This window comes from Ruegeria sp. BHSA163 (assembly GCF_059613365.1).
Window position 1 is genome coordinate 1 of sequence record NZ_JBXWSJ010000011.1, and the last position, 57,671, is coordinate 57,671.

The following is a 57,671-nucleotide window of genomic DNA, read 5'->3' on the forward strand; positions in this document are numbered from 1 at the left end:
ATGGCCTCAATACCGTTGCTGGCCAGATCGGTACGATAGCCCATTTGTTCGAGCAGGCGTATCGCGAGCTTCTGGTTTACCAGATTATCTTCCGCCAAAAGAATGCGAAGTGGATGCCACTTCGCCATATCGGGATCAATTTTGGGTTTTTGGATCCTCCTGTCTTCCTTTGGGGCCTCTGACGGCGCAAAGAGAGTGACCAACGTATCGAATAGCTGAGATTGGCGTAATGGTTTAGTAATATAAGCCGAAAACAAACCTGCTTCGGCTTCGACATCGCGAATGCCGAGTGAACTGAATAGGATCATTGGGATATTTTCGTTCAGTTTGCGAATGGCACGGGCCAGTGCAAGCCCGTCCATCTGAGGCATGTGCATATCCAATATTGCGAGGTCGAATTGTGCGCCCTTCTCTAGCGCCCCTATGGCGTCTTCCGGATTTTTGTATGCGGTCGTTTCGGTTCCCCATTTCAAGGTCTGCAGGGAAAGCACCTTCAAGTTTGTCGCGTTGTCATCGACAACCAGAATTCGCTTGCCTACCAGTTCAGATTGCACACCGATCAAGTCACGAGATTTGGATTTTGGTAATTGGGCGGGTTTAGCCCGGATAGAGAAATGAAAGGTCGAACCTTTACCGACGCCTGCGCTCGTTGCCCACATGGTGCCGCCCATCAGTTCGGCAAGTCGTTTTGAGATAGCAAGTCCCAATCCTGTGCCACCATATTTTCGAGTTGTCGAGCTGTCAGCCTGGCTGAAGGATTGGAACAAACGACCCATCCCCTTCTTGCTCATACCAATACCTGTGTCGCGAACCGCGAAGTTGATCAGAACGTGCTCGTCTTCCGTCGGCGTTGCGCTCACTTTCAAAAAGATCTCGCCCTTTTCCGTAAATTTCACTGCATTCGACAATAGGTTGAGCAGGATTTGCCGCAGCCGAGTGAGGTCGGCACTGATGCCGGGCGGAACATCATCCTCCATCAGATATGCGATCTCAAGATGCTTTTCTGCCGCCTTGTTGCCGATCAAATCTTGTGCTGACTCAATACAATCTCGCAAGTCCAATGGATGATATTCGATATCCATCTGGCCTGCTTCGATTTTCGAAAAATCTAGAATCTCGTTGATTATTCCCAACAACGCATCGCCGCTGTCGCGAATGGTTCGGGCGTAGTCATTTTGCTCATCGTCCAACTTAGTGTCCATCAGCAAGCCGCTCATCCCAATTACCGCATTCATAGGCGTGCGAATTTCATGCGACATCGTGGCGAGAAATGCGCTCTTTGCTTCGTTGGCGGCCTCGGCCGCCTCGCGCGCCGCTTGGGCTTCGCGAAACAAACGAACATTCTCGATGGCAATTACGGACTGATCAGCAAAGGATTCCGCCATAGCAATATCGTCGTCCGAAAACGGCGTCTTTGTTTTTCTAATGAACACAAGTCCACCCAAACATTTGCCACTGCGCATCAGCGGCACACCGAGAAAAGCTTCGTAACCGTTTTCCTCCTGCAACTTTTTCGCCAAACGCGGCAGTTCATGCGACGACAAATCGTGCATATGCATCGTTTTTCCGGACAAAAGCACAGACGAAAGGAAATTGTCTTCTGGGTCAAGCGGATGGCGCGTTTGTCCAAAATTGCGAATTAAACCTTCAGGAGAAGCCAAAGCTACTTGCCACCATTTGTTATCATCCGCCAGTGTTGCGACAGCCAAGTCACAAGAAACAAGCCTTGTCGCGGAATTAACGATGACTTCAAAAACAGGCGTTGTATCGGTCGGTGATTGGCTTATTACCCTGAGCACATCGGCGCTCGCGGTCTGTCGCGCAAGTGACGTTTGGTTATCTTTGAACATACGCGCGTTCTGGATGGCGATAACTGCTTGATCAGCGAAATTCTTTAGTATCTCAATTTCACGCCCAAGGAACGGAAGGCCGCTGCCATCTTCTGCAATTTTGCGTGCAAGAAACAGCGCTCCGACTGCCGTTCCCTTCCACACAATCGGAGCGATAAGGCAGGAGAAATTCCCGACCTTTTCTGCAACCTTCTGAATTACCGGAGATGTGTCGGGACCACGCAGCGCATCCGGGCAATGCACGACTCTTCGTTCACTGATCGCAGTCGCTACGATCGTTTTCGCCACTGGCAGCGGCTCATATCCCCTTGCGCTTAACTCGCCAATTGGACCACGTACCGCGCCCAATAAAATCCGGTCTTCTTCGCCCAGTGTCAAAATTGACAGATCGTTGCACTTTATCAGCTTTTGGCAGCTGTCCAAGATCTTGTCAAAAACCGGTTTTGCGTCCTCCACAGAGTTAGAAATAACTTCCAGAACTTCGGACGTCGCTGTTTGTCGTTCCAGCGCTTCTTCGACCTCGGCAGTCCGATCCTGAACTTCTTGGAATAGCTGTGTGTTGTTAATCGCAATAACCGCCTGCGAAGCAAATGTCTCAAGCAAGCCTATTTGTTTTTCGGAAAAGGCATCGGCCTTGCGGTGGGCCATAACAATAACACCTACCGTCACATTGTTGCTGATCAGAGGCACACCCAACGTCGTAAGGTAGTCGCCAATTTCTGCCGCTTTTTTCCAAGTATAGGTAGGATCGTTACGTGTATCGCGAATATACACGGTTTCACCATGCAAGGCCGTTCGTCCGATGCATGATCCCTCTTCCGGCTTAATCGGATTCTCCGCAAGAAAGGTCAGGAAATCGTCGCTGACGTTTTTGGACATGGCTACACGATACAGTCCATCTTCTGGGTTGATCATGGCGAAAAAGGCGTATTCAGGCTGGCAGATGCGCGAGGCAACATCCAAGATTGAATTAAGGACTGGCGGCAGGTCATTAGGTGATCGCGAAATGACGTCCAGCACCTCGGAGGTTGCGGTCTGGTATTCAAGCGCCTCTTCGACTTCGGCAGTACGACGCTGTACTTCGTCGAACAGGCTTGCATTGTTCAAAGCGATTACAGCTTGCGCGGCGAAAGTTTCGAACAAGGCAATTTGTTTCTTCGAAAAAGCATTGGTTTCTGTGTGGGCGACTGTGATGACACCTACTGTGCGACCATTGTTGTTCATTGGAACGCCAACCGTCGAGGCATAGTTGCCGACCCGCGCTTTATGCGCCCAGCCATAGTCGGGGTCGTTTTCCAGATCAGGTATGTGGACCGTCTGACCTGACATCGCAACACGGCCCGTGGTGGTCGTCTCGTCCGCGGCAAAAGGAGTGCTTCGAACGATTTTGACCATTTCTGGCGACGCATGCCGAATGGCCCGTGCCTCATAAAGCCCGGTATTTTCGTTCAGCAATGCGATGTATCCACCTCTGTGCCGAATTATGCGCTCAACAACTTCTAGTATCGCATCCAGAACTGGCTGAACTTCGTTGGGCGAGCGAGAGATCACCTCCAGCACGTCTGAGGTCGCGGTCTGATACTCTAACGCCTCTTCCACTTCGGCGGTGCGCGCCTGCAACTCGCGGAATTGGCGCACATTTTCAATCGCGATAACGGCTTGGGCAGCAAAAGTTCGCACCAGATCGACGTCATCGTTGGAAAATGGTGCAACCTCGCGACGGTACAGAACGATAACCCCCAGCCCTTTTCTGTCTTTCATTAAGGGAACCGCCAGAACCGACCGAGCGCCTTCTACTTCAACCATTTGAACACGTTTGGGATCACGGTCGCGATAATACAACGGGTCATCTGCTATATCATCCTGCCGGATTATCTGCCCATCATGGATCGGCCGGATGGCCACCAGCTCTTTGCGGCTTAGGGGTTCGTCGAAACCCTTCAAGTTTTCATTGAACTCTGCGCGGGCGCCTACATTGGCCGGGATTGTAACGCGGCCCGTCGCGTGATCCGCGACAGAAAGAAAAGCCAGTTGTGCGTTGCACAGCCGACAAGCATTTTCGAGGATCGTTTTAAAAACCGGTTGGTCATCGTCGCGCGTTTGACTGATTACCTCCAGAATGTCGCGCGAAGCCGTTTCCCGCTCAAGACGAGTTTGGATTTCCCGAAACTGGCGTACGTTTTCGATAGCGATTACAGCCTGAGCTGCGAAGGTCTCGACAAGAGAAATCTCATCTTCGGAAAAGGCCCGCACCTCTTTTCTGTAAATTCCGATGCAGCCAACGGGCGTCCCGTCCGGCTTTAAGAGTGGTACTGTCAGAAATGTGCGAACGCCTTCGTCATCGGCAAGCTGCCTTCGCCACTTGTCTCCTTGAAGATAAAGATCGGTCTCGCGTAGGTCGACCGAGTGTACAATACGCTTCTCGCGAACTGATTGAGCGATCTGAAGGTTGGAGCCCACAGACCAACGGTCGACGCCCACCTCATAGGTCGACAGCGTATCCCCGATATGGGCCGCATATTCCAGATGCGTTCCCTCTGTGTTCATCAATGAAAGGGTGGCAACGTCTGTTTCGCAAAACTGTGCCGTGTTTTCGAGAATGGTGTCGAACACTGGGCGCTCGTTATCGCGCGATGTGCTGATGACCGATAGCACCTCGCCTGTTGCACGTTCGCGAGCGCGTCGATCTTGAAGCGCCTGATATTGTCTGACGTTATCAATTGCGATCGCGGCTTGTGCGGCGAAGGTTTGTGCCGTCGCGATATCGCTGCCGGAAAACGGATTTACTTCGTCGCGATACAGCGCCAATGACCCTACTGCGGAGCCATCAAGTACAATTGGGACAAACAAAACGCTACGTAAACCGATCTCATCAGTCATTGATCGTACGATCGGGTTGCCACCATTGTAGAGTGGGCTGTCAGCAATGTTCGCCCATGTAACCAGTTCGCATCTCACTATGCACTGGGCAAGGTAAGACCCGTCTGCGTTCAAGTTCATTCGCTCAACATCGAATAATTTGATTGCATTAGGTGGAAGCCCGATCTGGGCGGCAAGCTGCATTGCGTCGCCTTCTACCGCCGCCAGAAAAAGCCCAACCATTGGTGCATCGCATATGTCCCGGCTGTGTTTCAGGATCGCGTCGAAAACCGGCCCTTCATCGTGGCGCGAAACTGACATCCGGCTCAGAATGTCTGACATAGCATCGAGCCGCACCTTCAGTTCAGATGCGACCTCTGAGGAAACATCAGGTTTGGCGACATCCGAGTCGGAGAAAGAATCTGTCGTCCGTTTCACATCAATTAATTTAGTATCAGGGCCTAAAGTTGAGTCTTATCCAACGTTAACCCTTTATCGAAAGTGAGAACACTAATTACTCGCCGCCAATATTACTGGATTCTTTGCGGAACGTGGTTTGGAACTTATCGCGTTGTTGAATGCTTGCATCTACATCGCTCCTATCGCCGCGCCTAAGCGTTCTTTCGTATCAAATCGCAACACGTCGGTTTCCAACTCATGATACCAAGAACGGCATCGCAGAACATTCAGGACATCGTTGCGATATTGCGTATTTTTAGCTTTGGCTTGTTTACAAGTCAGACGGCGCTGCTCTCTCTTACTAGTTCAACAAACAGCGTGGTTAATTGATTTTTTGCGTAAATTAGTGCATTGTGTTGCCTAACTTTTTTTATTTTTTCTGTCTGATCCGTTGTTTAAAATTGGGGGGCGAACATGAATAGCGTGAAAACTTTCCCGAATATGGTTAGTGCTTCAATTGTCTCGGTTTTGCTAGCGGCCAACACTGCGCTTGCTTTTGAAGGCGAAGTTCCGCCAGACAATGTGGTTCCAATGCAGAACTACTCGCCGTTCGTAGACAGATCTTATCCTGATCGTGTTTTGTTCGGTGATCTGCACTTTCACACTGAAATCTCATTTGACGCTGGACTAGTTGGAACTTCGCTGAATATTCATGACGCATTTCGCGTGGCACGAGGCGAACGAATTACATCGAACACCGGGCAACCTGTTCAGCTCATTCGACCACTCGACTTCCTCGCAATTACCGAACACGCGGAAATGTTAGGTTTGGCAACAGCCGTGCGTGCAGCGGATCCGCGACTGTTAGCAGACGAATGGGGTCGCCTGACCTACGAGCGGTTCAATTCCGGTCAGGAAGGTCGCATGGCAGCTTTTGCAGACATTATCGAAATTGCTTCAGTTGAGGGGCGCGACCCGACGGCTGGGCTGGATCTGGATGGTGACCTTTGGCAGCAGATTGTAGAGACTGTTGACGATTACTATGAACCCGGCGTGTTCACCTCTCTTGCCGGATATGAATGGACTTCCACACCGCTTGGCAACAATCTGCATCGCGTCATAATCTTTGGGGATGGCGCGGATAAAACAAGCCGGACCCGACCATACACATACTTTGAAAGCGAAGATCCTGAACCTTTGTGGGATTATCTGGCAGCCTACGAAGCCGGGACGGGCGGAAGCGCAATTTCCGTTCCGCACAATGGTAACATATCAAACGGGATAATGTTTGCGCCGACAAAATTTGACGGTTCTCCTATGGATGCAGAATACGCCGCCAAACGTATCCGCTGGGAGCCAATGCACGAAGTGACACAAATTAAGGGTGATGAAGAAACGCATCCAATTTTGTCGCCTGACGATGAATTTGCGGATTTTGAAACCTGGGACGTTGCGAATATTTCTGGAACTGTCGCAAAGACGACTGAGATGCTGCGCTATGAATATGGCCGATCTGCTTTGAAGGTCGGATTAGAGGTTCAACGACAGGTTGGCGTCAACCCGTTCAAATTCGGATTTTACGGGACGACCGACACACACACCGCACTGCCGACCACGCGGGAAGACAATTATTTTGGCAAGTATCAACACACCGAACCCTCTGCGAACCGCCATAACTTTGATGTTATTCCTGCAGAAGATCCGGCACTTCGGATCATCACAGCACAGGAATCCGCTGCCGGCCTTACGGCAGTTTGGGCGCGTGAAAATACACGAGAGGAAGTTCACGGTGCGATCAAACGCAAAGAAGCTTACGCCACAACCGGGCCGAGAATGCGAGTCCGGGTTTTTGGTGGTTGGAACTTTGATGCGGATGACCTTAGTGCATCAGATTTTGTCTCAAATGGCTATCAAAATGGCGTGCCAATGGGTGGTGACCTTGCGAACGCACCGGACGGAGCTTCACCCGGTTTCCTTATCCGCTCCCTACGCGATCCTGACGGTGCAAATCTGGACCGCGTCCAAATCATCAAAGGTTGGATTGACGCGGCGGGCGAAACTCATGAGCGCGTTTATGACGTCGCCGTGTCAGACGATCGAGAGATCGGTGCCGACGGGCGGGCTCGTGAACCGGTTGGATCAACAGTAGACATCGACACTGCGACTTATAGTAATTCTATTGGATCTGCCTCGCTCGATGCATATTGGCAAGATCCGGAATTCGATCCGGCTCATAATGCGTTTTACTATGTCCGAGTAATCGAAATCCCAAAACCCCGTTGGACGACGATCGACGCGGCATTTTACGACATTCCCTTGCCTGAATCTGTTCCAGCTGAAGTTCAGGACCGCGCTTACACTTCACCGATTTGGTACACCTCGAACTAACAGTCTCAGGGAATTCAACGCAGCTTAGCTTGTTAGCAAATGGCTGGATGCAACCATTTGCCGAGTGTTCATTAGTGCCGGCCTTTTGAGTAAACCTAGCACGCTCTCATGGTGATGAACTTTCTAAATTCCACTTCTTGGATCAGGGTTAGTAAACTCAGACGGGAACCATGCTGCAAGTTTTTGAAAACCCTGACTAACTGAGTTCCATCAACAACTTTGACATCCGATCCAACCCTTTGTCCAGATTTGTTGCGGTGCCGCCCCCTACTCCTAAACGAATATGGTTTGGCATTTCATAGGATGATCCGGGTAACAGAAAAGTTCGGTAGGGTTCAGCCAAAAGTCGTTTTGCGAATGTGTCGCCATCAATTCCAGTCAACCTTGCCAAACCGATCAGACCTGCCTCAGGTTTAACCCAGTTAAGCCGAGGTTGATGGGCAACAAATTGATCTAAGTGATTAAGCGTCTGGCTGCCAGCAGCTCGAGCCGACTGAATTTTTGCCTTGTATCGTTCAGGACGCAGCGCGATTTCCGCAATTGTCTCTCCCAAAATATTCATGATTTCACTTGAGTTTTCCCGCAGTACAATGGCGTCCCAAATAAGATCAGGGTCGCGGCAGATCATCCAACCTGTGCGTAAACCCTGCATTCCAAGAGCCTTCGAAACACTACCTGTGGTTATCCCCCGCTCATACATGCCGGCGATCGATGGTGCGCGTTCACCTTCCCATTCTAGGCCAGCATAAACCTCATCCACAAGCAGCCATGCACCGACCCGCTCCGCTATTTTGACCAAACGCTCTAATTCGTCACGCGGCATGAGTTTGCCGGTCGGGTTATTGGGGTTTGTGAGAAAAATCATACGTGTACGATCGGTGACCGCTGCCTCTACAGCGTCGAGTGGAAGAGACCATCCCAAAGCTTCATCTCGATCAATCAACTTTAATTTGGCCCCCACAGCGTCAGCCAGCACACCGGCTTGTGGCCAGCCAGGACGCTCGGTCACGACCTCGTCGCCTGGTTGTACCAATTGCATAAAGGCAAGGTAGTTCGCTTCGGCCGTCCCTGCCGTAATCAAAACGTCATCGGGGTGGCAAGCATCTGCCAAGTCAGTGTTTTCCAGCACCCGCTCGCGCAACCTAGGAAGGCCGCGAAAACTTTTCTGGTTCCAATCCAACGGCAATTCGGGGTCAAGCGCATCCAAAAACTCACCCAAGCGGGGCGGTTCAGAAAGCGAGAAGCCAATAAACGCTTCTGGCTCAGCTTCGGTAGTATCCAGCAGATATTGAAAAAGTGTATGTATCTTGACTTTCATGCCCCACCTTCAATGCTTGCTGTGTACCAAAGGAGAGCTTGCGTGAAAGCTGAAGGTTTTGTCAAAGGGCGACCCGCGGAACTGGCCGTTTTGGATTACGGGCTTTTTAAGGTCCATGCCAATGGTCGTGTTATAGGTATCTGCGGGTTCGCGATCCGAACGGATGCGGACGAGACTATACTTATCGATACCGGTTTCCCTGAAAAATACGCAATCGATACAGATGCGGCTTCGAAAGAAGACCGGTTGTACGAGTTCGGCGAAGTGCTTGAATGTGGGCCAGGCAATCTACCGAATGCACAATTGGCTAAACTTGGATTGAGTTCAGACGACATAACACTGCATGTTTGCACTCATACTCATATTGATCACGTAGGAGGCCTGGATGCGTTTCCCAACGTACCCATCCTGATATCGGCCAAAGAACGAACGCTGCCTCGGCCACTGTATTGGGGCGGTGTTCAGCCTTTGGAATGGCCAGACCGAAACTATCTTCAGGTTGAAGGTGATGTCGCGATTGGACCAGGACTGACGGTGCTTGAAGCCTCTGGTCATGCGCCGGGACAAATCGCGTTGATGGTCGAATTACCTTCCGGCCCGGTTTTATTAACAAGCGACGCGATTTCACGGCCCGCGGAGATCGATGAAAAATTCGTGGGCTCGTGGGACGAAACTGTTGCAATTGCAAGTGCTAATCGGCTGATGGCACTGGCTGCAGAACAGGGCGCTTTTGTGATTTATGGGCATTGCCCGGAGCAGTGGCCCAAATTACGAAAAGCCCCCGAAGTTTATACCTGAGTATAATCAAAACATGGGTGATGCAGCTGTTTGTTATCTAACGAACATCTCTTCCTTGGTTGAGTATGATAACATTACCGCTGCAAATATCGCCTGCAGGCGAGATAAGAAAGCTGACCCAATCTGCGACTTGTGCAGGTTGCATCGCTTGTCCGTGTGGCATCGCTTCAATCGCACTTTGCAGTACTTGTTCTGACAAGACTCCAAATAGCGGTGTTTCGGTCATGGCAGGCGCGATGGAGTTCACACAAATTTTTTCGCGGGCGTAGCGGCGCGCGAGGTCTTTGGTCAACGTATCCATCGCCGCTTTGGACGCCCGATAATGCGGTGGGTCAAAAACATCGAAATTATAGGCTCCGTTGGAAGAGATATTGACGATCTTTTTGACTCCTTCCCGTGCCAGCATCAACGGAACCGCCTCTTGGCAGCAATGAAATGCAGAGGAGAAGTTTATTGCCATTTGCTGGTCGAATTCGCTGCTTGAGATTTCTGGAAAATCCGACATAAAACACGTGCCTGCATTGTTGACGAGCACATCCAAACCACCATGCTTTTCCTTGATGTCGGAAAACGCGGCTGCAATTTCGTCTGGTTGTGTCAGGTCAAGACAAACTGGTTCGAAATACGCGCCGATTTCTGTCTCCAACTTATTCAGTGTGCCGGCATTTATGTCGATACCGACCACATGCATGCCATCAATTATTAGTTTACTACAGATGGCCTGCCCCATCCCGCCAGCAGCTCCGGTTACAATCGCTGTTTTCATTGTAAATCCTTTTTTCCGCATCAAAATAATTGGTTTGAGTTTCTGATGCGAAGCTAGAGTGTTCAAAGTTCATCCGCGAAAACTTCGGTCGGCACTTGTAGAGCTGAATCTTGGCAAATTTTCAAAATGTCAGACTGAAGGCACATCCAAAAACCAGATCTCCTGAACATAAAGATTGAGCTTGCCACTGTTGTTGAGCCAAACAATTTTCCTGGATTCATGTTCGTATTTTACCCTCATAATAGCTGACGCGCCAAAGCTGTTCAGGGGCTTGAGAGTGGAGGCGGTCTTCGCACTACCCCTGTAATCGCATTTCCTATGATGGCTGCCAAAAGGACAACACCGCCCAAAAGAGTATTTGTTGTCGCAGTCTCACCGAGAAATATCCAAACCCAAACCGGGGCCAGGACGACCTCGGCTAAGGACAGTAAGGTTAACTCTGCAGCAGGCAAGCTGCGGGACCCAATGGTATAAAGGATCAGGCCCGCGCCCACTTGGAATATGCCCATTCCCACGGAAATTCCGCCGTCACGTGGTGACAGAATCAGCGGAATGTCAGTCGCGATACATATCACGAGCGTTAGCGCGATTGCGAAAAGTCCGGAAAGAAAAACGGCTGGCAGCATTTCGCCAGACTTTCCCCACCTCAAGGAAATCGTGAAAACCGCGAAACCAAACGCAGAGCCCAAAGCTGCAAGACTGCCTTTGATCACTCCGCCAGACGATTTGTCGGCGACCATGATGGCTACCCCCGCGATTGCGACAATGCAGGCAATCCAGGTCGCCTTCCTGACGGCTTCTCCAAGAATGATCCGTCCTAGAATAGCGGCTATAAAAGGCGCAGTTGCAAACAATAACATCGCGTTTGCCACTGACGTCGTTTGAATGGCGTATATTCCGCCGGAAAAAGCTAAAACAAGCGCCATTCCAGCTAAGACAACTGGCAATCCGACTTGGCGTATTTGAACAAACGGACTTTCACCTGATCTGATGCGAATGACGACATACAAAAACAAGCTCAGACTGATGGATCGGTACAGGAGAATTTGCCATACGGTCGCGTCTTCGATCAAACGTACGCCCAATCCAATGGTGGACCAAAGAACACCTGCCGAAAAAACAAGGAGCAAACCTCGTTCTCGCTTGTCTGGTAACGTTGATGCTTCGCTCGACAACATTGGATAACCCACCGCGCCCATTCCACTCGAAGTCGAAGTTAAGACAAAACCAACAGGTATTATCTCTCAATTGCGACGCCCAAACCTTTTGCCGACAAAAGTAAATCAGTCAGAAAAACCCGAAATGCTTAATACGCGGTGGACTTGTACCGGGGTGGCAATCCCCTTTAATTCCACTTCACCGAGCTCTTCGGTTTGCGCAGTGTCTTCAATGTCCATCAACGCCCTTTGGTTTATGAGTATTTGCCCATCACTCGCAACATCACAGAGCCTGGACGCAGTGTTAACCACGCCACCTATCGCGGTGTAATCGGCCCGACCATGAAACCCAATTAGCCCGAGCGTTGCGTATCCGCTACTGACTCCAATACCCAGACCCATTTTATGGCCAAGTTTCTGCCAAGGTGCGCGGATATTTTCAAAGGCAGCTCTGATGGACATCCCCAGCCTCACTGCCTCTAGTACAGGTTGATCACATGGCACAGGGTCGTTGAAAAAAACCATTAAGCCATCCCCTGCACGATAACCAATCGTCCCTTTGTGCTGGGCAACCAGATTTCCCACTTCGTCGTGGAATCGCTGCAGAACCGCGATTACTTCTTCTGGTTCAATGGCTTCTGAAACAGCTGTGAAATTTCGAATGTCGCAAAAAAGACAGGCAATGTATCTCCTATGCGTCTTGAGAAGTTCGTCACTGTCATTTTCAACAACAAGTTCTGCTACCTGCGGGGCAAGAAACTGTTTCAATCGGCCAAGCCTGTCTATTTCGGTTTCCTGACGCCGCACCCTCTCGGTTAATCTTTCGTTCAGTGCTCTTATCTCTTGGGTTTGATTGCGAACCGTGTAGTTCAAAGCATCAAGGATGAAATTCTGGTTCAGTAGGGCTGCTATGACCAATAGAACATAAGCCAACGCTTCGACGCGTTCATCATAACCAAAGTAAAGCGTTACGATGAGTGTCAGGGCAGCAATCCCGCCAATTACAAGCGGGAGTTCTTTGGAATGCCGCTTTCTGTCTCTCCACAGGAAAGCAACCGCCAACAGTGCGAGAACCCACATCAGCACCGCTTGCGCATGAGGGTTTATTGAAAATGACTGAAAGCCAAAAATATATGTCGCCAATATCCCTGAATAGCATGTCGCCAATGAGGCCAGCGCAGCCACCACAGCTCCGAACCCAATCGGCATTGAAATTCTGAACTCCTCGGTCGCCACCCCGAACCCATCTGAAACAGCACGGGTTACGGAATCTGATGTGGAGTTTTTTGCGTTTTCTGGATCAGACATTGTTCCTGTCAGCTATCGATCCACATCAGAGTACGTTTGTTCTTTGAATACGTCAAAAACAGGGGCGCCCGGCGTCCTTGCGGTGGCAAAGCTGCACTAAAAACCGAGTAATGCTTGTATACCAGAAATAAATAAGTTTGGCGGCAAGCCTGTTAATTTGGCGCCCAAACTTAGTTGATACAACTTGGTTCAAACTCTTCAACCTTCGGCACGACCAACCAGTTGATGCGTATCCGGATAACGGAAATGCAAAACGCAATAAATGTACACGGACAAAACCGCCGCAACAAAACACCAGATCGATGTGAAAGCATGAGAAGCAAAAAAGAACCCCACGACAACAGATACTACGATAAGAAAACCAAACCCTCGCAGACCTTTGTCGCTTGATCCTACCAGTGGTATGCATATCACCAACGCATAAAACAGGCGCGCGATATTTTTAGTCGCCTCTTTCGGATACAGCTGCGAATTTTCGTATTGAATTGAGTGTTTTGCGATACCAATGTTGAGGCTTTCCGGTGAAAAAAGTACCGGCAAGTACAGGAACATACCCAAGCCGACCCCTATGCCACAGATCGCTTGAAAGATTTGCTGACGCCTCCGATCCACTTCGATCAATGAAGCTGACAGGGGTACCCAGGTCGGCCAAAACAAGTAGGCGAAAAACAAGAACACCAACGCCGCCGCTGCCGAAGGACTGGAATACGAGCTGTTAATAGACACCCACAGGAAACCTTCGGACATTTGCTGAACCCCGAAGAAAAACGGAAAGCTGGCCAACGGAAGAAATCGGACACCTTTTTGAAATGCCTCTCGAATAGTAAAGCCACTGAAAGCCACGAGCGCGGCACCGGCTATAAAGCTGGCTTGGGACGAAAAGCACATAAAGAACCTCCTCTTCCCTTTTTTACATAGCCGTCCCGATCGAAGCAAAATTTACGTTTGGTTCCAAGCAACATTTGACCTCGTTATAGGAAAAATTTCTTTGCTAAATTGTGATTGCCAACGGAAACGCGATCTCGTCGGACACATATCGCCAGATAAATATGATGCATTCGCAATTGGGCGCTGGTCGAAATGCCCAGATGCCAGAAGTTGTTCCCAGGATACAAACACTTTTATTTGGATCTATTTTTTTGTGACCAACTTCCCACCGAACCGAAAGGTTTATTGGTCAATTCCCTTATTTTTCCATTCGTTGGCCGTTGGTATAATACTTTGAGGCACCATTATCCGAAAATTTGAATTGTTGCCCAAGGAGGATAGTCTATGCCGAGATGTAAGCTGCCAACTGCTCTTGCTATCTCGATTGCTGTAATGGCTTTCTCGTCTGCCTATGCAGATGAATTTGATCCTTCAATTCTTTTTCCTCCTGCTTCTAATTTTCGGGACGGATGGTTGCGTACGGCAGATTTGGTTTTCTCTTCGGTTCAAAGACTGGCCGTTTACAACACTTACTCTTTGGGTGCTTTGTATAAGACTCATGCAAACTGACTGAAATCTAGTAGAAGTGGACGACTATTGGCGAATTCCGTTGGAGATTGGACAGAAAGCTTTCTTGGCACCCGAAACCTGCCCCGCCGGGTGCGTGACAAACTTCTGCGCGAAGCGCGCGTGGTCACGTACAGGCAAGGACAACAGGTATTTGGTCCTGAGAATATCCCTGACAGTCTGATGTTTTTGCAAACCGGTCGGATTCGGGTGTCGCAAAGTTCTGATGTCGGACGTGAGATCGTTCTTTATCGTGTCGAGGCTGGTGAGAGCTGCGTACTAACGACGGCCTGTATGTTGTCAGAAGAGGCTTACAACGCCGAGGGAATTGCCGAGACAGATGTTACGGCTATCACGTTACCCAAGAATTCGTTTGACCGACTTGCTGCCGAAGAAGATAGCTTTCGTCGCTTTGTTTTCTCGGCATATTCGCGTCGCTTGATTGATCTGCTGCGCGTTGTTGATGATGTCGCCTTTGGCAGGATGGATGTCAGATTGGCTGAACGCCTTCTTGTATTAGAGGGTGGGCAAGACGAAATCCAAACAACGCACCAGGCTCTTGCGAATGAGCTTGGAACTGCGCGAGAGGTTGTTTCCCGCATCCTTAACGACTTTCAAAAACGAGGAATGATCCAGCAAACAAGGGGGCGGATAACTCTGCAAGACAAAGCTGCACTAGAGCATTTGGCACAAAGCGAATGAATTCGTCAGTTAGGTGACATTGTCACTGAAATAGCGCCGCTCGACCGGTAATCAGGTTTCAACTTGAACGACCGGAGACTTTTTATGGAAACCGCATTTACACCCTTCGCTTCGTTTGGAGGTGGGCTCGCGATCGGCCTTGGCGCTGTTCTTCTTATGCTTGGACTGGGGCGTATCATGGGCGCCACGGGCATCTTGTCTGGCTTGGCATTCCCCGAAAGCCGCGAAGAATTCGCTTGGCGAATTGCCTTGACAATCGGCATGATCTTAGCCCCTGGGGTAATTTTTGTGGTGACCGGGGCCATGCCTTCGCTTTCGGTTCCAGTCAGCCCGGCAATGATCGTCATCGGCGGCGTTATCGTTGGCCTTGGCGGTAGCCTTGGGTCCGGCTGTACATCAGGTCACGGTGTTTGCGGATTGTCGCGCCTTTCGGTTCGTTCCCTGGTGGCTGTTCCGACATTCATGGCCACCGGAGCAATCACTGTTTTTCTCATCCGTCACGTCTTTGGAGGTTAATCCCATGAAGATGATATTCGCCCTTTTCACGGGTCTCGTGTTTGGCATTGGCATTGCTATCTCGGGTATGATGGACCCGGCCAAAGTACTGAATTTTTTTGATATCGCCGGAACTTGGGACCCAAGTCTTGCCTTCGTAATGGGAGGCGCCTTGTTGGTGACGTTCATAGGCTACCGTGTGGTTTGGCGTCGTTCTGCCCCTATGTTCAGCGACGGCTTTCAGTTGCCTACTTCGAAAACAATTGATGCGCGTTTGATCGGCGGTTCAGCGCTGTTCGGCATCGGCTGGGGGGTCGCTGGCTTCTGTCCCGGCGCCGCGATTCCGGCGCTTGGTACCGGACGATGGGAAGTCGCCCTATTCCTTGTTGCCGTTATTGCCGGTTTCGGATTGCGTCGATTGCTGTTCGGTCAAGTCGCCAAGGCGACCGCCTAAGGCCCTTACTTGATAGTTTTTTAGGAGTAAGAACGATGAACTACCCCGTGAACATGCGGATCAAGCCACAAGTACAAGCCTTCTTTGATGAGGCTACAAACACCATCAGCTATATCGTTAAAGACCCGACCTCAAACTCGTGCGCCATCGTCGATAGCGTGATGGACATCGACTACGCGGCTGGGCGTATAACATACGATCACGCGGACGAGCTGATCCGCCAGATCCAGACGCAGGGGCTGAAGTTGGAATGGGTCATCGAAACCCATGTCCATGCGGATCACCTGAGTGCAGCTCCATATATTCAGGAAAAGCTCGGCGGGAAAATCGGCATAGGCTCGAAAATTTCGATAGTGCAGGACACTTTCGGAAAGGTCTTTAACGAAGGAACCGAATTCCAGCGCGATGGAAGTCAATTCGACCAGCTGTTTGAGGACGGCGACACCTATATGATCGGCAATATGCCGGCCTTCGCCATGTACACACCAGGCCACACTCCAGCTTGCATGGTCCATGTCATGGGTGACGCAGCCTTTGTTGGGGATACGCTGTTTATGCCCGACGGAGGTTCGGCTCGTGCGGACTTTCCCGGAGGCAACGCGGCTACTCTGTACGACAGCATTCAAAAGGTTCTGGCACTACCTGATGCGACGCGGTTGTTCATGTGCCACGATTACGGCCCAGGCGGTCGTGACATCCAGTGGGAGACAACTGTTGCTGAAGAAAAGGCGAATAATATCCATGTCGGTGTCGGCAAAACAAAAGAAGATTTCGTCAAATTCCGCACAGAACGTGACGCCCAACTTGCGATGCCAAAACTGATCATTCCATCGCTGCAAGTGAATATGCGCGCCGGGGAAGTTCCAACCGATAACGATGGCAACCCCATGCTCAAAGTGCCTGTGAACCAGCTCTAAACTTTTGAAAGAGATCGATTTATGGACATCAAGAAACTCTCGGGTCAATTTGCGACCTGCGGTCAGGTTGTGCCCGGCGACATGGACGAGATCAAGAAGCTCGGATTTAAGTCCCTGGTTTGCGCCCGCCCGGATGGTGAAGCAGAGGGCCAGCCACCATTTGCCGAAATCGATAAGAGTGCACGCGCACAGGGTCTTTCGATGCAATATATTCCTGTAAGCCCGTCTGGCCCGACCGACTACAACCATGTTGCTTTTGCCGCCGCATTAGCAGAGTTGCCTGGGCCCGTCTTAGGGTATTGCCGCAGCGGACAGCGGGCGACGAAGCTCTGGCAAGCTCATCAAAATGCGCTGGGATAGCAATAGATGTTGATGCGGGCGGCGCAATTTTTGCCCATCCTTGGCTGGGCGCACAGCTATGGTCGGGAACAGCTTTCCAACGATCTGATGGCGGCGGTTATCGTCACGATAATGCTGATTCCGCAGTCATTGGCCTACGCGCTGTTGGCTGGGCTCCCACCAGAAGCCGGTCTTTACGCCTCGATCGCTCCCATCATCCTTTACGCGATATTCGGTACCAGTCGCGCCTTAGCCATTGGGCCAGTTGCCGTTGTCTCACTTCTGACAGCGTCGGCGGTTGGTCAAGTCGCCGAACAGGGTTCGGCAGGCTATGCCGTCGCGGCCTTGACCCTCGCGTTCCTCTCAGGCGGGTTCTTGTTACTCTTAGGTCTATTTCGCTTGGGCTTTCTGGCTAACTTTCTGAGTCACCCAGTTATTGCTGGCTTTATCACAGCATCCGGCATTTTGATCGCCGCCAGCCAACTGAAGCATATTTTTGGTGTGAATGCCCACGGCCATACACTGCTCGAGATCCTATTATCCCTTGCTTCCCATCTGCATGAGTTAAATTGGATCACGTTATTAATCGGCGTCAGTGCGGCGGCTTTCCTATTTTGGGCCCGTAAGGGGCTAAAGCCTGGATTGCTGCGCCTGGGTGCTTCAGGGCGTTTGGCCGACGTTCTAACCAAGGCGGGACCCGTTGCCGCTGTCGTCGCCACGACAGTCGCTGTCTGGGCTTTGAATCTAAGCAGTCAAGGTGTGAAAATCGTTGGTGAGGTCCCCCAAAGTTTGCCACCGCTTGCTATGCCAGGTTTTGCGCCCGATTTGCTAGGAGCGCTCTTGGTTCCAGCAATTCTGATTTCAGTGATCGGCTTTGTCGAATCCGTATCGGTTGCCCAAACACTTGCAGCTAAGAAACGTCAACGTATCGACCCGGATCAGGAACTTATTGGGCTTGGAGCAGCCAACATCGGTGCGGCATTCACAGGTGGGTATCCAGTCACGGGTGGGTTCGCTCGCTCGGTCGTCAATTTTGATGCCGGCGCAGAAACTCCAGCCGCGGGAGCCTTTACCGCATTTGGTCTGGCAGTTGCTTCGCTGGTCTTGACGCCGCTGGTCTATTTCCTGCCCAACGCTACTCTGGCAGCAACGATCATCGTCGCTGTTTTGAGCCTTGTGGACTTTTCAATCCTGCGCAAAACGTGGGAGTACTCGCGCGCGGACTTTATCGCAGTTTCAGCCACCATTCTGCTTACACTGGGTCTTGGCGTTGAAATTGGCGTGGCCTCAGGTGTGGCAATTTCAGTGTTGTTGCACCTTTATAAAACCTCGACCCCACACGTTGCTGAGGTTGGTCGCGTCCCCGGAACAGAACACTTTCGCAACATTCTACGTCATGAGGTCGAGACTAACCCGACGGTGCTAAGTCTGCGGGTGGACGAGAGCCTCTATTTCGTAAATGCCCGTTTTCTTGAGGATCTTGTATACAGTCGCATTGCCGACGGCTCAGAACTGAAGCACATCGTTTTGATGTTCTCCGCCGTTAATGAGGTGGATTATTCCGCGCTGGAAAGTTTGGAAGCGATCAATCACCGACTTAAAGATCTTGAGATTGGCCTGCATTTGTCTGAAGTTAAAGGGCCTGTAATGGACCGGTTGAAGAGGTCTCATTTCATCGACGATTTAAACGGCCAAGTGTTTCTGTCACAGCAGAATGCATGGAACGCGTTGTCTGGGGTAACAACGTCTAGGGATGCGTAGACGTAGAAAAAAAGACCTCTCCTAAGCCCACCAAGCCAATTGCCGTGCTCTTTGGACGAATGCAGGTTCAATCAAACTGCAGGGATGGCAGAGTGAGGGCTTGAGGAACTGGCAACTGTTAACCAGGTGCATTTTACCTGTAAGGAGGCAGTGCAAGTATGGGGCGAACGGCACACTTAACCCAAGTTCTTCTCTTCCCTGTGCGGTCAGTTCTTTTTGTCTTTCAGCACGGCAGTCAGAATGGGCAACAGAAGCGTCGACAGTGACCCTAATGGATTTGATCCTAAGTTCTTCAGCGCCATGACAATGTCGCGCGCTTCGTCAGCCATACCTTCAAGGTCCGCCTCGATATCTGCAATCGCCATGTCCCGCACTTCAACAGCCGGAGCGATTTCCTCTTCCACACTGGTGCGCTTGGCGGTCAACGCCAAAAAAAACGCCAACAACAAATTGGCTACGGCAAGCACGGCTGCAGATCCGGCAGACGGCAACCATGTTTTCAAGACGAAATACATGGAGATGTTCAACAGCACCAATCCGGCCATCGCGGCAATACCTGCTAAGGCAAGCATCACGGTTTGCTGTTGTACCACAGCCAAACGACGGCGGGTAATCAAGCGCTCGGTCCGATAAATCGTGGTAAGGTTCCTACTAATCCGGTTCATCATTTTTCCCTATCTTTGTGCCCTGCCGACAGCGTATCCCAATGCGAACGCTGCAAGAATAACGGTGATTGGGTAGTCCTTTTGCAAACGGCCAATTTCCTCGACCAACGCCTCTCCCACATTCTCGACTTTGCTCAGGTCTATTCCTCTTTCGGCCAGAAGCTTATGAATGTCATCCGCTGACCCGTCTTGTTTTTTTGCATTAGTCTCGGTAGCTTGTACTGTCTTGGATTCCAGTTCTGCATTTCGTGCCCGGAGTCTCTTCAATTCAGTTTCAAGTTCAGCCTTCGAAGTCATGACTTGGCGGTCCCTTGGTTTCAGGTTGGGAATTCGTGAACATTAACTCACATGGCCAACAGGACAGAAGACATTTGTGATATTTCACAAAGAATAATTAGGGCTGTTTTTTTTGCCGCTGTAACACAATTGTTGCGACAATGAACGTAGCCTAAATTTGGACACCCACTTTGCATGCGAAACAGTGGTTCATAACGTTTAGGTTTCTGATTTTAAATCCTAAAATAACCGCGACCCAAAAAGAAGTGCTAATCAATCTTGACAAGAAAACCCATCGCAATTCCGTCGACGCTCGACGTCTAATTCAGTAGAGGGGTTGTTATTGTTACGTACCTCACCATCGCTGATGAATTATAGGTATCGACCGACAGCGATCCATGAACGAACGGCTGCAGGTAGCTTCCAGTAAGCCCCGCCGGCAATGCCGCGCTATTTCCGGATTAGCATTCCCACTTCGAGACCTGGCTCTTCGAAATGTTCCAACCCCGCCTTAGCACAGGTACAAATTCGGCCCTCTCCGTCGTGCGCCCATATTACGCTTTAGGTAGAGTAACCGACCAAAACATTGACAGGTTCAATCCTGCTCTATCCTCTCCCAACCGCGTGCAAAGCTGAAATAAGGAAAATGTCTGATACAAACGGAATATTGCACCACGCATCGACAACTTTATTCCTTTTGTAAATTTGACCCAGGCGCGGAAGCTAAAAACATTGTTCACCTTGTTAACAAGCCTTGCAAAGTTTCCATACAACGAGACAGTGATTCAAAAATCGCCTGCCATTTAAGCGGAAAAGTGCACCGAGGGATTACAATCAAATGCAAGTTTGGACTCGTAAAAGACGAACGATGCTTTCTTTTGAATAGCCGCTTTGCCCGAAACGGGACACAACGCAGCGCTAATTTTCTCGCCCAAGCGTAAGTTCTTGAAAAACTAATCGGCGATGGGTCAAATTCAGGAACAAAGCAAACTAACGTACCAAACCACGAGGCTAGGAATGCGGCTGATCAAGATTTTTTTGATTTTGGTGGCGGTGATCGCAGTTGCCATATTCGGGTTAAGGTTGGCATTCCCCCTTCCCAAAGAAAACTTTTCCGAACGAACATTGAAACAAGATCCCGATTGGACCGGTCCCTTGGGGGCGACTATTCAAAATGCGCTTGAACGGAACCCCGGGCTTGACGGGGTACGACCGTTAGGCAACGGGCGCGCAGCCTTTGCGGCAAGAGCAATCCTTGCGAGAGAGGCGGTCTCGTCAATCGATGCGCAATACTACATTTGGCAAGACGATGTAACAGGCCTGATGCTACTAGACGAGCTGAGATCAGCCGCAGAACGCGGTGTGCAGATTAGATTGCTGGTCGATGACAACGGCATATCTGGGTTGGATGATTTGCTTGCTGAGTTAGATGCACTGCCGACTGCCAATGTACGCATATTCAATCCGTTTACACTCAGGCGGCCCAAGCTCCTGTCTTACGCATTTGATTTCAGCCGCCTTAATAGGCGCATGCACAACAAGTCAATGACAGTGGACGGCGTTGCCACGATTGTCGGAGGTCGTAACATAGGGGATATTTACTTCGACTACGGAGCAGGAACTCATTACCTTGATGTAGATGCGATAGCCATTGGCCCGATTGTGGACGAAGTTTCACAATCCTTCGATTCCTACTGGAACAGTGCTTCATCTTATGACGCAGACCTTTTTTTGAATGTTCCAAAAGGGCAAAACCTTCAAGCCAGGGCAGAATCTGCGCGCCAGACTGCCGCTGGGGCGGGTTATCAGAAAGCGATCACCGAGAACGAACTGGCTGATCGAATAGCGGCACACGACCTTAAATTCGAGTGGAGCGAAGTCACTCTTTTTGTCGATGATCCGGCAAAAGGCTTGGGCGAAGTCAAAAGCGAAAACTTAATCGTTGAGCAATTGATTGATTTCGCCAATGGTTCTCAAACCTCACTTGACCTGGTGTCAGCATATTTTATTCCCGGTGAAAGAGGCGCCAACGTTCTGGAAGAATTAGCCCGATCAGGTGTGAAAGTTCGAGTTTTGACCAACTCACTGGACGCTACAGACGTAATGCCAGTCCACGCCGCTTACATGCGGTATAGGGGCGATCTGCTGAAAAGCGGTGTGGAATTGTTGGAGCTTCGAGCTTTAAGGCAGGAACATCGTGACCGGAGCCTGCCAGAGATATTAGCGGGGTCAGCGTCGGGTTTGCACGCGAAAGTCTTTGGATCGGATGGCCAAAGAGTCTTTATTGGCTCGTATAATCTCGATCCCAGATCGGCACGTCTCAATACTGAAATGGGACTGTTGGTCGAAAGCCCTGCGATTGCTGCGTCGCTTGCTTCGCAATTGAACAAACCCGACTTTGCGTATCGCGTTGAACTCGACAACGATGGTCAGGTGATCTGGATGCAAGAAGAAAAAGACGGGACAGTTATCGTTCACGCCACAGACCCAGAAACTAATGGCGTCCAGCGTGCGCTCACAGCTGTCGTTCGTTGGTTGCCAGTCGAATGGATGCTGTAACGGGTCGCCGAATCCAATATTTAACATCTCATTCGCCCACCTTATCGACATGTGAGCCCATCGATGTATGCAATGGTTGCTAAATCTACTGCACCACTAAAGTTTCTGTATTGCACTTTACAAAAGAAAACCATTCGCAAAGCCAAGCGAAGTTAAACCGATCCCTTAATCTTTGTTTTTAAACATTAAATTGTCTCACTGTGCGTCCGCGACTGTTCAAAATAGCCCGCTGGCTTTACTCAATCAACCGACTGCCCTGAACCCAGATTAATCGCCTATTTGGGAACGGCCTTTAGGTAAGCGGCAATTGCCAATCGATCACTATCGGTGAGCCGCGATGTGTTCTCGATGACTTCCACCATTTCTCCACCGGCGCTATCGTAGTCCGGGGTGAAGCCCGATTTCAGATATTCTGCGATGTCGGCTTCGGACCAATCAAGCTGGTTAGTGGTCAAGCCGGGAATTCGACCTTTTCCATTGGGATTTGGCGCACCTGCCAGCCAAAGATCACGCTTCAAACCACCTAAACTGTTACGTGGTGTATGACATTCAGCGCAGTGGCCCAGCGCCTCAACCAAGTATCTGCCTTGCTGTTCTTGATCGTTCAGATCTTCTTGAACTACCCAACCGGGTTTCAAATACAGAAATTTCCATCCTCCCAAGCTGCGCCGAATATTGAAGGGAAAGCCAATCTCGTGCGGGTCGCTCTCGGTGGCGACAGCTGGAAGTGTGTTCAAAAAAGCATGAAGCGAAACAATGTCTTCGGCGGTCATGTTGGTGTATGAGTTATACGGAAAGGCCGGATAATAATGTTCCATCTTAGGACCCGTGCCATGGATTAGCGCATTTGCCAAATCCAGCGCGGACCATGAACCGATCCCAGCCTCAGGATCGCTGGAAATGTTAGGCGCTACAAATGTACCGAAATCCGTCTGAAACCGGCGACCGCCAGTTAGTAAAAGCTTTTCATCCCCGCTGGCGTCTGGCGCCGAGTGGCAAGATGCGCATCCTGCCGCATAGAAAACCGACTCACCTCTTTTAAGGTCTGGCGAGATTCCGGCTAGTTGCGCCTCGTCTACTCTCTGTGGTCGGGTTAGCATCAAACCAGTCAACCCAACCACAGTAACAACGCCTGCAGCGAAAAGAAGAATTCGCCGCGCCATCAGCGCCTCATTATTCTTTTGGCGCTCTGTAAGCTTTGTGACATGCCGAGCAGGCTCCGCCTAGATCACCCATCGCTGCCTTTAACGCTTCGACATCTTGTCCTGCCGCGGTTTGCATGGCAACAGCGGCGTCGGCCATCGCCTGCCCCTTGGCACCAACATCCGCAAAGTTCTCCCAGATAGCAGGCAAAGCGCGCGAGGAAGGGTCTGACGCATTGTCGGAACCGGCAGGCCACATCGCGGATTGATCGATCTGGGTCAGAACGACCAAATTATTCGCGGCTCGAGTTGCCGCTTCGGCATCATATTCCACGTCTCCCTTGGCCATGCCGCCGAGCGCACCAAGGTTGAAGGCATAAAGTTGCATTATCGAAGTCCGAGCTTTGACAGCTGGGTTTTCACTTTCATGGGCAATGGCTGTTCCAATCACGGCTACTGACAAAAGACCTGCCGTGAAGATTGAGAACTTCTTCATCATGATGTGTCTCCCTGTTGAATACATAGAATTCTAGCTTGAACGAATTTTCTTGTAATTGTTTGTTATTTGGCGTCAGTTGTCAATTTATGAACAGCCAAAACTGGGATGATATTCGATACGCACTTGCTGTGAACAAATACGGTTCTTTGAATGCTGCTGCGACGGCCCTGGGCGTCACGCATGCCACAGTTCTTCGCAGGGTTGCTGCATTCGAAGAGCGCAATGGTTGCGTGATATTTCAGAAGAACCCGTCAGGATATTCCGCGCTGCCTGAGGCTAGAACAATTCTGTCAGCGATGGAAAGTGTTGAAGATGCGGTACTTTCTGTCGAGCGTGCAATTGTAGGAGCAAACCAGTCACCAGTGGGCCAAGTACGTATTGCGTCCACTGACAGCCTCTGCCAACTCGTGCTGCCCAAGGTAATAAGCGATATTTCTGCGCTTTATCCCGGTCTGGAATTGACACTGTTGAGCGGAAATAGCCACCATGATTTATCAAGATTGACTGCAGATATCGCAGTGCGTCCGTCGGTTCAACTTGGGGAAGGTCTCGTTGGAGAGCGCTCGGGAACATTGTCGTTTGGAGTTTATGATGACGGTTATCCAAATCGAAAATGGATGAAGCTTGATGGGGCGTTGAGCCGCTCGCTTCCAGCTAAATGGCTGGCGGAGCACGTCGATGCTGACGAAATAACCACCGGGGCAGACAGTTTTTTGGTTCTTCAGCAGATGGCTGCTAAGGGAGTGGGCAAAACGTTTCTGCCCGCATTCATTGGCGACGCGGATCCCCGACTTCAAAGAACAAAGAACGTAGAACCCAAAATCGAGGTGCCACTCTGGGTCGCGACATTAGAAGAAATCGCGCATACACCCAGATTTGCCGTCGTACAACGGGCTTTGGTGGAACGCATATCTTTGCTTTACCTTGAAACCTGACTTTAGGCGTTCTTCCGCAACTCGGAAAAGCAACGTAGATTGGACACTTGTCTAACCGCACTCGGTCAGACTGTTCGCTGCGATCCAGCCGAAGGTGCCGCTTTGCCAAATATTAGCTTGGGTTTTGTCGTGCCGAACCCAAGTCCAGCCTTCGGCTTGAGCAGGCGCCAAACTCTGATCCGGAAATAGAACCAAATCGCCGACTGGTATCTTTCTTAGGACCTCAGATGTTGCAACAGGAAACGCGAAAAGATCAATAACTTCAACTGCAGCGGCATTTGAAGAAACAGTGCAGGCCACAGTTGCACCTGCGGCCAACGGCGTGGAACACAGAAAAACCAAGCCAATTAAACCCAGTGAACGCGAAACCATGCTGCCTCTCCACGCGCTTTTGGTAAGTGCCTGCCTAATTGCCAGTGACAACGTCAGGTTAGCGGGTGCCTGACCAATGTTAAAGCGGGATGACAGTGATTAGTTTTTCTTTGACTGTCCAAAGTGCTTGACCACATATCGCCCCGTAAGTTGTCGGGTGCCCGTACCATACGAAAAATTGGGATTGTATTTCCAGGCTCATTCGTAACCGACATGCCAAATGGGCGACGTATATGCACGTTCCTGAATGGATAGCGGCGCACCTTCCGGTGTCGCAACACCAAAGACTTTTGCATCATAAGTTGTCCAGCGCGGTGTCGGTATTTGAAGAACCCGAACGTAGTAGAATGCTTTTTGTTTAGGATCATAATTCGGGTCTTCCCAAAAGCCCGCAAGGACGGCTTGGCCAATATCATTTGTCCATGTTGAAGCAACACTATCAACGGTGTTGCCGACTTGGCCGTCACAAACTTGGTTGATCAATTCGCGCCCTCCGCAAGCCACGTCATATACCTGCTCTGACGTTGACCCATCTGCGTTCAACCAGCCTTTTATGATCTGAATACGATCAAGGTTTGCCCCGTCCGGATCGCGCAGCGCCCGAACAACAAACCGCGGTGCTCGACCTTCCGCGTCTGGAAACAAATCGGAACCCATTGGAACGCCGTTGTCGTAACCGTATGCGTCAAAATCAGCACGCGGTAGATCAGCCTCCAAGAAATCGTAACCAGCGAAAACTCGGACTCGGATGCGAGGGCCAGTAGTGGCAAATACCTCTTTGCGAGCTAGCGCGTCCCAAATGGCTTCTCGCGTGTTTTCCCTGGCCCAAACGGCCGCGAGTCCGGATGCGGATGTCTGCCACGCATACTGCGCGACCGAGTCGTCCCCCCCGATGCCGCCAACCACCTCTTCAAATCGAATGGGATCTGCGGTTGGTTCCACTGCCGCAACTTTACCAAAGAAGTTATCCTCACCGACCGTCGAAAGCGAAGTGTGGGAATCTGTGGATCCGATCACGCCAAATTTGAACGGGTTAACCCCCATCTCCCCCTCATATGCCAGCCCTCTACGCAGCGCTGATCTGGCATACTCGCGCGGTAGCATCTCGGGTGTCTTAGGCTCTGGCCCTAGCTGACCCTTATCCCATGTTTCAAAATCAGCGAACGCGTCGTCCGGAGAAAGCATTGGATGGGTTTCCCCATCTCCTTTCATTTGCGTGATTTCATAAATGGGTTCCCAACGAGCACGTCGCTTAAAGTATTCAACATCGAATGCCTCTCCTGAAAGCCGAACCTCGTCGAACATTAAGCCATTAGACAAGTTTCCGTTATGGGGAATAGCCAGAAGCTTCTGACCTGTCGTAACTTCGGCTTGCTCCATCCATTGCCAAAGGTCTTCCGGGTCGAAACTGTCAAAATTCGAAAACGGTATGATCTTGTCAGCCCCTTCCTTACCCCCTCTAAAAATGACATTGCGATGCAAGTTGTTTCGACCGGGATTAGAAGTCCACTCAAAGCCAATTAATGCCGTGAAGAAACCCGGGCTGTTGTGAGCTTCGGCCGCTTCGGTAATATTGCTCCAGGCGCTTTGGTAGATTTCCGGGTAATCCGCCAAAGGGTCCACGCCGCCCGACTTTGCTTGGCTCCATATGGACCACGCGCCCGCCGGATCACCCGCTTCGACAGCAGCGTCAAGCTGTTGACCAAATTCTGTTGAAAGAAGGACTTCGTCCTTAGCCATCAGAAGTGGTGCAAGACCGAGATTCTCAGCGTGATCGGCAATAACGAGAAAATCCAAGGGACGTCGCAATCTTGCCTGTACACCCGTGCTTGAAGCGACAATTTGGCCCTTTGCAAAACGATATGCCTCATCAGGACCAAGAGTATTCCCAATCATACCGGCATCGGCAGAGTAAGTCGTGTGAAGATGTGTATCGCCAAAGAAGACCTGATTAGGAAAATCCTGCTGCGGGTACGGAGAATAATTTCGATCCCCCGGCTGTGTCGCTGGCGTATCTTCGGCGGCAGCCGCACTCACAATCATAAAATACAAAAAAAATATCAAACGGAGCATGTGTCCCTCCAAGCTTGGAACAAACTATACACTGAACGTTTGATTTTCCGATGATATTTAAAACCGCCTGCTTTGTTGGCAAAGCTGCTTTTGTCTGCGGCAGAAAAATGACGGCACTGAGCTTGATCCTCTGTCAATTTAGGCCCTGACAGTTGCCATGCAGCGATGGCTAGCTCTGACACCAAATCGCAAATTTCGAAAACACTCTGGGACCTGATCAGAAATAAAATTCCAAGGTTACGGAGAGCTAGACAGGGTCTCCAAAAACGCCACCAAATCAGAGACTTCCTGCTCAGACAAATTCAATTCGGATAGTATGGCTTCACCGTCGGCATGAAGTCTTTCCACATCAATCTCGTTGTAATGTCGTACAACAGCTTCTAGGTCGTTCAAGCTGCCGTCATGCATATAAGGAGCGGTTTCGGCCACACCCCGCAGGGATGGCGTACGGAAAGTACCAAAATCGGAATGGCTTCGGCGTATACTACGAACGGCCCATGCACCTTGCTTAGCAGGATCGTCGCTCCAATCCCCATCTAGCGTGTAAGCGCTGGAGAGTAAAAAGTTCAATCCACCAAACCGACCTTCGTCAACTTCGGTTTCACTAAGAAAATACGGTACGCCAGCGTCGTGGAATTCGTTATTGGAAAACCTGAGACCGTTATGGCACAACGAACAATTTCCGCGTCCCAGAAACAGCTGAAGACCTCGCTGAGCAGCGTCAGGATAATTCGAAGCGGCGGCCATATCGCCGCGCTCTAGCGCATCCCGAAAATCGTCAAATTGGGTCCTCTCGGTAGTTAATGTTTCCAAGTAGGATGACAGAGTTTTGGCAATATTTACTAATACTAAATCGGCTCCTTGGTTTTGGGTATCACCGAAAATGGCTTCAAAATCATCAATATAAGGACTCGCAACAATAGCGTCTTTTAGACTTTCCTTGCTGTGCGCCATCTCCCTTTTTTCGATGATCGGATGCAAACTGGCTGCCCAAAGACTATCACTCTTACCTGCCCAGCCATACCAACGTAGGCCTGCCAGGTTCTTCAGTGTTGGCGTGTTCCAATCTAATAAGACGCGTCCGACCGCACGGGGCTCGGAGGTGGTAAATGCCTGCTCTGGGTCGTGGCAACTTGCGCACGCGAATGCACCGTCGACAGAAAGAATGGGATCACTGAATAACGCCGCTCCCAGCGCAATCGCCCTTGGATTATTCGAGACTCTGTTGCTGAGGTCAGCTTGGAATGACGGTGGCCACGGCCCAAAAGATAGTGTTTGTTGAATTTCATTCCGCGACAAGAGCACTTCTGCGTGCGCCGTTCCCGGCATTGCCAACAATGCGGCTGTCACCCACCGCTTCATTTCAGCTCAATTTCGGAAGTGTAAGACAATGACTCTCCCCTAAATTCGACGTCGATCTGCAACTGCCATAATCCCGGCATATGAAACAGAATCTGGTCCACCCGAAACACACCGTCGCCCAGCGCGGTAACCTCGGGTACATAGTTCAATCCGTGTTGGTGAGCAGGCATAATTGCATCGACACGTATGTCACCCACTGTAATTTCATTGCAGATCGAAACCAGAACAGAAAACGGTTGGGCCAACAGAATTTCATCAACAACCAAATGCACTTCGGGCGCATTTTGAGTTTCTTCCACCATGCGTTGACCGTTAGATTCACAGGCCATGGCCGTGCCGGAAAAAATTAGAAACCAGAAAAACCAGCGGATCATTCTGATGCCAACAACCTTTCTGCGTTAGCAAACGCGATGTTGTCCGCAATCTGGTCAGGTAGCAAATTCAACCAGTCGCGTGAAAAATCGGCATGCGGCCCCACGTAATACCAACGCTCCGGCGCGAAAGTATCCGTGCCGACCATGAACCGATCAGGGTGCGCCTCGAATGCGGTTTTCCAATCAGGGTCAAGAACGCCGCGTGAAACCATATCTGATCGATATGCCAGATCGGCCCAAAGCCTGGGATACGCGTCCAAAGCCTCAACAACATTTGCCGGATCGTCAAAGCCAGAGTGGGCCCATAGCACCCGAGCCTCCGGCCAGGTTTCGAAGATCAAGTCGACCGCCTCACGATCTCCGTGGTGGTGAAGAATTAGGTTCCGCTCTTTTGCAAGTTCGATCATACGCTGGATAACCGATGTCTTGATATCATCCCCGTATGCATGAAACTCGCCTATTGCTTCGTATTCATTTTTCGCCAGATTTTCTTCCAGATAGTCAATGACAGTGTCATCGTGCATCCATGTGTTGATCTCACCACGACGACGATAAGGCCGAAGCGCCGGAACAACGATGTCAGGCGCCGCTGCCGCCAGCAGTTGAGTGCCGTTGTCGTCCGAACTGGAAACTAGCGCCTTTCGTACGCCGGCATCCCTGAGGATTTTGGCCACCTGTTCGGGTGGCACCAGTTTCACGGCATCATGACTGTAGTGAATATGCGCATCGAAGATTGGCCGCTCGTCGGCCTCCGCACCATTGCTGAGCACAGTTGCGGCTATTGGGAGGAGTATTTTTAGCACCTTATGGGTCCTCGGAATGGCGATATCAATTCGGAAACTGGAGCATCTTAACCTAGCGTCCATATTGGACCGAAGATTTTATTTAAGATAGCTGGCGTCGACGTACTAGATTTCAGTGTTCAAGATCAATTTGGCTGATTTATTCGCAAAGTAGATTTTGCCGCCTACCTTTTCAGCCATTGGTATGATCGAAAAGCTAATTTTATCATGTGGTTACAAATTCGTTCCATTGATAGAATGCTAGCTTTAATCGTTCGGTTTCACTCGACTTCAACCATGTGTGGATTCTAAAAAATAGCGCTTTGGCTGGGCCAACGGGCGGCGACCGTGCTCAGGACACCATCAGGAATTGAACAATATACCAGCGTCACAACCTGAATTATCTGGATCGCTCGAGTGACTGATCAACCCATCTCTACTCGCATTATGACCTTTGACTCCGAAATTACTCGTGGGTTTTGAATAGGCGCAGTTACATACACCAAATGTCGGATACTAAGTTGAGGCCACGGAAAAACTCGGTGGTTGGATCGTGGAACTTCTGGAACGATCTGAACAATCGGATAATAAGATAATTGTCTCTATGCGAGATAACGGAAATTTCACCAGGTATGCGCCGTCAGCAGGTGAACGGTATGAAGATTAACGTACATGCGCTTGAACAGGAGCACTTAGAGTCGGCATTCGATCTGGCGACCCGCGTATTTGTAGCATCTAGCACGTTACATCGGGCCTTGGGGATCGAGTTGAATGAGTATCAGGATTACCTCCGCCGCCCGTTCGAAAAAATGGTGGAAGAAGGCTTATCGGTTGCTGCAACTGACCTCAGATCTAACAAACTTGTCGGGTGTCTCATAGTAACAGATTTCACGAGTCTGCCGACCAAAAATCCTGCCCTAGCACAACGTTTTGCGCCAATGCTGGCTCTTACAGCGGAGTTATGCCGTCGGTATGAAATCAAACGAAAGGTTTCCGTTGGTGACGCGGCGCTGGTCGATATGGGAGCAGTATCGGCAGAGGCAATTGGGCAAGGCATCTACCAAAAAATGCGCAACGCCGCTCACGAGGTTGCAAGGAATAAAGGCTATAAAATAGCATTGGGGGAGCTATCATCTGCAGCATCCCAACGCGTCGTTCTGAACAAACTCATGCATAGCAAAATGGCAGAAATTCAATTCTCGGATTTTCAGTTTTCCGGCGAGTATCCGTTTTCAGCCATCAAGGAGCCGCCAAGCATTATTTTGTCCGAAGGCGCCTTATAACGCGCCCCTAGCAACAAGTCGCTTCCTGTTCTATGAACCCGAAGCGGCCCTTTGTGCAAAAACTCTGCTGAAACTGCGATAGTCCTGAATTTTTGACTTTTCCCATGACGCCTTTTCTAATCACCTTCGACCTACCAGTTGGACAACAGATCAGCCTCACACCTTGTACAATTGACTGTTTCGTTGCGGTAAGAAACAAGAAAAGGCAGAAACTTGGCGAGCTTTTCATTTAAGCCTCTCAAATTCTAAGGGCATCCAACCTCGACGAAACAGTTGGGGGAATCCTTTAGGCGAATACCCGGTCAAATGCCAAAATCGGTCCCCAGATCGCGAGTATCAAGATCCCTGTGACCAACCATCTTTGGCGGCGGCGAGCTGCCTCAATCTGGATGCTTTTCGATACCCGCTCAATACCGCACAACGGGCAATGCCAAAACGTGTAAAGGTCACCGTCCTGGTCATCAATAAAATGGTCAATTGGTAAAAACCAGTGGCCCAGCCGCCGGCAAATGCGTCTTTTTGATATGAGCATCTAACAAAAAAATAGTAATTTAAATCAGTGCGAATACTAACACTGTATTGTATATAATTAAAGGTATCTTTGTTAGTTAAAAGAAAGCTATACGCTTGTTTTGGCTGCAGGATAAGCCTTGGAGCCGGTCACAGCGAACGAAAACAAGGCTTGTAAAACTCTGCAGCACATCCCAGGCCGAATGACTATTTTATTCAAGATGTTGAAGGTATTTTGTAACCAGACGTCTGAAGGTTTCGATGAAACGCGTATTTCTTTCCAGACCACCGGGTTCGTCCACTCTGGTAATGATCCACCCAACGTAGGTTGCAGCTCTGATCGACAGAAACAGATCCAATTCAGAAACATCCAGAGGGCGAATTGACCGATAGCCATCGAACAGGCGGCTTCGAAGCATTCGATAGTCGGCGTCAGAAATATGCTTGAACAGCGCTGTTGCAACGTCGAACAAACGATAGCCATAGCCACCATCATCGAAGTCGATCATTTTCAGAAAACCATTATCTACTAATATATTATCCGGCACGAGGTCTGCATGCACCAATCCATAGTCAAGCGATTTTCCGATCCGGTTGAGTTTAACTGATGCGTGATTTCTGAATTTCACAAAGACGGCCCGGTCGGCATTTGTGAGAGAGGGGTTTCCCCAGAACCTGCCCCATAGCGGAGCGTCGCCGACTAACCCGTCACGATCCCAGTGGACCCGGATGAATCCTGATTGGGCGTCCCACGCGTCGGACGCTTGATGAAGGCGTGCCATTTCACGACCAAGTTCAAAAAAAAGCTGCCTTCGCTCCGTAACGCCGAGTTTTGGCAAAGCAGAGGTCATTGTTTCGCCTTTGAGCCAGGTCAAAACATCCACTTGAAACCCATCGATATGGCGCAGAACCTCACCTTTAGGAGTTGGAACCGGTGCGGGCACAGAGAGTCCCGCTTCGGCCATCGCCGCCATCCACTCCAGTTCCGATCGCAGCTCACCATCGGTGCGATAGCTTTGCCGGTGTACGCGAAGCGCCAGGCGCATGGTTCCCAAACGCACTTCGTATACCGTGTTTTCTCGCTCAGCGACCAAGCTGACGTCGGCGCGTTCCATACCCCATACACGTAAGGCGGTATCAACGACATGTTTCACGATGGCGCAAGGGTGCCCAGAACCTCGTCCAAATTGTCGAACAATAGGTCTGCGTTTTGACAAGAGAAAGGCATGGGGGGACGGATTTTTAGGGTGTTTTTGTACCGCCCCAGTTTTGAATGGATGATCCCGCGTTGGCGCATTTCGTTAATGACGCGGTCAGTGAAATCACTGGCTGGGTCTTTTGTTATTCTGTCACGCACCATTTCTGCGCCGAAAATCAATCCAGATCCACGGACATCTCCGATATAGTCGTACTTTTCCTTCAACGCCGCCATTCGCGTGCGCGCATAATCACCGACCCGCTTGGCATTCGCGACAAGTTCCGCTTCTTCCAGTTCTTCCAGTACGGCAATGGCCGCCGCACAGGATACAGGGTTGCCCCCAAATGTGTTAAAGTACCTGTACCCTTGGCGGAATGCAGCAACGATATCGGTGTCAGCTACCACTCCGCCCATAGGGTGCCCATTTGCCATTGGCTTTCCCAGTGTCATGATATCAGGGACGATGCCCATTTTTTCGTGCGCCCACATGTGCGTACCAGTGCGGCCAAATCCCGATTGCACCTCATCGCAGATCAAGAGACCACCAGCTTTGCGGACTGCATCTGCCGCAGGTCGTAGCCAGCCGTCGGGATTGTCCGGAAATCCTTCATTCAGAAAATAGGGGCAAACAATGAGTGCAGCAAAACCAATTCCATCTTTCTCAAGCACGTCGATTTGTTCGGTCACTGCCGTTGCAAAGTGCTGTCCATCTGTATCGGGGTAGCGATAACTGTCCGGCGCGTTGACGAAGCGAACGTATTTGTCCAGCCCGAAACCGACATCCGGTACGTTCGACCTGCTGAGCTGACTGACAAGTGACGTGTTGCCATGATAGGTCGCGTCCGTCGCGATGATCCCGCGTTTACCGGAAACGGCTTCCGCCATCCGCAAGGCGATGTCATTTGCCTCTGATCCGGTGCAGGTCAGAATGGCTGTATTCAAAGACGGTGCCATCGTGTCGGTTAGTTTCTCAAGGTATTCGATTATCCCTTCATGCAAATACCGAGTATGCGTATTCAGCTTGCCGGCCTGACGGCAAATCGCTTCAACAACCCTTGGATTGCAATGTCCGACATGCGGCACGTTGTTGTAACAGTCCAAGTACTTTCGACCATCTGCGTCCCAAAGCCAAACGCCCTCACCTTTCACAAAGTGGACAGGGTTATCATAAAAAGTGGATACGTTGGGCCCAAGCAATCGTGCCCGGTCTTCCAAGAGTTGTTGCGTCGTGCGTGCCAAAGCGAAGTTGATCCATGTTGCTTGGAACAAACTTAACAAGGCAAACGTTGTTTGCACAGAAGCACGACGTTGCTTAAGGCTCAGAACTATTTTAGCGAGAGGTATTTACCGGTCGATTTGGTCGCGGTGCAGTCGTTTGATCCATAGGGACCAACGCAGATTCGACGGCTTTTCGGACAACCGAATTCCAACCGAAGACATTTTCTGTCGTGAATATGTGATATGATGCCCCCAATTAGGGAGGAAAAGTTGTTTCGTTTGATATTTCCCGCCGCTCTTATTCTTGGGAGCCCAGCCTTTGCTCAGGACGCTATTAACCCTTTCGGGCTTACCGGACCTTCTGGGCGACCTTATTCGCCTTACGCCGAACGCGCGTTTCCGACCCAAGTCTATTTTGGCGACACGCATGTTCACACAGGATTGTCAGGGGATGCCGGCGGAGGGGGCACACGGCTCATGCCTCGCGACGCATATCGGTTTGCGCGGGGCGAGCAGGTGATGTCAAACACCGGCCAACCTGTCAAACTATCCCGACCTCTCGACTTCTTCATGATCACAGATCATTCGGATGCGATGGGTGCCATCACCGACATTATCGGTGGCGCGCCGAACATCCTTGCAGATGAGCAAGGCAGATACTTTCACGAAGAGTTCAATAAAGGTGGAGAAGCCGCATTAGCAGCGGCACTTGAGTTGACTGCGGCATTCGCGCAAGGGCAGGTTTCCCCTGCGCTGAACTATCAACCGGGAAATCCCGCTTATGCTCGCGTTTGGGACGACATTATCGATTCGGCCGAAGAGTATAATGAACCCGGCGTATTCAGCACGTTCATCGCCTATGAATGGACGTCCCTCGTCGCAGGCAACAATCTGCATCGAAACGTGATTTTCCGAGATGGCCCCCAACGCACACGGCAAATACTACCATACACCACGACGCCGCCCGTAGGCTCCCCGAACCCTCGTGACCTTTGGAATTGGTTGGAAAATTATGAGCAAACGACCGGCGGACGCGTACTGGTGATCCCTCACAATGGTAATCTGTCGAACGGTTGGATGTTTTCGCTTGTCGATGACTTTGCAGATGGCGCACCACTGGACCCCACCTATGCGGAAGCTCGAAACAGATGGGAAAGACTGTACGAACCAACGCAGATAAAAGGCGACGGTGAGGCGCACCCGTTCCTGTCACCTGATGATGAGTTTGCTGACTTTGAGACGTGGGATTACGGGAACCTGGATGCTTCGGTTCCGAAAAAGCCAGATATGTTGCCCGGTGAATATGCTCGATCTGGGTTGCTTCGAGGCTTGTCACTGGAACACAAATTGGGGACGAACCCTTTCAAATTTGGCTTAGGCGGAGCCAGCGACACGCACACTGGCTTGACCGCGCCCGACAACGACAATTTCTTTGGTAAGTTCACTGGGTACGAACCCAGTGAAGAACGTAGCCAACATGTAAGCAAGACATATTCTGATGGAGCAGTCGCGCTGCGGTCCTCGCAATACATTACCGGAGGCCTGACGGCAGTCTGGGCAGAGGAAAACTCCCGCGAGGCAATTTGGGATGCAATGCATCGGCGTGAAACCTATGCAACCACAGGACCCCGTATACGCGTCCGAATGTTCGGAGGTTATTCCTTCAAAGAAGACGACGCGTTGCGACGGGATTTGGCACTAGTAGGCTACACCAAAGGTGTGCCGATGGGTAGTGATCTAGGTACAGGAGAAGGCGCCCCTTCTTTTCTAGTTTATGCGCTTCGTGATCCGGTGGGTGCCAATCTGGATCGCATTCAGATCATCAAGGGTTGGCTGGACACCGAAGGCCAGCAACAGGAAAAGGTTTATGATATCAGCTGGTCGGGGGACCGTGAACCAAATGCCAATGGGAAGTTACCACCCGTGGGAAATACCGTGGACCTCTCAATTCCATCTTGGACAAACAAAATTGGGGCCTCTGAGTTGGGGACCGTGTGGAAAGATCCTGACTTTGATCCTTTGGAAAGCGCGTTCTACTACGCTCGAGTGATTGAAATCCCTACCCCACGATGGACAGCTTATGATGCTGTAAAGTTCGGAATAGAAATGCCCGAAGACGTCCAATTGATAACACAGGAACGCGCCTATACTTCACCAATATGGTACGTGCCAGTACAATAGTCCTGACTGCAAAATCTGATTTGCGTTAGGTTCAGCGCACGGTCTTTGCAGCCAATGCATACGCCAGTTGAGCGGAAAAAGCTGCGTTATAGCTTTTGCTGAACGTCGATGACCTTACCAAAAACGGATTAGAAAAAGAGCGCTAACCCGGTCATGGAGACAATCAAGAAAAGCAACGTCATGATGCCGCCAGAACGAAGGAAATCGACCACCCGGTAACCTGCAGGTCCCATAATTAGAGCATTCACCTGGTGGGTCGGGATCAAAAATGAATTGGACGTTGAAATTGCCACCGTCAAGGCAAACACAGCTGGGTTTCCTCCCGCTGATACCGCAATAGAAACAGCTAGCGGAACCAATAAAACAGTTGCGCCTACGTTTGACATAACCAGCGTGAACGCTGTAGCCAAAACTGCTATTCCAGCTTGCAACGACCATATTGGCCAACCTTTCAGGAAAGCTAGTACGTGCGCAGCGATCCAATCCGCGGTGCCGGTGTTTTGGACCGCCTGGCCAAGCGGGATCAGAGAGGCGAGCAGAAAAACCGTGCTCCAGCTGATCGATTCATAGGCTTCATCAATCGACAGTACTCGGCTCAGCACCATCCCAATAGCACCGATCAACAGACACAAAGACAGACGCAAATCGGAGAAGAGGATCAAACTCAGCGCTATGATAAAAAAGGCGACTGCCCAGCCGACTTTGTGCGGCCGCAATTCCTCCTGCGGAAAGTCCGAGGTTACAACAACAAAATCTCTGTCAGACTTTAGTCGGGTCAGCCGATCCCACTGTACATGGACGACACAAGTGTCCCCTGCCTGCAAAGGTACCTGCCCGATATGTGTGGCCGCATGATCCTCAGTTTCCACATGGCTTAAAGTTTCCTCGCCACGTTGAATAGCCAACAATGACAGCCCATGTGTTTGACGCAGACGAAGATCAATCGGGGTCTCACCAATAACCGAAGAGCCAGGCGGAATAACGACCTCTGCCACCCCTGATTGAGTTGCGGCAAAATCATCTGCAAATACATCCAGTTGCGGCAAAATTTCCAGTCCGTACGGTTCGGCAAACTCCCTCTGAACAACTCGACGCAGGCCAAGCACCGCCAATCGCGCTGGCGCCTCTATCTTGGTGTCAGCCATTGGTGCGATGACCTTGTGGCCTCGATAGGATGTGCCGAGGATATACATATGATGGGCGACCATCAGATCGGCGAGGGTCTGTCCGATGATGATTGAGCCTTCCGGAACTCGAACTTCGAACATATCCGCCCGAAGACCATACGTATTTTCAATATAAGCCTGCATGGATCGAGCTGAGCTGGCATCCTCTCCCCGTTCGCGGTGCGCAGGCAGAACCCAACGTCCGACCAGCACAAAGTAAAGTACTCCGGTCAAAACCAGCATCACGCCGATAGGTGTAACGGAGAATAAACCGAATGTTTCCATCTGCTGATCCGCGGGCAAAGACGCATTTGCCGAGACAATAAGGTCGTTCAACAGGATTAATGGTGAAGAACCCACCAGAGTGATGGTGCCGCCAAGTATTGCGCAAAACCCCATGGGCATCAGCAATCGGCTCATCGGGATTTCTGTACGCGCTGAGATACGGCTAACAACCGGTAGAAAAAGCGCTGCCGCCCCGACGTTCTGCATAAACGAGCTAATAATGCCGACAGTTGTTGAGACAATTGGAATAATACGTGCTTCTGTGGTCCCTCCATTTTTTAGGATCACGGCAGCAACTTTTGACATCAGTCCAGTTTTGTCGAGCCCCGCACCAAGAATCATAACCGCAATAATGGACATCACCGCGTTAGAGGAGAAGCCTTGAAAAAGTTCGGTAACATTGGCCAGATTTCCCAATCCAGGCAGATAACTCAGCGCGCCCAACAGTACCATCACAAGAACGGCCGCCACATCAATCCGCACGACTTCGGTTACGAAAAGTAAGACCGTGAATGACAGCAAGCTCAGCACTGCGATCATTTCATAGGTCAGTGTAGGTAATTCCATAGCGTACTCCTGACCTTACCCTAACCTACTGTGAGTAAATGCGAAGGACCAACTGTGCGCGGAAGATAAGGCCAAAAGCCTTCTGACCGGTTTACCCCAACCAATTGCTTAGCAGTTTCTGCAGTTCAGGACAGGTTAAGCCGCGCATGCGAACGCAGGTTTACAGCCGTATTCGCAGGCGCGCTCTGTTTCAGCCGAATGGAGACCGCAAACCCGGCAGGCACGTTCGAACGCGGATCGGAGCAACGCAGAGATTTTCTTCCGTTTGAGATCTGAAGCAGAAACGGATGCGTCGCCAGTTTCCACTTTAAGAACAATGTGTTTCCAAGTGCACGGTGGACACATTTTTGACACAATGTCAGTCTGAAAATATTGGCGACGAACTTAAAAATTTTGGAAAGTACGACCTTTTCTATTGGCTTTATGGGGGACGTTTCGTCGGGTCGCCCTACGAGCGACCGCCTAATAATGCTGAAGTGTTACCCTACTGGATCCACAGAAGCTTCATTTAGTCCAACGCGGGGCTTGCGATGCAGGGGAAACGCTGATGCAAAAAATACTGACCCACTGCTATCTTGAAAGGCGTCGGATTGCGTTTGCGAGCTTCATGGCCTCATTGGCGGGTTTTGTTCTTTACTCGCACTTGGTCGGTACCGTTTTCGGATTGCCCTTCCCCGTATTTGCCGGACTGTTGTATATGGTTGTCGTCGGCTTCGCAGCGGCGCTAACAACCTTTATTTTCCCAAAGCTTCGCAGACTTGTCGATGGCATCGCATTTGCCCGCGTAAGTCTTGCAATCTCGGTTGTAGCTACACAGAATTATCAACTGGTAAAGGCACCATTGGCCAGCGCGATCACAGTAGTTTTAGGCGCCATTATATTATTGGCCATCGGCAGACGCATTGGGAGTCTTGCCCAGAAAGAAAGCGCACCGCAACTGTTAGTGGCGTTCGTTGCGCCAATTGGAGCTTTGTTGCACTGGCTCGACAACTCTGATGGGTATGCTGAAGCGGTCAATCCGGAGACTACTGGCGCATAATCGGCTCCTGCCAAATCTTAGTTTCCGATATATTCAGGATTTGACTTCAATCTTTGGGTAATGCGCAACTTGGAAGCTTTGCTTCTTTACTCTGACGCTTTGCGCTTCTTGCCACGCTGACAGCCGCTGCATCATGCTGCCCCGTTAAATGATACCAAGTTTCTGGATGTACTCGTTTTTACGGAAGAAAAATTGCGCAGCAGGCCGAAACCCGCGCATTGAGTCTCAAGGCTATTGAATATCAGCCGCTGATAGGCAGTGATTGCATCAAGTTTCAGTAAGTTGAGAGGTCGGATGCGATACCTGATCCTAACCGCAGCGTTGTCTTTGGCTGCTTGCAGCAGCGCGCCAAAGGAAACAGTGACTCGACTATATCCTAATGAAACGGTCGAGCTTCGCGTGATGATCAACGAAACGGCGGACGCCCACGGCGTGCCGCGGAGCCTTGTTCACCGCGTGATCCAGCGGGAAAGCGATTACCGCCCCTACGCGCGCAACGGTCCCTACTACGGTTTGATGCAAATCCTTCCAGCTACGGCGCGCCAAATGGGGTTTCAAGGCGAAGCCTCGGACCTATTGGACGCACAGACCAACCTTACCTATGCGGTAAAATACCTGCGTGGGGCTTGGATGGTTTCTGACGGAAGCGAACCCGAAGCTGTGATGTGGTACGCGCGTGGATATTATTACGAGGCACGGAACCGCTGTATGCTTGTGGACACTGGGCTTAGGGATACCGAGGTGCGAAATTACTGCGGCTGAGGGAATACCGAAGTTTCGGAATCAAAATACTTTCGGCTTCCGATTCCTCTGCAATGACCAATCCATTGCTCTTTTGTGTTTGCAGTCAGATCAGAAAGGCACCCAGCGCTTTCTATCAAGTGATATTGGAATTAGTTCTAAGCATTTTTGACAAGATCGATATGCCGCAACCACAATAATTCGGATCCTCAATTGGCCTGCTGTTGATAGTTCAGAAGTGAGCGGCAACTTCGAAAACAGATTGGGATATTTTTGGATCAAAATTTTTTGTTCTGGTTTCGAATTGGTTTAGTGTAGCATTTTGTCGCAGACTGTTGAAATTCGTCTGTAACAAAAACTCCACCTCGGGAACCAAGCAGGGATGGGAACATGGAAGAGCAACTAGCGGAACTAGCGGCGAAAGTCGCGGAACTGGAAGCAGCGGCTTCTGTAACGAACACAATGTTTGCAGAAACCTACTACTACCTAACAATACCTTTGATGGTTATCATACACGCCGGATTTTTGGCATACGAGATGGGTGCATCCCGACAAAAAAACGTGCTTGCGTCGGGCATTAAGAACATTCTCGCATTCGCGTTTATGATGCCCACATTTTATTTCTTTGGGTGGTGGGTCTACTGGGGGTTCCCAACCGGCATCACGTTCTCAGAGGGCGCCATGGGCATTTCCGGCGCCGAGTACGCTGCATTCGCGTGGCCATGGACCGAAAGTGCAGGACCCAATCTGGATGATCAGGCGACAGGTGTGTTCTGGGGTGCTTTCGCACTTTTTGCAGCAACCACAGCGTCGATCTTCTCAGGCGCGGTAATCGAGCGAATTCAAGTTGTTGGATTTGTTATCCTTGCCGTTGTTCTGGGCTCGTTCGCATGGGTTGTTGCAGCAGCTTGGGGCTGGCACGCAGACGGATGGCTAGTAACCCAATGGGGAGTACACGACTTTGGCGCAGCGGGACTGGTACACGCCGTGGCAGGTTTCTTTGCCCTTGGCGTTTTGATCAATCTTGGCCCGAGAATTGGTAAATACAATGAAGACGGTTCGGCAAATCACATCGCAGGACACAACATGCCTTTCACCGTAACCGGCCTGATGCTGATTATCGTAGGATTCTGGGGCTTTCTGATGGCCTGTGTCATTGTTCCGGGTGAAGGGTGGAGCTGGTACGCGGATAAAGCGACAACAATCTACGGTACGCCGATGACTCTGTCTTCGTTGGCTTTCAACATTCTGATGGGTATGTCGGGTGGTATAATTGGTGCGTGGGCAATCGCTCGTGACCCATTCTTCATGATGTCAGGTGCCCTTGCCGGCATCATCGCCACGGCTTCGGGACTTGACGTTTATGATCCCTCGCTCGCGTTCGTAATGGGCGCCGCAGGCGGAGCACTGCTGAAACCTTGCTACAATTTCTTAGACAAACGCGGCATAGACGACGCTGTCGGTGCCGTAACTGTTCACGGTACGATTGGTCTGTTCGGCCTGATCATGTTTGGAATCTGGGGGTCAGGTCTTCCAGCCATCCAGGGTGACGGCGTTGCCACTGTGTCGCTTGTAGGTCAGCTCGTTGGCGCGGTTGTATTTTTCCTGTTGGGATTTGTGCCTGGGTACGTTGTCAGTTGGATCCTCAACGCACTAGGAATGCTGCGCGTGGCGGAAGAAGCAGAACTCGCAGGGCTCGATCTAACCAAAGTACCATTGCAGGCGTATCCGGAAGGCATTGTTCCTTCCCCGCCTGCTGCAGAATAAACATCTGAATTAGGAGACTGAAAAATGGGATTTGATCTAGCAAACGTCGATGAGATGACTGGCCCGATCTTCACAGGGGCAGGATCATCAATGTCGACTGTCTGGTTTCTTCTCGCCGTTTTGGTGTGCATTTACACTCTTTGGAGTGGCTACAAGCACGAGCATGACGCCTACAAGAAACTGAAAAAGTAACTTCAAGCAACTATCTAAAGGGCCGCCCAATTGGTGCGGCCCTTTTCAGACAGGACAGCCATGGATCGACGTCTTCCATTTCTAGATCTAGCAAGTCCGACCTTTTCAACGCGTTCTCAGGAAGTGCACACAGCGCGCCAGACAGCTTGGTGTGCCCGTACGCCGTTTGGCTATGCAGTTCTACGGCACCGCCAAGGCGGTATGATTTTGCGTGACCGGAGATTTCGTCAAGGCAGCCACTCCTGGCCGAACATGGTGGGGCTAAAGGGCAGTTTCGCCGAGTTTTGGAAACGCAGCGTTATATCACTGGAAGGCGAAGAACATTCAGCATTGAGGAAAATTGCGCAGAATGCATTGGCGCAGGAACATATCGTTGCGCTGGAGCCTGATTTTGTCGAAATCGCAGAAACCTTGTGTGACAACCTTCGTAGTCATGAGCCTTTTGACATAATTGACGGTTTCACCGAACCGTTCGCAGGACAGGCAATTACAACACTATTAGGCCTGCCATTGCACGTCTCCGAGCGCCTTGCAGCAGACGCAACCTGCCTAGGTCTCGCTATGGGGCCAGAGGCAATCAATTATCAGGCAGAGGTAAACGCGTCTGTAGACAGATTGACGAAAATGGCAAATCGGTTGCTCGATGCACCGCCAAGCGGCAGTTTTGTCGCCCGCCTCATTTCGGAAGACTATGAAGATCGTCAGGCGCTAATTGATTTGACGGTAATTTCGATCTTTGGCGGCGTGGATACTACTCGCGCGCAACTCGCTTTTGCCGCGCATCTTTTTTCGCAACATCCAGAACAGTGGACCTGGCTGCGGAACAATCCGCAAGCGGTTTCAAACGCCATCGACGAAGTGATCAGAATGCGCCCGACAACGACTTGGGCGACCCGCGAAGCATTGGAAGATGTCACCATCGGTGATGTCATTATTCGCGCAGGGGAAACTGTGCACATTTTGGTTCATGCTTCTGCTACAGACCCTGAAACAGGCCATGATGGCAATTTTGATATTCGCGTCCGCCGAAAACCGCATTTTGGTTTCGGAGGGGGCGCTCATCATTGTTTGGGACACCTTGTCGCGCGAACAGACATGACGGCCGCGTTGAACGTCTGGCTACGTCGGTGGGAGGCTATCGAACTTGCAGAGGAACCAGTCTTTTTGCCTGACAGCGGCAACACTAGCCCCCTGACTATGTCTGTGATGCCCGTCTGGGCCAACTAGTCGTTTGCGGTTTTGTCTTCACGTCGATCGACCCAATGACGATACCACAGATCGAGTGGGCGCAGAAAATGCGGTCGTCCGCCGGAGTGGAACCAGCGAGAAGAAAACCGCGTTTGCGTAAAAGCCGTTTCTCCTTCCGGCGCGCCCACAGCCCGAAGCGCAGCTTTTCGGCCCAACCATGGAGCTAACACTGTTCCACCCCCGGAATACCCCAATGCATAGTGGACACCGTTCCGATCCCCTACATGCGGTAATTGATCAAAGGTGAAACCTGTGTTTCCTGTCCAAACGTGTGACAACTGAACATCTCGCAGCCCCGGCCAGATCTCGACCATTTTTTTGCGTAGGCGACGCGCGGCTTTGGTAAGATCGATATCCACAAGGGCTGCGCGGCCTCCGAATAATATTCGAGATCCGTCGGGTGACACTCGGAAGTAGCTGTGGTGCGTTCGAGTTTCCACCATCATGTGACGGCTTGGCGCCAATTCCTTTATCAATTCAGGTGACAACGGTTCTGTGGCAATGATGAAACTTGGCACCGGAAACACACGTTGATTAAACCATTGAAACTGTTGTCCCGTGTAGCCATTCGTAGCCAAAACGATCTTGTCGGCGGTGATTTCTCCATGCGGCGTTGAGACCCTCCACTTTGTTCCTGCGTTTTGGACACTAACTGCCGGACAATTTGAAACTACGGTGATTTTACGGCTCAATACAGCACTCAACAAACCGTGCAGGTATTTCGCCGGGTGCAACGCGCCGTGTTTGGGAAACCGGATGGCTCCTTTATAAAGTGGTGTGGCAATATAATTCGATAATTCATCGCGGCTCAGGATTTCACACGGCCCGCCACCTTTTTCAGAAATCTGCGCAGCCATCCTTTTTTGCGCCGCGAAATGATCAGATGTGTAAGCAAGTTGAACTCGCCCACATTCTTCGTAGTCGCAGGCGATTTTTTCGTTCCTAAGAAGTTTCTTGATCCAGCTCAGTGCATCTGCGGCCTCGGAAAACAGCGCGTCAGCAACGGATGGCCCGTATCGACTGGCCAGTGTATCCCAACCAATCCGCGGGTGTGCACCCAACATGCCTCCGTTTCGGGTCGAGGCCCCCTGCCCCGGCTGTCCACTGTCTATGACCAAAACCCGAGCACCTGAATCATTAGCAGCGATGGCCGCAGACAGCCCCGTATATCCGGCGCCAATTATCAGAATTTCCGTTTGATTTGGCGGCCTTTCTCCAAGGGTTGGCCATGCCACATGATCCCACCAGTATGGACGTCCAGGTACAGCATCCGCTGTGAAGACCTTCAATCGTAGTTACCCTTCACTCGATCTTTCCCGGGATCGAAATGTGGAAACTTCACAACGCGAGCTTTTAATCGCTTTTGCTGGCCATCAAGTTGGCCAATTTCGATTTCCGTTCCAACGCCTGCGTGCGTCGTTACAACCCGGCCAAGCGCGATCACTTTTCCAAGAACTGGCGATTTTACTGCCGAGGTGATTTCACCCACCTGCGCCTTCCCAACGCGAACGCAATCACCGGGCGAAGGCACGGTGCCTCCTTCGATTTCAAATCCAACAAGTTTTCGATGCGGATGCGCCTTACGCTCCTCCAATGCGGCTCGGCCAATAAAATCGTCTTCTTTTGTCTTTAATGGCACAGTAAAGCCAATACCGGCCTCGAACGGGTCTGTTGTGTCGTCAAATTCGCTGCCTGCGAAAATCAATCCGGCTTCGATCCGCATCATGTCCAACGCGGCAAGGCCCAAAGGCGCTATGCCATATTCCTGACCAGCATCCCAAACTGCGTCGAATACTTCGACCGCATCCTTTGGGTGGCAGAATATCTCGTACCCCAACTCGCCCGAATAACCGGTTCGCGAAATCACAACCGCCGTTCCCGCGTAATCGCCGATGCGGGCAATAGTCATTCGAAACCAGGGCAACTCCTCAACGGACGGTTGGGTTGGCGGCGTCCAAAAAATTTTCCTCAGGATATCCTTTGAATGGCGCCCTTGGACTGCAATGTTATGGAGCTGGTCTGTAGACGGCCGCACCCATGCATTTAAACCTCGCTCAACGGCTTGCTCTTTGAGCCATAGACCGCTTGTGTCATTGCCCCCTATCCAACGAAAATTGTTGTCCCCCAACCGATAAATTGTGCCATCGTCAATCATTCCACCATGCTCGTAGCACATGGCGGTATAGCTCACCTGTCCGACGCTGATTTTCTTGACGTTACGCGTAACACAGGCCTGCATCAACTCTTCGGCATCTGGGCCTGTTACTTCGTATTTCCGCAGCGGCGACAAATCCATTACCGCTGCCTTTTCGCGTACGGCCCAGTACTCCGCTATACTCCCAAGCTTGGGAAAGGTATTCGCTAACCAATAGCCATTATACTCGACGAAGTCTTCTGTGTGGCGCGCAAAGCAATCATGAAACGCGGTTTTCTTTGTCTCTTCCACATCCGCCTCCGCAGACTTTCTATAACCAACGGATCTCTTGAAATCCTCGGTTGCCTTATATGTGCGGACCTGGATATCCGTCGGGTTCCATCCATTTGCTGGATCGACATCACAAGGGCACGCCGTGCTTAAACAAACCAAATCAGACAATGCGCGCAGCAACACATAGTCGCCGGGGCGCGACCATGGATCGTCCATCCCGATGGCGTTGGTGTCATCAAGCATTGTATTGAAAAAGAAGTTTATTGCCGGCCAGCCGCCGCGGGGTCGAACGTTGAACTTTGCCAAATCCGCATTCATGTTGTCCGAGCAGTTGATATGCCCCGGATAGCCGAGGTCTTCATAGTAGCGGGCGGTACACGCCAGACCGAAGGTGTCATGCCGGCCGCAGGTGTCTTGCACGATCTCAACAAGCGGTTCGTGATCAACTGACCAATACTTAGAAAAGATGCCCGGGTTCGGATATAGGCTTCCCATCAAGCTGCGGGTTGTCGTCGGATCGATCTCGCGCTCGAGGCCGTCGTCGAGTGCGCGCAGCGAGAACGCCTGAAAATCCGAGCACTCCCTTCCTTTTACATCAAGTATTTGAATATACTGACCCTTTTTGACCTCATAGGCCGTTGCGTTCCCCGGCTGAATATTGAGATCTTGCAGCGGGTCGGCGAGTGGTTCGGGTGGACCCAATACGCCTTTGGCCTGTTTTGGGTCGGCCCGCCGGATATATAGAACAAGCTCAGTAGGTGCGTTCTGTTTTTCTGGGCTCATCGGTTTGCCCGGAGCGGCGCAAATCAACAAACCATCGCATTCCGCTGTAAAGTTTGTCGTATCACCCGGCTTGGATCCTTCGGAAAAAACGCCGATAGCATCGCCAGCTTCAATCGAGAAACCCGATGCAGACAGTGCTTTCAATACTTTAGCGCCTGATCGTGAACTGTTTGCCAAGGTTTCGATTGTTGCGGTGGGCCGCCCTTTACCGATTGCCCCAAGCATTGTCGCATCCGAAGTTCGGTCGGGTGCGAAAAACACGAGTTCACCTTGCTGTAAGCCTTCTTTGTCGACAACACTGATCTCATCCCCGCGAAAAACCGGAATAGCTCGTGACCCACCTCCGGGCACCGGATGACGTTCGACACCGTGTGGCAAGATCGGTAGGCCAGGAGAAACGATCCCCCGCCTTTCCCAGGGATGCTCGATAAACTCAGGTTTGTTCATATCATCATCCGAGCCCCAACATCTTTTTGCGTTTTTCGGCCCAGGCCATAACCGCAAGATCAAATGTCAGGGCCATGAATGCCACGTTTAGACCCAGTACAATGTTCTTGCCAAGCTCTGTCCCCGCAAGCGTCCTCTGCAATTCCTGGCCGAGATCCTGGGTGCCAATAAACGCCGCGATGATCACCATAAAGAAGGCGAACATAATTGCTTGGTTAAATCCTACAGCCATAGTCGGCAACGCCATCGGCAACTGTACTGACCACAACTTTTGTCTGCGCGTTGCCCCTGACATGTCGGCTGCCTCGGTGATTTCCGGGGGTACAGTGCGAAGTCCCTCGATCGTATAACGCGTCAATGGGACGGTTGTGAAAATCACAATTGCAAAAACGACGGCAACATCATTCACGCCAAACAACATAATGGCCGGAATGAGATAGATGAAGCTCGGAAATGTTTGCGCCGTATCGCAGGCCAGCAGAATACGGTTCGACCATTTCGCTGAACGAGCAGCGAAAATACCAAGCGGAATGCCCACAAGCATCGATATTATTACGGCGGAAATGACTGTATAGAGCGTGATAACTGATCGGTCCCACCAACCTGAAAAGGCGACTAATGTAAAGAAAACAAAGGCATAGATTGCGGGCCGCTTGCCGCCCAGCCAATACGCCAGTGCCGTGACCAGCAAGATAAATGCGGGTGTTGGAATCCACAGAAGTGAATTCCTGAACGGTATCAGAACTTTGACGTTAAGAAACCATCGCAACCATTCTGTCACCGCATTCACGGCATCAATCGCCAGAAAACTTTTAATGGCAACGTCAATCTCTTTGCCTTTTGAGAAAGACTGCCGTCGACCAATTTCCGCAAAGACATCAACGAATTGCGCAACAATACAAAAAAACGAAAAAACTGCCAGGCCGATCAAAAGATATGCGTGTTGCTTCCACCAAGGCGTGCCTTTCTCAAAGTGTATTGGTTGTTTGACAACCCACGCTTTTGACAGTCGGTCCAGCATAATTGCGAACAAAACTATAGTCACGCCTATCTCGAAAGAACGGCCTAGCTTGAAGCTGCCCATCATAGCTAGCAGCTTTGCGCCAAGCCCGGGCATCCCAATGAAGGCTGTAAGAACGACCATAGCAAGGCAAAGCATAATCACCTGGTTAACACCGACCAAAATTTCGGTCCGTGCAGCTGGCAAATAGACGCGTGTCAGCATTTGCCAACGGGTACACCCTGACATCTTACCCGCCTCGACAACTTCTGGGCTTACTTTCTTAAGACCAAGTGTCGTCATCAGTATCATGGGCGGCATGGCGTAAATGATCGTTGCTACCGCACCTGCCGTCGGCCCAACTTTGAAGAAAATTACAGCCGGCAGCAGATAAGTGAAAAATGGAAGCGTTTGCAGCACGCTCAGGATCGGTTTGATCACTGTGTCTACCCGGACGTATTTCCAGGCAGCTATACCCAAAAGAAGACCAATCAAAAACGCAATCGGTGCAGCGACAACCAGCACTGACATCGTTTGCATCGCGATGTCCCACTGTCCGATCAGGGCGGTCCAGACAAATGTGCCGCCTGCGAGAACGGCGAGCCTCCAACCGCCAAGGTAATAACCAAGCACTGCCGCTGCACCCGCGATCGCTGTCCAAGGGATAGGTCCCAGCATCGGCCAACGGCGCTTGCCATAAAGCAAGTTTGCGGTCGCATCCAAGAAAAACTCAAGTGGTCCCTCTGCGATAAACCTAGTGACATAGATAAGGCCCAAGTCATTCTGAACAAATGCGAATACCGCATCAAGGGCTTCGGCAGTTGGCGGGATCATCGTCTCTGGTATTCGTTGCAACCAAGGTGGGAGTACACCAAACGCATGCGCCACCATAAGAACGACCGCTGTTCCGACCAGAGTTAGCAAGACCGGATTCCTGCCAACACCGGCGTGGGCGCGCCCGCCGACGTCGGAGGCGTGGGTTACGGCCATCAGCCAGCCCCTAACAGCAGATCGAGAGCTTCGGATCTATGCATGACACCGATCACTTTTCCGGACTTATCAGCGACAGGAATTGCTTCGCGTGTTTCATTCACCAGTTGCCGGGCCAGATCCTGAATCGTCGCTTTTGCGTCCACGGCATTTCCTTCCAGCGTCATGCCGTTGACAGGTCTTGATAAGCCGCGCGCATGAACAACGCGGGCCTTGTCGATATCTTCCGTGAACTTCCTGACATACTCGGTCGCCGGGCTCATAACTATCGCATCCGGCGTATCGCATTGTTCGATAGCGCCATCTTTCATGATTGCAATGCGGTCCGCCAGCCGAAGCGCTTCGTCAAAGTCATGTGTGATAAAGACAATCGTCTTACCCAGCATCTCTTGCAGCCTCAGGAACTCATCCTGCATTTCACGGCGAATAAGCGGATCTAACGCCGAGAATGGCTCGTCCAGAAACCAGATGTCCGGCTCGATCGCGAGTGATCGCGCTATACCTACGCGTTGCTGCTGTCCTCCTGAAAGTTCCCGGGGGAAATAGTCTTCCCGTCCTTCAAGTCCGACTAAACGCACAACTTCCAGCGCCCGCTCGCGTCTTGTGTATTTGTCCTGTCCACGCATCTCCAATGGGAACGCGACATTTTCCAAAACTGTACGATGCGGCAGCAGACCGAACGACTGAAACACCATCCCCATCTTTGAACGGCGCAGTTCTATCAGATCTTTTTCTGCCAAAGACATGATATCCTGACCATCGACTTCGATGGTTCCGCTGGTAATGTCGTGTAACCTGGAAAAACACCTAACAAGCGTTGATTTTCCCGAACCAGAGAGGCCCATGATGACAAGCATCTCGCCTTGACTCACATCTACAGATACATCCTTTACCCCAGCGATATATCCATCAGCACGAATGTCATCGAAGCTGTGATTTTCCGGCATCGTACGCAGGTACTTTTCCGGATGCGCACCGAAAAGCTTCCAAACACTTCTGGCCGAAATTACCGGAGCCATGCCAATCCCCTGTCATCAGGTCACCCGCCCCGCATGGTCTCGCGGGACGGGCATGTTTGTCAAATCACGCAAGGATCAGCCTGAGCACTCATTAATCCAGGGATCGACGATTCCACGATTTGCAGACAGCCATTCAACCGCTGCATCCTCTGGCTCCAACTCGTCTGTGTCTACCAGTTTAGCCATTTCAGCGATCTGAGGATTAGTGAAAGAAATCTTCGTCAAAACGCAATAAGCTGTTGGCCACTTGTCTTTCATACCATCCCAGGCAGCCTTTTTCAGGTAGCCGGTCGCGGGGTTGCCGCAGTCGTAAAGAGCATCTGGGTTAGGTCCAACCGACGGATCGGTGTCACACCCATCCTCCCATGCAGGAAACTCGACAAACTCGCCCGGCCACACTGCTTCGGCAAAGTTAGGCGTCCAGTTGAATACAACGACCGGTTTCTTTTCAGCCTCTGCCGCACCGATTTCAGCCCAGAGAGCCGCGGCAGAACCCGCGTTCACAACAACAAAATCCATGCCCAGCGCCTCGACGCGCTCCTGCCCGTGTTTCAGCCAGTCCACCGGACCGTCCAAATACCGACCTTTGTCGCCCGTCTCAGCTGTTGCAAATACAGCAGCGCAGTCGTTCAACGCTTTCCAGTCCGGCAGACCAGGACAAGCATCTTTGGTCCACATTGGATACCACCAATCTTCGCGGGTTACCGCGTCGTGGTCGCCAGCATCGTGCAGCCCGCCCTTGGACAACGCCTCACGGAAGGAAGCACCGAATGCGCCTTCCCATACTTCCAGCTCCAACGCGACATCGCCCAGACGAACCGACTCGTATACGGCTTGGCTGTCAGTGGTGACGTATTCGACATTCAGATCCATTTCCTCAAACATCTGGCCGACCACGTTCGACATCACAATCTGGCTTGACCAGTTGTGGATCGGGATCACGATCGGATCATCGCTGTCAGCCGCATTGGCGGCGACACCCATAACTGCGACGGCGCTTGCAGAGGCTAATAAAGTCAGTTTTTTCATCTTCATTCTCCCAGTTGCTTTTGGCGAAGCCTCTACGCCTTTCCAGGCGAGGGTTCGTTCGCCCAGTTCAAGTCTTCAGGTAATCCTCAAGACTGTCGTCCAGCGCATCCTTCCACGCGGTGTGATGTGGGGGCGCTTTTGTGCCGGTCATTGGGCTAGTATAGCCGTGGTCCCGGAATTCCATTATCCCTTTCTTCTTGTGCTTCTTCCATTCGTAGAAGGCTTGATTAGCTGCTTCGATATCAAATGACGGATAGTCAGTTTCGTCGATCAGTTCACCGGTATAAGCGCCCTGATAGGCTATGCAGGCATAGTCATCTTCCAGAGCATCTTCGTCGGCCTGCCGCTTTTGCCAATCCGCCTCCATTACTTCGGCATCCGGTAATGCAATGCGGTCCAAAATCACATCGCGCACCCACCAGGCCTGCGCGTCAAACATATTGAATGTGTACCACTGATCTTGCATCCCCAGATAAAAGAGGTCCGGGTTCCCCGTGTATACAACACCTTTATAAAGGTCGTTTGCAGCCAACCGATTGGCTGTCTTCAACCGCAGGTCATCGGGCAGAAACGGGAAATGGTGTTTATATCCGGTGCACAATATGATCGCGTCAACTTCACGGGAAGTCCCATCAATAAAGTGGGCCGTTTTGCCTTCCACTTTCTCTAGTTTTGGAACCTCTTTCCAGTTGTCGGGCCAGTTGTATCCCATTGGCGCGGTCCGGTGGGCAACGGTTACCGAGTTGCACCCGTATTTCCAACACTGCGATCCGATGTCTTCTGCCGAATACGACGTGCCAAGGATCAATATATCCTTGTCTTTAAACTCCACCGCATCCCTGAAGTCATGCGCGTGCAAGATGCGGCCCTTGTAGGATTCGAAACCTGGATAATAGGGGACATTCGGAAAACTGAAGTGCCCAGAAGCTACAATCACATGATCAAAGACGCTGCGGTCTTCGGTATCGGTCTCTGCATCACGAACAGTAACCTCAAACCCATTGTCGACCGCGCGGACGTCCCGTACTACGGTATTGAATTTTATGTACTTCCGAACATCTGCTTTGTTAACTCGGCCTTCGATGTAATCGAAAAGAACAGCCCGCGGCGGATAGGATGCAATGGGTTTTCCAAAGTGTTCCTCAAAGGTGTAGTCAGCGAATTCCAGCCCTTCTTTCGGTCCATTTGACCACAGGTACCGGTACATTGAACCATGACAGGGGTTGCTGTGTTCATCCAGTCCGGTGCGCCAGGTATATCGCCAAAGCCCACCCCAATCTGCCTGCTTTTCATAACAAACAATCTCTGGAATTTCCGCGCCTTTTTCGGCCGCCGATTGAAAAGCACGCAATTGTGCAAGCCCTGACGGACCTGCTCCGATAATACAGATGCGTTTTGTCATTCTATCCCCTCGACAATTGTCTGAACACTGCTTGATGCGGACATCCGAAGAGCCTTTGCTTCCTCGTAGTCCTCTGAATGGTACCAGTCCTTTGCTGCTTGATAGCTGGGAAAACGGATTACGACGTGCCTATCGCCGGGCGGCGTGCCTTCGTAGCTTTCACTGCGACCGCCACGGACCAAAAATTCACCACCGAATTTTTTTATAATAGGCTGAACCATAGCGACGTAAGAAGGATACGTTTCCGCGTCGGTTACACATATTTGTGCGATTACGTACCCCGGCGCCATATCAGCTCACCTCCGATTCCATAGAGCTGGCATTCCAATCCGGTTCAAACCCCAAAACTTCGGTGTCGGCGGGTAGGGCCGGATTGAACAAGCGGTTGTGCGCCATAGTCGCTTGATACAGCGGATTGTGGGGCGCCAGCCGCCAAACTTTGCACGACAGATCAAACATCTGCATATACGCCTCAAAACGCAGTCGTACATTTTCTGCTTCGCGTATAGATGCCGCCCCCGGTGATCCCGGCGGAAAAGTCGCTGTCAGGATGTCAGAAAACTCCGACGCTTTTTGATAGTATGTCGCGGAAAAGAACCTAATCGCCTGATCTCGGCGCTGCGCCGGGTCATTTGTTTTTTTGGCCATATGAAGCAGTTCTGGCGTGACCGAATACCCCGGAGATTTGTTCAGCAAAGTAATTATATGCCCAAGCGGTTGATCTTGGTGCGGCAAGAACAATGCCGGTGTAATCGCATCGTCCGGGCGTCCCTGATTATCCCTCATGGCCATTTGACGCACTCGGCACTGCCATTTCAAAAATGACAATCGCAAGGGCGACGGGGAATAACTTTCTCCCAAGACAGAACCCAGTGAACTCATGCGACGTCTTTCTCTTTTGAATCCGCTAATTTATAGGGCCGATCGTGGCGCAAACTGGGTACTCTCGCCGCAGTCGCTTGGACCAGATCAAGATCCAACTGCGCGTGTATTACACCCGGTATATCACCGCCATCGGCAAGGATTTCGCCCCAGGGGTTGATGACAAGGGAATGCCCATAGCTGGCACCGCCCCCTGGTACCGGACCGACGGCGCAAGGCGATACGACGAACGCGGTATTTTCGATGGCACGTGCGCGATTGAGAACGTGCCAATGCGCCTGTCCGGTCGTTTTGGTAAAGGCCGCAGGGCAACACAGGATTTCTGCTCCAGCATGAGCAAGATCTCTGAATAACCCGGGAAACCGAAGGTCATAACAAATCGTATGACCTACTTTGCACAAGGCAGTGTCGTAGATACGGGCTCGGCTGCCTGGAGCTACAGTATCGCTTTCGCGATAAACGGCGTCTTCGGAAAGGTCGACATCAAACAAGTGGATCTTGTCGTAAGACCCTAAGATATCACCTTTTGGGTCAACCATATAACCACGGTTGATAATCTTACCGTCGGATCCGTTGATTGCGACAGACCCGATGTTCACCCATACTTGCCTCTCTGCCGCAAAGCTGCGCAATTGAGACAGAACAAGGTGCACGTGTTCCGCCTGAGATGGTGGACACAACCGGACACCGTCAGAATTTAGTCCACCGCAATACTCTGGCAGGAATAACATTTGAGCGCCCGCCAAAACTGCCGCCTCAGCCATCGGCAGGACCTCGGCCAGGGCGCTCTCCATAGTCGGCATAGGCCGGGTTTGGAGGCAGGCGATATTGAGCGGGCGCGGCATGGATTAGAACTTTTTGTATGCCTTTCTGAGCATGACCAAAGGGTGTCGGTCGGACATTTGAAACTTTAGCAGAAGCTCGCGCGCAATCATGTCACGGTCCTGTTGGTTGTCCGGCAGTTCGATGCTGTCCGGTATCCGAACCCATCCGTTAATGTTTCGGTCAAAGACGGCAGGTTTACCCTCTTCGTAGCCCATGTGAATGTCTTCGAGCCAATTCAGGTCATCCCAACCCATGAACTCCATATAGCTCTTCAGGAAAGGTGTGATCCGGCTGTAGTCCGGCACAAGATTCACGTCATATCGATAGCCAATGTGCTGACCTATTTCCTTCTCACGCTCAGATTCCAAGCCTTGTGCATCATTGATGAACTGGTCGACGTCTTTTATTTCAGACCCGCGGTACTGTGTTCCGGCCATAACTCAGGTCTCCTTACAGATGGTGGTAATCTTCAACGCCAACAGTGTGGCTTGTGCCAGCCAACGGAACTCCCGCCATTGCTGACGCTTCCATTGTCAGCGCGGCCAGATCTTCCGGCTCCAACGAATGCAGATGCGTCTTACCGCAGGCACGAGCAAACAACTGAGCCTCGATAGTCAGCGTATGGAGGAAGTTGTAGACGCGCTCTGCAGCTTCGTCGGGATCAAGACGCTGGCGCAAAATGGGGTCTTGTGTCGCCACGCCAACCGGGCAACGGCCCGTATGACAGTGGTAGCAATAGCCCGGCTCCGCCCCTATCTCTTCGGGATAGTTGGCCTCCGGGATGTCTTTGTTGCAGTTAAGCGCCATCATAGCAGAATGTCCGATGGCGATCGCGTCGGCACCAAGCGCAATTGCCTTTGCTACATCAGCGCCATTTCGAATACCACCGGCGTAAATCAATGTGATGTCGCCCCGCTTTCCTAGGTCGTCTATCGCCTTGCGTGCTTGGCGGATAGCGGCCATCCCGGGAACGCCAGTATCTTCTGTTGCAAGGTGCGGACCTGCGCCCGTGCCACCTTCCATACCGTCGATATAAATCGAGTCCGGATCACATTTCACGGCCATGCGCACATCATCGTACACTCGGGCAGCTCCGAGTTTCAGTTGGATCGGGATTTGCCAATCTGTTGCTTCTCGGATCTCCTGAATTTTCAGCGCCAAATCGTCGGGACCCAGCCAATCGGGGTGGCGAGCTGGTGACCGCTGGTCAATACCAGCTGGCAAAGAGCGCATCTCGGCAACCTGGTCGGTCACCTTCTGGCCCATTAGGTGGCCCCCAAGACCGACTTTACAGCCCTGTCCGATGAAGAACTCGCAGCCATCTGCAAGTACCAAATGATGGGGATTAAACCCGTAGCGCGACTGAATACACTGGTAGAACCATTTTGAGGAATACCGACGTTCGTCGGGAATCATACCGCCTTCGCCAGAACAGGTTGCTGTGCCCGCCATTGTGGCGCCTCGCGCCAGCGCAGTTTTCGCCTCATAGGACAACGCACCAAAGCTCATTCCTGTTATGTAGACGGGGATATCCAATTCCAGCGGCCGCTTTGCGCGTGGACCTATTACTGTTTTGGTTTCACATTTCTCCCGGTAACCTTCGATAACAAAACGCGTCAACGTCCCGGGCAGAAAAGTCAGATCATCCCAGTGAGGTATTTTTTTAAACAGCGAGAAACCCCGCATTCTATACCTGCCGAGTTCGGATTTGATGTGAATGTCATCCATGACCCGCGGCGGAAAAATAAAACTATCTCCGATACGGTTGACGTCACGGTCCAAAAGCTTCTTGGTTGGCGGGTTTCCATCTGCCATATGTTTTTCCTTTCAAAGGGTTATCGGGCATCCCTGAATCTTAGGGCCGTCCCTCAGAGGATGAGCTTTTTCTCATTCGGTTCGAGATTGTCGTAGTTCCAGAGCTGTTTGCCCGCGACCACTTTGGTGAAATGATCGACGCCGTTTTCTGGCATCAACCCGTATTGGGTCAGCTTTCTGGTCAACCACGCTTTATCCAAATCAGTCAGTTCAGCCTCAACCGCATCAACGCCCAAAGACTGAATATCTCCCCCGATATAGATCGTACCGTCGTACATCGAGTCACCAAGGTTCTTACCAGCATTACCGCAAACAACCATGCGGCCACGCTGCATCATGAAACCCGAAAGCGCACCGGTGTCGCCGCCCACGATTATCGTCCCGCCCTTCATGTCGATGCCAGTCCGTGATCCAACGGAACCGCGACAAACAAGGTCACCTCCGCGGATGGCCGCCCCGAATGTGGATCCCGCGTTTTTCTCAACGATTACTGTGCCGGACATCATGTTCTCGCCACAAGACCAACCTACACGCCCATTGATACGCACGTTCGGCCCGTCGATCAGACCAACGGCAAAGTACCCTGTTGAACCTTCAATAATCAGGTTGAGCTTGTTCAAAATGCCGACCCCAAGGCTATGCATGCCGCGGGGGTTTTTGACTACGATCGAGCCAAAGCCCTCCTCCATCAAAGAGCGAATATTCGCGTTGACCTCAGTCGCCGTCATCTCGTCGCAATCAAGTTCTGTACGCTTGTTGAAATCGACGTCCGGCGCCCAAGGATATGCGAAGCGTTCTGTCGCATCCGGATCAAATTCAATGTACATGGACCGCCCAGTAAGCTGATCCGTTGTCATGCCCAAAGCTTTGACCCGTTCTTCTTGGGTCATTCCCTTTAGGTCTGTAGCGCTTACGCTTGCCATACGCGAACCTCCTCATCATAGGGATCGGTAGTGTCTATTTCATGAGGCAGGATCGCTCGGATCGCGACCTCTTCAGAAGCCATGGCGATCAGGTCATCGCTTTCGTAAAGAACCAACGGTTTGGCCGCCATGGTATCCTTGGCCATACCTAATTGATCCTTGGTGCAAACAAGGTAGGTAAAGACTCCATCGATCTCATCAATCGAACGCCTGAGGCTTTCTTCAAGAGTGACGCCGTTTGCAAGATTGTGCGCCGTGTAGACTGCCAGCAATTCGCTGTCACAGTTCGACATGAAACGATGACCTTTCCGTTCCATCTCGCGACGCATTATCCAATAATTCGTAATTTGCCCGTTATGGACAACCGAGACGTCGTTGTATGGGAAGGCCCAATAAGGATGCGCTGATTTGATATCTACGTCAGACTCCGTAGCCATCCTCGTGTGACCGATACCGTGCGTGCCCCGAAAGTCATCCAAGCCGTAAGCCTCGGCAACCACTGACGCATCGCCCAGGTCTTTGATCAACTCCAGACCGTTTCCAAGCGAGAGTATCTCAACATCATCGATCTCCTCGATGTGCTCAGCCATCTCACCAGTATTACCATCATGCGTCAAAACATAGCGCAAGGCATAAGGACGAACTCGTTCCTTTTGCTTTACGTTCGCACCATGCTCTTCAAGGATGGC

49 protein-coding genes (1 of these 49 running past the window's edge) are annotated in these 57,671 nt (G+C 51.2%); 18 read left to right on the top strand and 31 right to left on the bottom strand.

Annotation, left to right across the window (positions count from 1 at the left end):
- Window positions 1–5,051 (bottom strand): GAF domain-containing protein (locus AC2FNV_RS07255; protein WP_496772844.1); only part of this gene is annotated, 5,051 nt, incomplete at its 3' end.
- Window positions 5,052–5,582: 531 nt separating this feature from the next.
- Here AC2FNV_RS07255 and AC2FNV_RS07260 point away from each other — a divergent pair.
- On the top strand, window positions 5,583–7,496 hold the full coding sequence (locus tag AC2FNV_RS07260; protein WP_217362362.1) for a DUF3604 domain-containing protein: 1,914 nt from the start codon (window positions 5,583–5,585) through the stop codon (window positions 7,494–7,496).
- Between the two features lie 196 nt (window positions 7,497–7,692).
- On the opposite strand, the gene AC2FNV_RS07265 is transcribed toward AC2FNV_RS07260, so the two are convergent.
- Window positions 7,693–8,814, bottom strand: coding sequence for a pyridoxal phosphate-dependent aminotransferase (locus tag AC2FNV_RS07265; RefSeq protein ID WP_170604213.1), 1,122 nt, complete (start codon window positions 8,812–8,814; stop codon window positions 7,693–7,695).
- Window positions 8,815–8,856: 42 nt separating this feature from the next.
- On the opposite strand from AC2FNV_RS07265, the gene AC2FNV_RS07270 reads away from it, so the two are divergent.
- Entirely contained in the window at window positions 8,857–9,612 is a 756-nt protein-coding gene (locus tag AC2FNV_RS07270; RefSeq protein ID WP_170476462.1) for an N-acyl homoserine lactonase family protein, read from the top strand.
- Between the two features lie 37 nt (window positions 9,613–9,649).
- Here the strand turns inward: AC2FNV_RS07270 and AC2FNV_RS07275 are convergent, their stop codons facing one another.
- From AC2FNV_RS07275 to AC2FNV_RS07290, 4 genes are all read right to left on the bottom strand, one after another.
- Window positions 9,650–10,378 (bottom strand): SDR family NAD(P)-dependent oxidoreductase, encoded by a 729-nt coding sequence (locus AC2FNV_RS07275; protein WP_170604215.1) that lies wholly within the window; start codon window positions 10,376–10,378, stop codon window positions 9,650–9,652.
- A gap of 263 nt (window positions 10,379–10,641) precedes the next feature.
- The gene (locus AC2FNV_RS07280; protein WP_170604345.1) at window positions 10,642–11,556 is read right to left on the bottom strand and encodes a DMT family transporter; all 915 of its coding nucleotides are present in this window, start codon (window positions 11,554–11,556) and stop codon (window positions 10,642–10,644) included.
- 105 nt (window positions 11,557–11,661) lie between these two features.
- Window positions 11,662–12,843 carry an adenylate/guanylate cyclase domain-containing protein gene (locus tag AC2FNV_RS07285; protein WP_170604217.1) on the bottom strand — a complete coding sequence of 394 codons (1,182 nt, stop codon included), beginning with the start codon at window positions 12,841–12,843 and terminating at the stop codon, window positions 11,662–11,664.
- A gap of 198 nt (window positions 12,844–13,041) precedes the next feature.
- Window positions 13,042–13,731, bottom strand: a complete 690-nt coding sequence (locus tag AC2FNV_RS07290; protein ID WP_170604219.1) for a DUF6629 family protein — start codon at window positions 13,729–13,731, stop codon at window positions 13,042–13,044.
- A 384-nt stretch (window positions 13,732–14,115) separates the two neighbouring features.
- Between AC2FNV_RS07290 and AC2FNV_RS07295 the strand changes: the two genes are divergently transcribed.
- The 7 genes from AC2FNV_RS07295 (at window position 14,116) to AC2FNV_RS07325 (ending at window position 19,005) form a co-directional block, all read left to right on the top strand.
- Entirely contained in the window at window positions 14,116–14,340 is a 225-nt protein-coding gene (locus tag AC2FNV_RS07295) for a hypothetical protein (protein ID WP_170604221.1), read from the top strand.
- A gap of 27 nt (window positions 14,341–14,367) precedes the next feature.
- The gene (locus AC2FNV_RS07300) at window positions 14,368–15,039 is read left to right on the top strand and encodes a Crp/Fnr family transcriptional regulator (RefSeq protein WP_170604223.1); all 672 of its coding nucleotides are present in this window, start codon (window positions 14,368–14,370) and stop codon (window positions 15,037–15,039) included.
- An 84-nt stretch (window positions 15,040–15,123) separates the two neighbouring features.
- A complete protein-coding gene (locus AC2FNV_RS07305) occupies window positions 15,124–15,555 on the top strand; it encodes a YeeE/YedE family protein (RefSeq protein ID WP_170476475.1) in 432 nt (143 codons plus the stop codon).
- A gap of 4 nt (window positions 15,556–15,559) precedes the next feature.
- Window positions 15,560–15,988, top strand: coding sequence for a DUF6691 family protein (locus AC2FNV_RS07310; RefSeq protein WP_170604224.1), 429 nt, complete (start codon window positions 15,560–15,562; stop codon window positions 15,986–15,988).
- Between the two features lie 35 nt (window positions 15,989–16,023).
- A complete protein-coding gene (locus AC2FNV_RS07315; RefSeq protein WP_170604226.1) occupies window positions 16,024–16,905 on the top strand; it encodes an MBL fold metallo-hydrolase in 882 nt (293 codons plus the stop codon).
- A 21-nt stretch (window positions 16,906–16,926) separates the two neighbouring features.
- Complete coding sequence (locus tag AC2FNV_RS07320) at window positions 16,927–17,265, top strand: protein tyrosine phosphatase family protein (protein ID WP_170604228.1); 339 nt, start codon at window positions 16,927–16,929, stop codon at window positions 17,263–17,265.
- Between the two features lie 6 nt (window positions 17,266–17,271).
- Window positions 17,272–19,005 (top strand): SulP family inorganic anion transporter, encoded by a 1,734-nt coding sequence (locus AC2FNV_RS07325; RefSeq protein ID WP_437436810.1) that lies wholly within the window; start codon window positions 17,272–17,274, stop codon window positions 19,003–19,005.
- Between the two features lie 206 nt (window positions 19,006–19,211).
- Here the strand turns inward: AC2FNV_RS07325 and AC2FNV_RS07330 are convergent, their stop codons facing one another.
- Both AC2FNV_RS07330 and AC2FNV_RS07335 read right to left on the bottom strand, forming a co-directional pair.
- Complete coding sequence (locus AC2FNV_RS07330) at window positions 19,212–19,673, bottom strand: hypothetical protein (RefSeq protein ID WP_170610364.1); 462 nt, start codon at window positions 19,671–19,673, stop codon at window positions 19,212–19,214.
- Between the two features lie 6 nt (window positions 19,674–19,679).
- A complete protein-coding gene (locus AC2FNV_RS07335) occupies window positions 19,680–19,967 on the bottom strand; it encodes a hypothetical protein (protein ID WP_170604232.1) in 288 nt (95 codons plus the stop codon).
- A 996-nt stretch (window positions 19,968–20,963) separates the two neighbouring features.
- Between AC2FNV_RS07335 and AC2FNV_RS07340 the strand changes: the two genes are divergently transcribed.
- Entirely contained in the window at window positions 20,964–22,505 is a 1,542-nt protein-coding gene (locus AC2FNV_RS07340; RefSeq protein WP_170604234.1) for a phospholipase D family protein, read from the top strand.
- 275 nt (window positions 22,506–22,780) lie between these two features.
- Here AC2FNV_RS07340 and AC2FNV_RS07345 read toward each other — a convergent pair whose 3' ends face one another.
- Window positions 22,781–23,668 (bottom strand): c-type cytochrome, encoded by an 888-nt coding sequence (locus AC2FNV_RS07345; RefSeq protein ID WP_170604236.1) that lies wholly within the window; start codon window positions 23,666–23,668, stop codon window positions 22,781–22,783.
- A gap of 10 nt (window positions 23,669–23,678) precedes the next feature.
- Window positions 23,679–24,146, bottom strand: a complete 468-nt coding sequence (locus tag AC2FNV_RS07350; protein ID WP_254442453.1) for a c-type cytochrome — start codon at window positions 24,144–24,146, stop codon at window positions 23,679–23,681.
- A gap of 86 nt (window positions 24,147–24,232) precedes the next feature.
- On the opposite strand from AC2FNV_RS07350, the gene AC2FNV_RS07355 reads away from it, so the two are divergent.
- Window positions 24,233–25,081 carry a LysR family transcriptional regulator gene (locus AC2FNV_RS07355; RefSeq protein ID WP_170604238.1) on the top strand — a complete coding sequence of 283 codons (849 nt, stop codon included), beginning with the start codon at window positions 24,233–24,235 and terminating at the stop codon, window positions 25,079–25,081.
- 51 nt (window positions 25,082–25,132) lie between these two features.
- On the opposite strand, the gene AC2FNV_RS07360 is transcribed toward AC2FNV_RS07355, so the two are convergent.
- The 5 genes from AC2FNV_RS07360 to AC2FNV_RS07380 form a co-directional block, all read right to left on the bottom strand.
- Window positions 25,133–25,453, bottom strand: coding sequence for a hypothetical protein (locus AC2FNV_RS07360; protein ID WP_170476490.1), 321 nt, complete (start codon window positions 25,451–25,453; stop codon window positions 25,133–25,135).
- Between the two features lie 198 nt (window positions 25,454–25,651).
- Entirely contained in the window at window positions 25,652–27,526 is a 1,875-nt protein-coding gene (locus AC2FNV_RS07365) for a DUF3604 domain-containing protein (RefSeq protein WP_254442454.1), read from the bottom strand.
- Between the two features lie 237 nt (window positions 27,527–27,763).
- Window positions 27,764–28,888 carry a cytochrome-c peroxidase gene (locus AC2FNV_RS07370; protein ID WP_496772855.1) on the bottom strand — a complete coding sequence of 375 codons (1,125 nt, stop codon included), beginning with the start codon at window positions 28,886–28,888 and terminating at the stop codon, window positions 27,764–27,766.
- Window positions 28,885–29,262 (bottom strand): FixH family protein, encoded by a 378-nt coding sequence (locus AC2FNV_RS07375; protein ID WP_170476493.1) that lies wholly within the window; start codon window positions 29,260–29,262, stop codon window positions 28,885–28,887. The genes AC2FNV_RS07370 and AC2FNV_RS07375 overlap by 4 nt, the downstream gene beginning before the upstream one ends.
- Window positions 29,259–30,065, bottom strand: a complete 807-nt coding sequence (locus AC2FNV_RS07380; RefSeq protein ID WP_170604242.1) for an amidohydrolase family protein — start codon at window positions 30,063–30,065, stop codon at window positions 29,259–29,261. The genes AC2FNV_RS07375 and AC2FNV_RS07380 overlap by 4 nt, the downstream gene beginning before the upstream one ends.
- A 611-nt stretch (window positions 30,066–30,676) precedes the next feature.
- On the opposite strand from AC2FNV_RS07380, the gene AC2FNV_RS07385 reads away from it, so the two are divergent.
- Window positions 30,677–31,327 (top strand): hypothetical protein, encoded by a 651-nt coding sequence (locus tag AC2FNV_RS07385; protein ID WP_170604244.1) that lies wholly within the window; start codon window positions 30,677–30,679, stop codon window positions 31,325–31,327.
- Window positions 31,328–32,049: 722 nt separating this feature from the next.
- On the opposite strand, the gene AC2FNV_RS07390 is transcribed toward AC2FNV_RS07385, so the two are convergent.
- Together AC2FNV_RS07390 and AC2FNV_RS07395 are read right to left on the bottom strand one after the other, a co-directional pair.
- Window positions 32,050–32,991, bottom strand: coding sequence for a phosphotransferase enzyme family protein (locus tag AC2FNV_RS07390; protein WP_170604246.1), 942 nt, complete (start codon window positions 32,989–32,991; stop codon window positions 32,050–32,052).
- A complete protein-coding gene (locus AC2FNV_RS07395; protein ID WP_170604354.1) occupies window positions 32,988–34,274 on the bottom strand; it encodes an aspartate aminotransferase family protein in 1,287 nt (428 codons plus the stop codon). Before AC2FNV_RS07395 ends, AC2FNV_RS07390 begins: the two co-directional genes overlap by 4 nt.
- Window positions 34,275–34,523: 249 nt before the next feature.
- Between AC2FNV_RS07395 and AC2FNV_RS07400 the strand changes: the two genes are divergently transcribed.
- Window positions 34,524–36,434, top strand: a complete 1,911-nt coding sequence (locus AC2FNV_RS07400; RefSeq protein WP_254442455.1) for a DUF3604 domain-containing protein — start codon at window positions 34,524–34,526, stop codon at window positions 36,432–36,434.
- A 128-nt stretch (window positions 36,435–36,562) separates the two neighbouring features.
- Here AC2FNV_RS07400 and AC2FNV_RS07405 read toward each other — a convergent pair whose 3' ends face one another.
- Window positions 36,563–38,452 carry an SLC13 family permease gene (locus AC2FNV_RS07405; RefSeq protein ID WP_170476500.1) on the bottom strand — a complete coding sequence of 630 codons (1,890 nt, stop codon included), beginning with the start codon at window positions 38,450–38,452 and terminating at the stop codon, window positions 36,563–36,565.
- Window positions 38,453–38,999: 547 nt separating this feature from the next.
- Here AC2FNV_RS07405 and AC2FNV_RS07410 point away from each other — a divergent pair.
- The 5 genes from AC2FNV_RS07410 (at window position 39,000) to AC2FNV_RS07430 (ending at window position 43,418) form a co-directional block, all read left to right on the top strand.
- Window positions 39,000–39,491 carry a hypothetical protein gene (locus AC2FNV_RS07410; protein WP_170604250.1) on the top strand — a complete coding sequence of 164 codons (492 nt, stop codon included), beginning with the start codon at window positions 39,000–39,002 and terminating at the stop codon, window positions 39,489–39,491.
- Window positions 39,492–39,785: 294 nt separating this feature from the next.
- Window positions 39,786–40,253: a lytic transglycosylase domain-containing protein gene (locus AC2FNV_RS07415; RefSeq protein WP_170604252.1), complete on the top strand. Its 468-nt coding sequence runs from the start codon at window positions 39,786–39,788 to the stop codon at window positions 40,251–40,253.
- 369 nt (window positions 40,254–40,622) lie between these two features.
- Window positions 40,623–41,999 carry an ammonium transporter gene (locus AC2FNV_RS07420; RefSeq protein ID WP_496772859.1) on the top strand — a complete coding sequence of 459 codons (1,377 nt, stop codon included), beginning with the start codon at window positions 40,623–40,625 and terminating at the stop codon, window positions 41,997–41,999.
- A gap of 24 nt (window positions 42,000–42,023) precedes the next feature.
- Window positions 42,024–42,191 (top strand): hypothetical protein, encoded by a 168-nt coding sequence (locus tag AC2FNV_RS07425; RefSeq protein ID WP_170476507.1) that lies wholly within the window; start codon window positions 42,024–42,026, stop codon window positions 42,189–42,191.
- Window positions 42,192–42,251: 60 nt separating this feature from the next.
- A complete protein-coding gene (locus AC2FNV_RS07430; protein ID WP_170604254.1) occupies window positions 42,252–43,418 on the top strand; it encodes a cytochrome P450 in 1,167 nt (388 codons plus the stop codon).
- On the opposite strand, the gene AC2FNV_RS07435 is transcribed toward AC2FNV_RS07430, so the two are convergent.
- The 13 genes from AC2FNV_RS07435 to AC2FNV_RS07495 all read right to left on the bottom strand — a co-directional run.
- A complete protein-coding gene (locus AC2FNV_RS07435; RefSeq protein WP_170604256.1) occupies window positions 43,415–44,728 on the bottom strand; it encodes an NAD(P)/FAD-dependent oxidoreductase in 1,314 nt (437 codons plus the stop codon). The genes AC2FNV_RS07430 and AC2FNV_RS07435 overlap by 4 nt on opposite strands.
- Complete coding sequence (locus AC2FNV_RS07440) at window positions 44,725–47,097, bottom strand: trimethylamine N-oxide demethylase (protein WP_170604258.1); 2,373 nt, start codon at window positions 47,095–47,097, stop codon at window positions 44,725–44,727. The genes AC2FNV_RS07435 and AC2FNV_RS07440 overlap by 4 nt, the downstream gene beginning before the upstream one ends.
- Window positions 47,098–47,101: 4 nt before the next feature.
- Complete coding sequence (locus tag AC2FNV_RS07445) at window positions 47,102–49,087, bottom strand: ABC transporter permease (RefSeq protein WP_170604260.1); 1,986 nt, start codon at window positions 49,085–49,087, stop codon at window positions 47,102–47,104.
- Window positions 49,087–50,106, bottom strand: a complete 1,020-nt coding sequence (locus AC2FNV_RS07450; RefSeq protein WP_170476517.1) for a quaternary amine ABC transporter ATP-binding protein — start codon at window positions 50,104–50,106, stop codon at window positions 49,087–49,089. Before AC2FNV_RS07450 ends, AC2FNV_RS07445 begins: the two co-directional genes overlap by 1 nt.
- 75 nt (window positions 50,107–50,181) lie before the next feature.
- On the bottom strand, window positions 50,182–51,135 hold the full coding sequence (locus AC2FNV_RS07455) for an ABC transporter substrate-binding protein (RefSeq protein WP_170604262.1): 954 nt from the start codon (window positions 51,133–51,135) through the stop codon (window positions 50,182–50,184).
- A gap of 67 nt (window positions 51,136–51,202) precedes the next feature.
- Entirely contained in the window at window positions 51,203–52,537 is a 1,335-nt protein-coding gene (locus AC2FNV_RS07460; protein WP_170604264.1) for a trimethylamine monooxygenase, read from the bottom strand.
- Window positions 52,534–52,827: a DUF1330 domain-containing protein gene (locus AC2FNV_RS07465; protein ID WP_170476523.1), complete on the bottom strand. Its 294-nt coding sequence runs from the start codon at window positions 52,825–52,827 to the stop codon at window positions 52,534–52,536. The genes AC2FNV_RS07460 and AC2FNV_RS07465 overlap by 4 nt, the downstream gene beginning before the upstream one ends.
- Before the next feature lies 1 nt (window position 52,828).
- Window positions 52,829–53,419: a hypothetical protein gene (locus AC2FNV_RS07470; protein WP_170604266.1), complete on the bottom strand. Its 591-nt coding sequence runs from the start codon at window positions 53,417–53,419 to the stop codon at window positions 52,829–52,831.
- Complete coding sequence (locus tag AC2FNV_RS07475; RefSeq protein WP_170604268.1) at window positions 53,416–54,264, bottom strand: carbon-nitrogen hydrolase family protein; 849 nt, start codon at window positions 54,262–54,264, stop codon at window positions 53,416–53,418. The genes AC2FNV_RS07470 and AC2FNV_RS07475 overlap by 4 nt, the downstream gene beginning before the upstream one ends.
- Window positions 54,265–54,267: 3 nt before the next feature.
- A complete protein-coding gene (locus tag AC2FNV_RS07480) occupies window positions 54,268–54,681 on the bottom strand; it encodes a hypothetical protein (RefSeq protein WP_170476528.1) in 414 nt (137 codons plus the stop codon).
- Between the two features lie 13 nt (window positions 54,682–54,694).
- Window positions 54,695–56,059 carry an FMN-binding glutamate synthase family protein gene (locus AC2FNV_RS07485; RefSeq protein ID WP_170476530.1) on the bottom strand — a complete coding sequence of 455 codons (1,365 nt, stop codon included), beginning with the start codon at window positions 56,057–56,059 and terminating at the stop codon, window positions 54,695–54,697.
- Window positions 56,060–56,112: 53 nt separating this feature from the next.
- On the bottom strand, window positions 56,113–56,982 hold the full coding sequence (locus AC2FNV_RS07490; protein WP_170604270.1) for a GltB/FmdC/FwdC-like GXGXG domain-containing protein: 870 nt from the start codon (window positions 56,980–56,982) through the stop codon (window positions 56,113–56,115).
- Window positions 56,970–57,671, bottom strand: the 3' portion of a protein-coding gene (locus AC2FNV_RS07495; RefSeq protein ID WP_170476534.1) for a class II glutamine amidotransferase domain-containing protein. The gene runs 231 nt beyond the window's last position; only the last 702 of its 933 coding nucleotides appear in the window; its start codon lies off the right edge, out of view — the gene reads right to left on this strand; it ends in the stop codon at window positions 56,970–56,972. Before AC2FNV_RS07495 ends, AC2FNV_RS07490 begins: the two co-directional genes overlap by 13 nt.

What these genes read in the sequence shown, in the direction of transcription:
- AC2FNV_RS07275 (WP_170604215.1), bottom strand. Translation starts at nt 10,378, where the DNA reads ATGAAAACAGCGATTGTAACCGGAGCTGCTGGCGGGATGGGGCAGGCC.
- AC2FNV_RS07335 (WP_170604232.1), bottom strand. Translation starts at nt 19,967, where the DNA reads ATGACTTCGAAGGCTGAACTTGAAACTGAATTGAAGAGACTCCGGGCA.
- AC2FNV_RS07370 (WP_496772855.1), bottom strand. Translation starts at nt 28,888, where the DNA reads ATGAAGCGGTGGGTGACAGCCGCATTGTTGGCAATGCCGGGAACGGCG.
- AC2FNV_RS07480 (WP_170476528.1), bottom strand. Translation starts at nt 54,681, where the DNA reads ATGGCCGGAACACAGTACCGCGGGTCTGAAATAAAAGACGTCGACCAG.
- AC2FNV_RS07420 (WP_496772859.1), top strand. Translation starts at nt 40,623, where the DNA reads ATGGAAGAGCAACTAGCGGAACTAGCGGCGAAAGTCGCGGAACTGGAA.
- AC2FNV_RS07450 (WP_170476517.1), bottom strand. Translation starts at nt 50,106, where the DNA reads ATGGCTCCGGTAATTTCGGCCAGAAGTGTTTGGAAGCTTTTCGGTGCG.
- AC2FNV_RS07475 (WP_170604268.1), bottom strand. Translation starts at nt 54,264, where the DNA reads ATGCCGCGCCCGCTCAATATCGCCTGCCTCCAAACCCGGCCTATGCCG.
- AC2FNV_RS07465 (WP_170476523.1), bottom strand. Translation starts at nt 52,827, where the DNA reads ATGGCGCCGGGGTACGTAATCGCACAAATATGTGTAACCGACGCGGAA.
- AC2FNV_RS07315 (WP_170604226.1), top strand. Translation starts at nt 16,024, where the DNA reads ATGAACTACCCCGTGAACATGCGGATCAAGCCACAAGTACAAGCCTTC.
- AC2FNV_RS07280 (WP_170604345.1), bottom strand. Translation starts at nt 11,556, where the DNA reads ATGTTGTCGAGCGAAGCATCAACGTTACCAGACAAGCGAGAACGAGGT.
- AC2FNV_RS07355 (WP_170604238.1), top strand. Translation starts at nt 24,233, where the DNA reads ATGAACAGCCAAAACTGGGATGATATTCGATACGCACTTGCTGTGAAC.
- AC2FNV_RS07325 (WP_437436810.1), top strand. Translation starts at nt 17,272, where the DNA reads ATGTTGATGCGGGCGGCGCAATTTTTGCCCATCCTTGGCTGGGCGCAC.
- AC2FNV_RS07290 (WP_170604219.1), bottom strand. Translation starts at nt 13,731, where the DNA reads ATGTGCTTTTCGTCCCAAGCCAGCTTTATAGCCGGTGCCGCGCTCGTG.
- AC2FNV_RS07430 (WP_170604254.1), top strand. Translation starts at nt 42,252, where the DNA reads ATGGATCGACGTCTTCCATTTCTAGATCTAGCAAGTCCGACCTTTTCA.
- AC2FNV_RS07260 (WP_217362362.1), top strand. Translation starts at nt 5,583, where the DNA reads ATGAATAGCGTGAAAACTTTCCCGAATATGGTTAGTGCTTCAATTGTC.
- AC2FNV_RS07425 (WP_170476507.1), top strand. Translation starts at nt 42,024, where the DNA reads ATGGGATTTGATCTAGCAAACGTCGATGAGATGACTGGCCCGATCTTC.
- AC2FNV_RS07365 (WP_254442454.1), bottom strand. Translation starts at nt 27,526, where the DNA reads ATGCTCCGTTTGATATTTTTTTTGTATTTTATGATTGTGAGTGCGGCT.
- AC2FNV_RS07460 (WP_170604264.1), bottom strand. Translation starts at nt 52,537, where the DNA reads ATGACAAAACGCATCTGTATTATCGGAGCAGGTCCGTCAGGGCTTGCA.
- AC2FNV_RS07385 (WP_170604244.1), top strand. Translation starts at nt 30,677, where the DNA reads ATGCGCCGTCAGCAGGTGAACGGTATGAAGATTAACGTACATGCGCTT.
- AC2FNV_RS07470 (WP_170604266.1), bottom strand. Translation starts at nt 53,419, where the DNA reads ATGAGTTCACTGGGTTCTGTCTTGGGAGAAAGTTATTCCCCGTCGCCC.
- AC2FNV_RS07490 (WP_170604270.1), bottom strand. Translation starts at nt 56,982, where the DNA reads ATGGCAAGCGTAAGCGCTACAGACCTAAAGGGAATGACCCAAGAAGAA.
- AC2FNV_RS07375 (WP_170476493.1), bottom strand. Translation starts at nt 29,262, where the DNA reads ATGATCCGCTGGTTTTTCTGGTTTCTAATTTTTTCCGGCACGGCCATG.
- AC2FNV_RS07440 (WP_170604258.1), bottom strand. Translation starts at nt 47,097, where the DNA reads ATGAACAAACCTGAGTTTATCGAGCATCCCTGGGAAAGGCGGGGGATC.
- AC2FNV_RS07485 (WP_170476530.1), bottom strand. Translation starts at nt 56,059, where the DNA reads ATGGCAGATGGAAACCCGCCAACCAAGAAGCTTTTGGACCGTGACGTC.
- AC2FNV_RS07320 (WP_170604228.1), top strand. Translation starts at nt 16,927, where the DNA reads ATGGACATCAAGAAACTCTCGGGTCAATTTGCGACCTGCGGTCAGGTT.
- AC2FNV_RS07340 (WP_170604234.1), top strand. Translation starts at nt 20,964, where the DNA reads ATGCGGCTGATCAAGATTTTTTTGATTTTGGTGGCGGTGATCGCAGTT.
- AC2FNV_RS07310 (WP_170604224.1), top strand. Translation starts at nt 15,560, where the DNA reads ATGAAGATGATATTCGCCCTTTTCACGGGTCTCGTGTTTGGCATTGGC.
- AC2FNV_RS07415 (WP_170604252.1), top strand. Translation starts at nt 39,786, where the DNA reads ATGCGATACCTGATCCTAACCGCAGCGTTGTCTTTGGCTGCTTGCAGC.
- AC2FNV_RS07285 (WP_170604217.1), bottom strand. Translation starts at nt 12,843, where the DNA reads ATGTCTGATCCAGAAAACGCAAAAAACTCCACATCAGATTCCGTAACC.
- AC2FNV_RS07350 (WP_254442453.1), bottom strand. Translation starts at nt 24,146, where the DNA reads ATGATGAAGAAGTTCTCAATCTTCACGGCAGGTCTTTTGTCAGTAGCC.
- AC2FNV_RS07345 (WP_170604236.1), bottom strand. Translation starts at nt 23,668, where the DNA reads ATGGCGCGGCGAATTCTTCTTTTCGCTGCAGGCGTTGTTACTGTGGTT.
- AC2FNV_RS07265 (WP_170604213.1), bottom strand. Translation starts at nt 8,814, where the DNA reads ATGAAAGTCAAGATACATACACTTTTTCAATATCTGCTGGATACTACC.
- AC2FNV_RS07405 (WP_170476500.1), bottom strand. Translation starts at nt 38,452, where the DNA reads ATGGAATTACCTACACTGACCTATGAAATGATCGCAGTGCTGAGCTTG.
- AC2FNV_RS07410 (WP_170604250.1), top strand. Translation starts at nt 39,000, where the DNA reads ATGCAAAAAATACTGACCCACTGCTATCTTGAAAGGCGTCGGATTGCG.
- AC2FNV_RS07360 (WP_170476490.1), bottom strand. Translation starts at nt 25,453, where the DNA reads ATGGTTTCGCGTTCACTGGGTTTAATTGGCTTGGTTTTTCTGTGTTCC.
- AC2FNV_RS07455 (WP_170604262.1), bottom strand. Translation starts at nt 51,135, where the DNA reads ATGAAAAAACTGACTTTATTAGCCTCTGCAAGCGCCGTCGCAGTTATG.
- AC2FNV_RS07330 (WP_170610364.1), bottom strand. Translation starts at nt 19,673, where the DNA reads ATGATGAACCGGATTAGTAGGAACCTTACCACGATTTATCGGACCGAG.
- AC2FNV_RS07445 (WP_170604260.1), bottom strand. Translation starts at nt 49,087, where the DNA reads ATGGCCGTAACCCACGCCTCCGACGTCGGCGGGCGCGCCCACGCCGGT.
- AC2FNV_RS07295 (WP_170604221.1), top strand. Translation starts at nt 14,116, where the DNA reads ATGCCGAGATGTAAGCTGCCAACTGCTCTTGCTATCTCGATTGCTGTA.
- AC2FNV_RS07305 (WP_170476475.1), top strand. Translation starts at nt 15,124, where the DNA reads ATGGAAACCGCATTTACACCCTTCGCTTCGTTTGGAGGTGGGCTCGCG.